At 41.9% G+C, this 57671-nt stretch carries 48 protein-coding genes (2 of these 48 only partly in view); 25 read left to right on the top strand and 23 right to left on the bottom strand.

The window, feature by feature from the left end:
• From Q0590_RS03500 to Q0590_RS03520, 5 genes are all read right to left on the bottom strand, one after another.
• Positions 1–868, bottom strand: partial view of an MATE family efflux transporter gene (locus tag Q0590_RS03500; protein WP_302036087.1) — the 5' portion only. 521 nt of this gene lie to the left of the window's left edge; the window shows 868 of its 1389 coding nt (coding positions 1–868); the start codon lies at positions 866–868; its stop codon lies beyond the left edge, outside the window.
• 103 nt (positions 869–971) lie between these two features.
• Entirely contained in the window at positions 972–1967 is a 996-nt protein-coding gene (locus Q0590_RS03505) for an N-acetylmuramoyl-L-alanine amidase (protein WP_302036088.1), read from the bottom strand.
• Between the two features lie 80 nt (positions 1968–2047).
• Entirely contained in the window at positions 2048–2470 is a 423-nt protein-coding gene (locus Q0590_RS03510; protein WP_302036089.1) for a hypothetical protein, read from the bottom strand.
• Positions 2471–2499: 29 nt separating this feature from the next.
• Positions 2500–3999, bottom strand: a complete 1500-nt coding sequence (locus Q0590_RS03515; protein WP_302036090.1) for a SusD/RagB family nutrient-binding outer membrane lipoprotein — start codon at positions 3997–3999, stop codon at positions 2500–2502.
• Positions 4000–4028: 29 nt separating this feature from the next.
• The gene (locus tag Q0590_RS03520) at positions 4029–7226 is read right to left on the bottom strand and encodes a SusC/RagA family TonB-linked outer membrane protein (protein WP_302036091.1); all 3198 of its coding nucleotides are present in this window, start codon (positions 7224–7226) and stop codon (positions 4029–4031) included.
• Between the two features lie 312 nt (positions 7227–7538).
• Here Q0590_RS03520 and glyA point away from each other — a divergent pair, with 312 nt between their 5' ends.
• The 3 genes from glyA to Q0590_RS03535 all read left to right on the top strand — a co-directional run bounded on the left by glyA (position 7539) and on the right by Q0590_RS03535 (position 12354).
• Positions 7539–8831, top strand: a complete 1293-nt coding sequence (gene glyA, locus Q0590_RS03525; RefSeq protein ID WP_302036092.1) for a serine hydroxymethyltransferase — start codon at positions 7539–7541, stop codon at positions 8829–8831.
• A 497-nt stretch (positions 8832–9328) separates the two neighbouring features.
• A complete protein-coding gene (locus Q0590_RS03530; protein WP_302036093.1) occupies positions 9329–11713 on the top strand; it encodes a PAS domain S-box protein in 2385 nt (794 codons plus the stop codon).
• Positions 11714–11838: 125 nt separating this feature from the next.
• Positions 11839–12354, top strand: coding sequence for a GNAT family N-acetyltransferase (locus Q0590_RS03535; protein ID WP_302036094.1), 516 nt, complete (start codon positions 11839–11841; stop codon positions 12352–12354).
• 154 nt (positions 12355–12508) lie between these two features.
• On the opposite strand, the gene Q0590_RS03540 is transcribed toward Q0590_RS03535, so the two are convergent.
• Positions 12509–14590 carry a S9 family peptidase gene (locus Q0590_RS03540; RefSeq protein WP_302036095.1) on the bottom strand — a complete coding sequence of 694 codons (2082 nt, stop codon included), beginning with the start codon at positions 14588–14590 and terminating at the stop codon, positions 12509–12511.
• Between the two features lie 306 nt (positions 14591–14896).
• On the opposite strand from Q0590_RS03540, the gene Q0590_RS03545 reads away from it, so the two are divergent.
• On the top strand, positions 14897–16438 hold the full coding sequence (locus tag Q0590_RS03545; RefSeq protein ID WP_302036096.1) for a carbon-nitrogen hydrolase family protein: 1542 nt from the start codon (positions 14897–14899) through the stop codon (positions 16436–16438).
• Positions 16439–16467: 29 nt separating this feature from the next.
• Here Q0590_RS03545 and Q0590_RS03550 read toward each other — a convergent pair whose 3' ends face one another.
• A complete protein-coding gene (locus Q0590_RS03550; RefSeq protein ID WP_302036097.1) occupies positions 16468–17775 on the bottom strand; it encodes a hypothetical protein in 1308 nt (435 codons plus the stop codon).
• Between the two features lie 141 nt (positions 17776–17916).
• Between Q0590_RS03550 and Q0590_RS03555 the strand changes: the two genes are divergently transcribed.
• Positions 17917–19032, top strand: coding sequence for a 3-keto-alpha-glucoside-1,2-lyase-like domain-containing protein (locus tag Q0590_RS03555; protein ID WP_302036098.1), 1116 nt, complete (start codon positions 17917–17919; stop codon positions 19030–19032).
• Between the two features lie 93 nt (positions 19033–19125).
• On the opposite strand, the gene Q0590_RS03560 is transcribed toward Q0590_RS03555, so the two are convergent.
• The 3 genes from Q0590_RS03560 to Q0590_RS03570 all read right to left on the bottom strand — a co-directional run bounded on the left by Q0590_RS03560 (position 19126) and on the right by Q0590_RS03570 (position 23003).
• On the bottom strand, positions 19126–20175 hold the full coding sequence (locus Q0590_RS03560) for a UDP-glucose--hexose-1-phosphate uridylyltransferase (protein ID WP_302036099.1): 1050 nt from the start codon (positions 20173–20175) through the stop codon (positions 19126–19128).
• Between the two features lie 67 nt (positions 20176–20242).
• Complete coding sequence (locus Q0590_RS03565; protein WP_302036100.1) at positions 20243–21415, bottom strand: galactokinase; 1173 nt, start codon at positions 21413–21415, stop codon at positions 20243–20245.
• Positions 21416–21539: 124 nt separating this feature from the next.
• Positions 21540–23003, bottom strand: coding sequence for a glycoside hydrolase 5 family protein (locus tag Q0590_RS03570; protein WP_302036101.1), 1464 nt, complete (start codon positions 23001–23003; stop codon positions 21540–21542).
• Positions 23004–23289: 286 nt separating this feature from the next.
• On the opposite strand from Q0590_RS03570, the gene Q0590_RS03575 reads away from it, so the two are divergent.
• Both Q0590_RS03575 and Q0590_RS03580 read left to right on the top strand, forming a co-directional pair.
• Positions 23290–24747, top strand: a complete 1458-nt coding sequence (locus tag Q0590_RS03575; protein ID WP_302036102.1) for an RtcB family protein — start codon at positions 23290–23292, stop codon at positions 24745–24747.
• A gap of 401 nt (positions 24748–25148) precedes the next feature.
• On the top strand, positions 25149–26003 hold the full coding sequence (locus Q0590_RS03580) for a tetratricopeptide repeat protein (protein WP_302036103.1): 855 nt from the start codon (positions 25149–25151) through the stop codon (positions 26001–26003).
• A gap of 32 nt (positions 26004–26035) precedes the next feature.
• Here Q0590_RS03580 and Q0590_RS03585 read toward each other — a convergent pair whose 3' ends face one another.
• Entirely contained in the window at positions 26036–28201 is a 2166-nt protein-coding gene (locus Q0590_RS03585) for a protein-disulfide reductase DsbD family protein (RefSeq protein WP_302036104.1), read from the bottom strand.
• A gap of 520 nt (positions 28202–28721) precedes the next feature.
• Between Q0590_RS03585 and Q0590_RS03590 the strand changes: the two genes are divergently transcribed.
• Positions 28722–31043 (top strand): OmpA family protein, encoded by a 2322-nt coding sequence (locus tag Q0590_RS03590; protein ID WP_302036105.1) that lies wholly within the window; start codon positions 28722–28724, stop codon positions 31041–31043.
• 111 nt (positions 31044–31154) lie between these two features.
• Here Q0590_RS03590 and Q0590_RS03595 read toward each other — a convergent pair whose 3' ends face one another.
• The 12 genes from Q0590_RS03595 to Q0590_RS03650 all read right to left on the bottom strand — a co-directional run bounded on the left by Q0590_RS03595 (position 31155) and on the right by Q0590_RS03650 (position 44385).
• Positions 31155–31643 carry an Lrp/AsnC family transcriptional regulator gene (locus Q0590_RS03595; RefSeq protein ID WP_302036106.1) on the bottom strand — a complete coding sequence of 163 codons (489 nt, stop codon included), beginning with the start codon at positions 31641–31643 and terminating at the stop codon, positions 31155–31157.
• A 260-nt stretch (positions 31644–31903) separates the two neighbouring features.
• Positions 31904–32353 carry a T9SS type A sorting domain-containing protein gene (locus tag Q0590_RS03600; protein ID WP_302036107.1) on the bottom strand — a complete coding sequence of 150 codons (450 nt, stop codon included), beginning with the start codon at positions 32351–32353 and terminating at the stop codon, positions 31904–31906.
• A 371-nt stretch (positions 32354–32724) separates the two neighbouring features.
• Positions 32725–33504 (bottom strand): hypothetical protein, encoded by a 780-nt coding sequence (locus Q0590_RS03605; protein ID WP_302036108.1) that lies wholly within the window; start codon positions 33502–33504, stop codon positions 32725–32727.
• Positions 33505–33518: 14 nt separating this feature from the next.
• Positions 33519–34028, bottom strand: coding sequence for a lipid-binding protein (locus tag Q0590_RS03610; protein WP_302036109.1), 510 nt, complete (start codon positions 34026–34028; stop codon positions 33519–33521).
• A 78-nt stretch (positions 34029–34106) separates the two neighbouring features.
• Positions 34107–34805: an immunoglobulin-like domain-containing protein gene (locus tag Q0590_RS03615; protein ID WP_302036110.1), complete on the bottom strand. Its 699-nt coding sequence runs from the start codon at positions 34803–34805 to the stop codon at positions 34107–34109.
• A gap of 114 nt (positions 34806–34919) precedes the next feature.
• Positions 34920–36401, bottom strand: coding sequence for a SusD/RagB family nutrient-binding outer membrane lipoprotein (locus Q0590_RS03620; protein WP_302036111.1), 1482 nt, complete (start codon positions 36399–36401; stop codon positions 34920–34922).
• Between the two features lie 69 nt (positions 36402–36470).
• Positions 36471–39671 carry a SusC/RagA family TonB-linked outer membrane protein gene (locus Q0590_RS03625; RefSeq protein WP_302036112.1) on the bottom strand — a complete coding sequence of 1067 codons (3201 nt, stop codon included), beginning with the start codon at positions 39669–39671 and terminating at the stop codon, positions 36471–36473.
• 350 nt (positions 39672–40021) lie between these two features.
• Positions 40022–40651 (bottom strand): response regulator, encoded by a 630-nt coding sequence (locus Q0590_RS03630; RefSeq protein WP_302036113.1) that lies wholly within the window; start codon positions 40649–40651, stop codon positions 40022–40024.
• Positions 40652–40890: 239 nt separating this feature from the next.
• Complete coding sequence (locus tag Q0590_RS03635; RefSeq protein WP_302036114.1) at positions 40891–41355, bottom strand: LolA-like protein; 465 nt, start codon at positions 41353–41355, stop codon at positions 40891–40893.
• Positions 41328–41627 carry a hypothetical protein gene (locus Q0590_RS03640; RefSeq protein WP_302036115.1) on the bottom strand — a complete coding sequence of 100 codons (300 nt, stop codon included), beginning with the start codon at positions 41625–41627 and terminating at the stop codon, positions 41328–41330. Before Q0590_RS03640 ends, Q0590_RS03635 begins: the two co-directional genes overlap by 28 nt.
• Before the next feature lie 279 nt (positions 41628–41906).
• The gene (locus Q0590_RS03645) at positions 41907–43604 is read right to left on the bottom strand and encodes a GMC oxidoreductase (protein WP_302036116.1); all 1698 of its coding nucleotides are present in this window, start codon (positions 43602–43604) and stop codon (positions 41907–41909) included.
• A gap of 85 nt (positions 43605–43689) precedes the next feature.
• A complete protein-coding gene (locus Q0590_RS03650; protein ID WP_302036117.1) occupies positions 43690–44385 on the bottom strand; it encodes a gluconate 2-dehydrogenase subunit 3 family protein in 696 nt (231 codons plus the stop codon).
• A 318-nt stretch (positions 44386–44703) separates the two neighbouring features.
• On the opposite strand from Q0590_RS03650, the gene Q0590_RS03655 reads away from it, so the two are divergent.
• The 17 genes from Q0590_RS03655 to porD form a co-directional block, all read left to right on the top strand.
• Complete coding sequence (locus Q0590_RS03655; RefSeq protein WP_302036118.1) at positions 44704–44868, top strand: hypothetical protein; 165 nt, start codon at positions 44704–44706, stop codon at positions 44866–44868.
• 186 nt (positions 44869–45054) lie between these two features.
• A complete protein-coding gene (locus Q0590_RS03660) occupies positions 45055–46161 on the top strand; it encodes an AMP-binding protein (RefSeq protein ID WP_302036119.1) in 1107 nt (368 codons plus the stop codon).
• A gap of 238 nt (positions 46162–46399) precedes the next feature.
• Entirely contained in the window at positions 46400–46894 is a 495-nt protein-coding gene (locus Q0590_RS03665; protein ID WP_302036120.1) for a hypothetical protein, read from the top strand.
• A gap of 264 nt (positions 46895–47158) precedes the next feature.
• Complete coding sequence (locus tag Q0590_RS03670) at positions 47159–47641, top strand: lipocalin family protein (RefSeq protein ID WP_302036121.1); 483 nt, start codon at positions 47159–47161, stop codon at positions 47639–47641.
• A gap of 360 nt (positions 47642–48001) precedes the next feature.
• Positions 48002–48697 carry a DUF4136 domain-containing protein gene (locus Q0590_RS03675; RefSeq protein ID WP_302036122.1) on the top strand — a complete coding sequence of 232 codons (696 nt, stop codon included), beginning with the start codon at positions 48002–48004 and terminating at the stop codon, positions 48695–48697.
• Positions 48698–48723: 26 nt separating this feature from the next.
• Positions 48724–49332 (top strand): outer membrane beta-barrel protein, encoded by a 609-nt coding sequence (locus tag Q0590_RS03680; RefSeq protein WP_302036123.1) that lies wholly within the window; start codon positions 48724–48726, stop codon positions 49330–49332.
• 183 nt (positions 49333–49515) lie between these two features.
• Positions 49516–49995, top strand: coding sequence for a sll1863 family stress response protein (locus tag Q0590_RS03685; RefSeq protein WP_302036124.1), 480 nt, complete (start codon positions 49516–49518; stop codon positions 49993–49995).
• 48 nt (positions 49996–50043) lie between these two features.
• A complete protein-coding gene (locus Q0590_RS03690) occupies positions 50044–50406 on the top strand; it encodes a phosphoribosylpyrophosphate synthetase (protein ID WP_302036125.1) in 363 nt (120 codons plus the stop codon).
• A 183-nt stretch (positions 50407–50589) separates the two neighbouring features.
• Entirely contained in the window at positions 50590–51720 is a 1131-nt protein-coding gene (gene xseA / locus Q0590_RS03695) for an exodeoxyribonuclease VII large subunit (protein ID WP_302036126.1), read from the top strand.
• A 93-nt stretch (positions 51721–51813) separates the two neighbouring features.
• A complete protein-coding gene (locus tag Q0590_RS03700) occupies positions 51814–51975 on the top strand; it encodes a hypothetical protein (protein ID WP_302036127.1) in 162 nt (53 codons plus the stop codon).
• An 80-nt stretch (positions 51976–52055) separates the two neighbouring features.
• Positions 52056–52508, top strand: coding sequence for a hypothetical protein (locus Q0590_RS03705; protein WP_302036128.1), 453 nt, complete (start codon positions 52056–52058; stop codon positions 52506–52508).
• Positions 52509–52794: 286 nt separating this feature from the next.
• Positions 52795–54399 carry an OstA-like protein gene (locus tag Q0590_RS03710; RefSeq protein ID WP_302036129.1) on the top strand — a complete coding sequence of 535 codons (1605 nt, stop codon included), beginning with the start codon at positions 52795–52797 and terminating at the stop codon, positions 54397–54399.
• Positions 54400–54540: 141 nt separating this feature from the next.
• The gene (locus tag Q0590_RS03715; RefSeq protein WP_302036130.1) at positions 54541–55032 is read left to right on the top strand and encodes a T9SS type A sorting domain-containing protein; all 492 of its coding nucleotides are present in this window, start codon (positions 54541–54543) and stop codon (positions 55030–55032) included.
• Positions 55033–55157: 125 nt separating this feature from the next.
• Positions 55158–55988, top strand: coding sequence for an outer membrane protein assembly factor BamD (locus Q0590_RS03720; RefSeq protein WP_302036131.1), 831 nt, complete (start codon positions 55158–55160; stop codon positions 55986–55988).
• A gap of 97 nt (positions 55989–56085) precedes the next feature.
• Positions 56086–56403, top strand: coding sequence for a DNA-directed RNA polymerase subunit omega (locus Q0590_RS03725; RefSeq protein ID WP_302036132.1), 318 nt, complete (start codon positions 56086–56088; stop codon positions 56401–56403).
• A 34-nt stretch (positions 56404–56437) separates the two neighbouring features.
• Complete coding sequence (gene coaBC, locus Q0590_RS03730) at positions 56438–57649, top strand: bifunctional phosphopantothenoylcysteine decarboxylase/phosphopantothenate--cysteine ligase CoaBC (RefSeq protein WP_302036133.1); 1212 nt, start codon at positions 56438–56440, stop codon at positions 57647–57649.
• A protein-coding gene (porD, locus tag Q0590_RS03735) for a type IX secretion system protein PorD (RefSeq protein WP_302036134.1) crosses the window boundary here: on the top strand, positions 57642–57671 show its start. 903 nt of this gene lie beyond the right edge of the window; the window shows 30 of its 933 coding nt (coding positions 1–30); it begins with the start codon at positions 57642–57644; its stop codon lies beyond the right edge, outside the window. Before coaBC ends, porD begins: the two co-directional genes overlap by 8 nt.

Below are 57671 nucleotides of genomic sequence, written 5' to 3' on the forward strand. Positions count from 1 at the left end.
AAGCCAGGTTAATGGCAATCTGGTGGGCAGCCAGAGGTACAGTGCCCAGCCAACCGGCAATTATGGCAGCTCCGGAAAAAGCGGCTACTTCAAAAAACAACTGAAAACCGCCCGGTAAACCTAACTTCAATATTCTCCGGATTAGCGGCAGGTAGGAATAATCCGCAGGTGGCGGCTGTGTGAAAGCCCGGAACATAGGAGCCCGGAAAATATATACCAGCATGGCAATGGCCATAAAAATCCGTACGAGTAAGGTAGCAAACCCTGCTCCGTTTAATCCCCAGGCCGGCATACCCAGTTTCCCGAAGATAAACACCCAGTTGAAAAATACGTTCAACACAAGCCCAATCAGGGTAATTACCATGGCTACCCTGGTATATGACAAACCGTCGCTAAATTGCTTAATAGCCAGAAAGAACAGCATCGGGATAACCGACATACCAATGATCTGGAGGTATTCTACGGCTAATGCTTCTACCTCCGGTGTTTGCCTAAACCAATGAAAGTTATACGACAGCAGCACAATTACCAGACATAACCCAACGCCAAAGAAAAGCCCTAACCGGACACCTGTCCGCAGCAGATAGCTGCATTCCTGCTTGTCGTCTTTTCCGTAGGCAGCTGCTACTTGCGGTGCAATAACAGAAAGAGTTCCCATGCCAATAATGGCTATTAAGAAATAAACAGAATTAGCAATACCCGCAGCCGCAATGGGAGCTGCTCCCAGCTTGCCTACCTGTATATTATCGGCTACCCCCATAAGTACCGTACCCAGTTGTGCGATAATAATAGGCACACTTATTTTTAGCGTGGCAGCAATATCCGGACGGTATAAGCGCCGCATATTGGGTTGAAAAAACGGGAGCATAGCTGTGAGCTGATTTTGGAGGTGCAAAACTAGCCATTTCCAGCCAGATTATAGTAAGAATGACTATTGACGAATAACTATTGACGAATGATAAAAAATTTCATTATTCATTATTCATTACATACCGTTCTTTTACCCGTACTTCTTCATGCCTTGCTTCTTCGGCTTTACCTAACTTTTGAAGAATAGTAGCCCGGTAGCTGTGGCATTGGGCGGCAACATAGGAATCGGGAAATGATTTGGCGGACCGGGTAAAAAGCTCCATTGCTTGCGTAAGAGAAATAGAATCTCCTTTCCGGAACAGTTTTTTGCCTTCTTCAAAATCTGCTTTCCATTGTAATGCAACCGGGTTCATGCGTTCGGCTTCCTGAAATGCGGCAAAAGGAGTAAGCTGCACCTGGCTGTTCTTCTCTGCTATTGGCGGATGTGAAGCGGAAAAATATTCTTCCAGGGCTTTTACAAAGGCTTGGGCTTCTTTCTCATTATGATGTTTGCTTTTCAGCCGCTTTTCTTCAACTGCATTAGTAAAAAATGAAGCTTCCGCAATAATTCCCGGAATGCCATAAGTTCCTCTTAACACTTTTGTGCCAGCTGTAGGGAAAATGGTATGGTCAGACACTACACTTACCGGGGTTTTTCCACCATACAAAAATTGTTTTAAATGCTTTGCAACTGCTTTTCCCAGCTCTACACTGGCTACATTTTCAGAAGCATTTCCATGAAAATATACAATAGGAAAATTTACACTCCGGTCGGCTGTGCCATTATGATGGATAGATAAAAATACATCTGCTTTGTTATCTACAGCTAAGTTGATCCGGTCGTCAAAGCTGATGTTGCTATCGTCGGTGCGGGTAATCCATACTTTTGCTCCTTTCTTCTCCAGCATTTCCTTTAGCAATAAGGCTACCCGCAGATTGATCCATTCTTCCCGTTCGCCAGTTATTCCTTGCCGGAAACTATCGGTAGCGGCTGTACCACCATGGCCGGGGTCCAGGCAGATTATCTTTCCTGCCAAGTTGCTCTGGGCACAAGTACCCGCCGGGAGCAACAACAGCCAGAAAAACAGGCAAGCTAGAAGTACTTTAGTTTGTATCATCTGTATTTACTTACGTCTTTGCAGAAAAACAAAAAGACCCTTGGAAGGCCTTTCTGTTGTGTCAACTAATATATGTGCTATTAAGGAATAGTTAGAGTCAGTGTACGGGTATTAGTTAGATCATTAGTCGTTACAGCAGCTGCTTCCAACACGATTTTTTTTCCAGCGGCTGTTGCCGGTACCGTATAGCTGAATTTTTCTACATAGGAATTATTGGTATCAAAACCACTGATTGATTTTGAGTTAATTTGTTGCTTGGGATCGGTAGCCACTGTTTCGTGCAAGATCAGCTCTTTTACAGCTACATTTGGCGAGTAAAACCGCACGGTAAGTTCGATTGTTTCGCCGGCTACCGGCGTAGCTTTGGAAGCCGTAAAAGCCGGTATTGTAGCTACCGGGCCTACCACATCATACAGATCTTCTTTATCTTCCAGGCAGGATGTTAACCCGGATATAGCCACCAAGGAGAGAAAGTATATAAAGTAGTTAGCAAAGATTTTCATATAGTAAAATTTTCAATGGTTAGTAATGGTTATTTATCCCAGAATATCCTATCCGTAATGGAAGCACTTGGAACGTTGCCAGCATTATTAATTAACTCTGTTTGCGGATACAGGAATCTTCTGGGAAATAGCCCGCCAGTTTCATTTCCTGGAGCAGGCGTAAGTCTTGGAATGCCACTTGTGTTTCCCGGAGCCCCGGCAGGAATGCTTCTCCGCCAGTCAGTCCAGGCTTCTGCTTCCAGGAAGAGGGCTATATATTTTTCAGTAAAAAGCTTTTCAAACCCATTAACCTGCATAGTAGCAGCCGTTTCACTGGCATAAAGTGCTTCATAAGCCGGGTTGGCTGCACCAGTTACCCGCAGAATAGATGACTTTACAGCCTCATTATAGGCGGTGGCGGCAGCATCAAAATTATTTAGACGTAAATTAGCCTCGGCTTCAATAAACTTAACTTCCGTATACGTGATCCAATTGGTAGGAGAGCTGGGCGTATTAATGTACGGCCCTAATCTGGAACGGTTGGCTACTGCCGCCACAGCTCCATAAGGGGTTCCTACATAATTTCCATCGGCATCTTTCTGAGCCACGTTACTCACAATATCATCTGTTACATAATAAGGCAATCTGGGGTCATCTACACCCGGGGCTACTCTGTTTTCCAGCAAATTGATAAATTCCTGAGCAACAGAAATATTATTCTGCCCGAATGTACCCTGCAAGAAACCAAACCAAGGCCCTGCCTGGTCATTAGTCGTACCAAATACTATTTTGGCATCCTCTGCATTGCTGGTAAAAGTGCCCGCAGTAATTTGTGCCAGCGCATTGGTAGCTGACTGGGTAGCATCTATTTTACTCAAATGGTTATAATATCTGGCTTTTAAAGCTCTGGCCAGTTTTATCCATTTGGGTGCGGAAGTGGTTACCCATGCAGCTTCACTACTAGCCCGGTAAATCAGATCATTGGTGCTGGGTGAGGTGGTACTGGTGGTTTGCAAATCGGCTATGCCTTCATCCAATAATAGTTGTACCTGCTCATACACTTGTTCGCCACTATCGAAAGTTGGCTGTGGGTATCTCTCCAGATCAAAAGCTGTACTATAGGGCACATCTCCCCAAAAGTCAACGGCATAGCCCAGCAGCATGGCCATCTGAATTTTGGCTACACCCCGGTAGTGGGTAGCCCCGTTTTCATTGGCTTTCTGGATAATGGTATGCAGATCTTTCATGGCACCTGCATAAAATTTTTCATTCCAGGCTTCATCAAAGAAGCGGGGAAAGTAGCCATAGTCTGTAATGCTGCGCCAGTTGAGCAAAATGCCAGTCATTTGCTGTAGTAAGATGCTGGTTGTTTGAGCCGTATATTCTCCAATGGCCCAGGTCTGGTTTGCCTGAGCTACCGGCAAAAGGCCTCCTACAGCCGCATCGGTAGCATTGTTGGGATTAATGTTGGCTTCCTCCAGGTTGCAGGAATAAAATGTTAGCAGTACCAACACGAAAGAAGTCTTTATATAGCTAGGTAATCGGTTCATTTGATCGGCTTTAAAAGATGGATGTATAATTACAGCGTAACATTCAGGCTAATGCCATAACTTTTTGTGTTGGGTGTACCAAAAGCATCAATCCCTATGGCACTATTGGGGCTATTAGGTGAACTTACCGGCCCATACAGATTGGTTTCCGGATCAATACCTGTGTAATTGGTAATCAGAATCAGGTTTCTGCCATATACACTCAGATCCAGGTTGGTTAATTTAATTTTGCTGATCAAGGGCTTAGGGAATGTGTACGTGAGTGTGGCATCCCGTAACCTGAACCAGGAGCCGTCTTCAATCATCCGTTCTGCAATGTTTCTGTTACCGGCGTTCACCCCATAATACGAAGCCTGATTAAGTAAGGCAGGGGTGGTATTTACCTGTCCGTCGGATTCTCTGATACCTTTAAAAATAACCAGGTGGCCCCGGTCTTCGCTGTTTTTAGGGATGCCCTGTGCATTCATCCAGTTACCGGTAACATTGGCTACATCACCCCCCTTGCGGATATCCCACAAAAAGGATAAGGACAGGCCGCTATAGGTAAAGGTATTTCGTATGCCCATTAGCCAGTCTGGCTGCGGATTACCTATTCTTTTCTCTGAGGTCGGGTTATCTGGCGTGGCTGGGTTTATCTGTGGATACCCGGCATCATTTAGTAAAAGCTGCCCTGCTTCATTACGCTTAAAGGCTGTACCGTAGAATACACCATAGGGTTCACCTTCTCTTAAGGTAGGCGCTAAATTTCCATACCCACCTAGCCTGATTTCGTCTACTGGCAAAGATTTTACGGTATTTCGGTTGCGGGTAAAATTGACCAGCGCATTCCACTTGAATTTATTGATTTGAATGGGTGTACCAGTTAAAACCAGCTCAATCCCTTTATTTTCGATTACGCCGGAATTAATCCGTTGGTTAGTAAATCCGGTAGACCCTGGAATGACTACATTCACTATCTGATCAGCATTCAGGGAGCGGTACCAGGTGAAATCTATACCTACCCTGTTCTGAAGAAAATTCAACTCTGTACCAAATTCAATGGTAGTATTTTTTTCAGGCTTTAATTCACTGTTGCCTGCATCATTACTTAGTTCTACACCTCCTAAACCTGCTACCGGAAACCGAAGAATAGTGCCATACTCCGATGTTTCTACACTTCCTCCACGTTCATAATACGTCTGGGTAGCATAAATAGGCGCATCCCGTCCTACCTGTGCCCAGGAACCTTTCAGTTTACCAAAAGATAAAATATCATCCAGGCCTAGTAGTTCAGTAAATACAAAACCTAAACTGGTGGAACCATATAAGAAAGAGTTGTTCTTTTTGGGCAAAGTAGATGACCATTCGTTTCTGGCAGACAGCTCCAGAAAGAGGATTCCTTTCCACCCGGCATTAATTCTGGAAAAAGCGGCTACGGTTTTCTTGCGGAATTCTTCCTGTATCGGATTTATACTTTCTGTGGCATTGCTGATATTATACAAACCCGGAATTTGCAGGTTGCTTCCGCTGATGTATTGCCTTTTGTTATTGGTATAAAAATGATTGTGGCCTACCATCCAGGAAAGGTCAAAATCATTAAACTGTTTGCTTGCCGTCAAGAAAAGATCAGAATTGATGGTAATGTCTGTATAGGTATCTTCCAGTACCCGGCCAAACCGTCCGTCGCCGCCTGTAGTACCTCTGGCCCAAACCTGCGTACGCTTGTCACTGGAAAAATCTGAACCTAAGCGGTACATCACATTGAGCCAGGGAAGCACATCATAATTAGCCTGCATATAACCGATTAAGCGGTTTACATCATCTTTGAAGGGATTGTTGTTAATAGTCCAGTAGGGGTTATCGGGCGTTCCGGTATCAGGACTGTTGGGGTTGTAATTAAAACTTCTCTGGTGGCCGTTTGGCAGCACATATCCTTCCGCATTATTAAAACTTCTGGGTGTGCGGATGGTGCCCTGAATGACATCGGCAAAATTATCGCCCCGGCCAAACCTAGTGCTTGCGCTGTTGGTATAAAAAGCAGAGCCAGTTAAACGTATTTTATCGGTTAACGAAGATTCTGCAGTCAGTTTGAAAGATGTTCTGCGGTAATCGTTTTTTGGAATAATTCCGGACTGGTTCAGGTTGCCCACAGAAAAGTACACACTTCCATTTTTATTCCCACTCGATATACTCAGGTGATTATTGAAAGTCTGCCCGGTTTGAAAGAACAAATCCTGGTTATCAATATTAGGGACTCTGGCATCTGCAATGGCTCTGGGATCATTCATATCCACAATAAATCCTCTGGCATCTTTCGGGTTGTTAGGAGAACCATCATAGCGCAGGGTAGTTACCGGAGGCCCAAAATGGCTGAATGTTAAATCTCCAAAAACATCGTTATCGCCTTGTGCATATACTTCTTGTTGCGGAAAATAATTGATAATCCGGTCAATGGAGGCAGTAGAGGAGAAATTTACTCTGGTATTCCGCCCTTCTGACCTGGAGCCTTTTTTAGTAGTGATTACCACTACCCCGCTTCCTGCCTGTATTCCATACAGAGCCGTCGCCGCCGGGCCTTTCAGCACCGTCATGGATTCTATGTCATCCGGATTAATATCGATGGCCCGGTTAGAAACGTCTACCCCTGACCCGGCAGCAGTTGAAGTCCGGAAACTATTATTGATGGGAATGCCATCTACCACAAATAAAGGTTGATTGTTGCCGCTGATAGAGGAATTACCCCGGATGGTGATGGAAGAACCTGCCCCGGCTGCCCCTCCCTGCCTGACTACTTGCACCCCGGCTGCCTTAGAATTAAGGGCATCTACTAAATTAGGTTCACGTGCCTGTATAATCTCTTTTGCCTGCACTTCCTGCACTGCATAGGCCAGTGCCTTTTTCTCCTGCGATATACCAAAAGCAGTTACCACTACCTCATCCAGATTTTGTACATCTTCGGCTAAACTTACATTAATAGTAGAAGAGGTACCTACTGGAATTTCCTGGGTAGTATAGCCAATAAAGCTAAAGACCAGAACTTCACCAGGAGAGGCTTGAATAGTGTAATTACCCTCAGGATCGGTTAACGTACCGCGGCTTGTTCCTTTAACTAATACGTTTACCCCTGGTATAGCTGTTTTTTCTGCCGCAGCGGTTACTTTCCCTGTAATATTTTGTTCTTGCGCAACCCCTTCAAAAGTGCTTATTGCACCTAGTATCAGCAAAATAATCTGTATTATTTTCTTCATATACTAAATATTATAGGTGATGAAAATCAAATATATAAACAGAATTTAATAATGGAAATAAATCAATGAATAATATTTTACACTGTTAATTATAACAAAATCAATTTTTTACAACGTTGACAACACAAAAAATTCTCTTGATTTTACCCGAAATTCCATAGATTATTCAGAAATTTTACTACTGATCCGGAAACTCTTTTGGATTGGCTTTAACAACCAATTAGGATATTTTTGCGATTTGCAGCTAAATTCAGGAAGCCAGAAAGGTATATACAAAAAATACACTTATTTTTACGCAAACTTACCAACCTCATGAGTAACTCAACACTGGTATCGTTACAGGATACCCAAATTTTCGATTTAATCAATAAAGAAAAGCATCGCCAGGAAAGTGGTATTGAGCTGATTGCCTCCGAAAACTTTGTTTCTCCACAGGTAATGCAAGCCATGGGCACTGTACTTACCAACAAATATGCGGAAGGATTACCTGGCAAACGCTATTATGGCGGATGCGAAATTGTAGATGAAATTGAACAACTCGCTATTGACCGGGCAAAAGAACTATTCGGCGCTAGCTGGGTAAACGTACAACCTCACTCAGGCGCACAGGCAAATGCAGCGGTATTTTTAGCCTGTTTAAACGCCGGAGATAAAATACTAGGTTTTGATCTTTCACATGGAGGACATTTAACACATGGGTCAGCGGTAAATTTTTCCGGCAAGCTATATTCACCGGTATTTTATGGAGTAGATAAAGAAACCGGATTGATTAACTGGGATAAAGTGGAGGCCACTGCCAAACAAGAACGGCCTAAGCTCATTATCTGCGGTGCTTCCGCCTACTCCCGTGATTGGGACTACCGGCGCCTGAGGGCTATTGCTGATGAGGTAGGTGCTTTGTTAATGGCTGATATTGCTCACCCGGCAGGCTTAATTGCCAAAGGTTTGTTAAACGATCCGCTGGACCATTGCCATGTGGTTACAACCACAACACATAAGACCTTGCGTGGCCCTCGTGGCGGTATGATTATGCTGCGCCACGACTTTGAAAATCCGTTTGGGCAGCGCACCCCTAAAGGTGAGTTAAAAATGATGTCAGCTTTGCTGGATATGGGTGTATTCCCAGGTATACAAGGCGGCCCGCTGGAGCATGTAATTGCGGCTAAAGCAGTAGCTTATCATGAAGCTTTATCAGACGAATATGCACAATATGTAGTGCAAGTACAAAAGAATGCGAAGGTGATGGCAAGTGCTTTTGTAGAAAAAGGCTACCAGATTATTTCTGGCGGCACTGATAATCACCTGATGCTGATAGACCTGCGCTCTAAAAACCTGACAGGTAAAATTGCTGAAAATACACTTATTAAAGCAGATATTACCATTAATAAGAATATGGTGCCTTTTGATGACAAATCTCCCTTTGTTACCTCCGGTATGCGGGTAGGTACTGCAGCGGTTACTACCAGAGGAATGAAAGAACAAGATATGCTACAGATTGTAGACTATATAGATGCTGTGCTGATGAAACACGACAATGATTCGGCCATAGCCAGTATTAAACATGAGGTAAATACGTGGATGAAAAAATTCCCACTCTATTTATAAGCTATTTCCCTATGCTTTCTATAACTGCCCGCCCACAAAGCGGGCAGTTTTGTTTTCAGGCTACTTAAGTTAGTGCCTATCCTTGATACCTGCCAGTCTTTTGTTCAGTCAAACGTCTACCATCGTACAGAGTAGGACAAAATATATGCACGGGCTGTATTAAAGAGAAAAGGTAATTAATGTATATACATACTTTTACTACTTTTTATACGTTCAGCTAATACGAATCCTAATCGAAATCAATCGTTTTTCCGTTAGTGTAATATTTATATAGAATATGTAACACATGATCGTTGCTTTTACTAGCAAAATCCTCTGTTACATTTATCTACATAAATCTTTGTGGAATCAGTATACGTAACAGGTACGAATAAATGATGTAAGAAAGCTTGGATTTACTGCTATCCATAGTAATTTTATATTTTTATGCTACCTTTTTACAACTCACTAAAGTTTATTGGGTAATAAGTTTAATTTAAAAAGTATAGCCGTTGTAGATGAGGTTAGAAAAAATCGTAAATATAATTTATTTAACAGGCGTCCTTGCCCTGATCAGTATAGGTATAGCTACCTATCATAACTTTCAGGCAGTTCTGGAGAGAAACAATTTACTTAGTCATTCACATGCCGTAATCCGGACAGCAGAGAAAATAGAAGCATTTATCAAAGAGGCAGAAACCAGCCACCGGGGGTATTTTCTTACCAGCGACAAAACATATTTAGCACCTTACCATACCAGTAAAGATTCTTTGCCGGTTTATCTTAAAAAACTTCAGCAATTTACTGCCGCTAATGCCTCTCAGCAGGCACGCCTGGAGAACCTGAGCCGCCGGACAGAAGATAAACTAGAGTTTTTGCAAGAATCCATCCTATTAAAAGATAGCCTGGCTTTAGCCTCCCAACTTCCGGTAAGCAGTATATTTCCCAAAGCAGGTAAAAAACTTATGGCCGATATCCGGGCAATTATTGCTTCTATTATAGCAGAAGAAAACCGCTCACTCGCTTTGCGTACCACAGACCTGGATAATAGCATTAGCCTGACCAGGTTAATTATTTATCTTGTTATTCTGCTTACCGCCATTATTGCCTGTGTTTCATTTATTGCCATGCGGAAACTCATCCGCAGTAAATCGAGCTACGAACAAAATTTGCACAACCTGAATAAGGAAGTGAACCGGTTTAATGAAGAGCTTAACAGTAGCAATGAAAAACTGCTCTCCACCAATGAGAAACTGGAAACAAGCAATGAACAATTGCAGGCCAACAACCGGTTGCTGCAACTATATGCCGACGAAATAAATGAGTTGTATAACCATGCACCCTGTGGGTATCATTCTACGAATGAAGCTGGGCTGATACTCAATATAAACGACACAGAACTTAAGTGGCTGGGTTATACGCGGGATGAAGTAATTGGCAAACTGCACCTAACCGATATTATTTCATCAAATGGTGCAGAGGCTTTCAAGCGTACCTATGAGCAGTTTCTGGCACAAGGGTATATTAATAATCTGGAGTCGGAAATGATCCGGAAAGATGGCACCCGTTTTCCAATATTAGTCAATATAAACTACCTGAAAGATGGCAATGGCAAATTCCTTAAAACCCATGCGAACATCTTCGATATTACAGAACTGAAAAAGGTACAGCAGAAGCTCCAGGAAAATGAGTACCATTACCGGCTAATGGCCGATAATATTACCGATATGATTTCAAGGCATTACCCGGATGGCACCTATTTTTATGTTTCCCCTTCATGCAAAAAGCTGCTAGGCTATACTCCAGAAGAACTGCAGGGAAGATCCTTATACGATCTTATTCACTTAGATGACCTGGAATCTGTGGTGCAATCTTATCTTTCGCTGACTGAGGTACCAGAGGTGCATACCTTTATTTACCGTATCCGCCGCAAAGACCGGAAGTGTATCTGGTTTGAAACGATTAACCGGTATTTTAAAGATCCGGAAACAAACCAGATTCAGGAAGTATTATCTGTATCCAGAGATGTAACCCAGCGGAAAGAAGTAGAAGAAAAACTGAAGGTAGCCAACCTGGAACTGGAACAGATAAAGCAAGACCTGGAATACCGTGTACAGGAGAGAACAACAGAATTGCACCATGCGCTGCAGGAGCTCCGCCTGCGTAACCATGAACTGGATAACTATGTGTACAAAGTTTCACACGATTTGCGGGCGCCACTGGCTTCTATCTTAGGCTTGGTTAGTTTATCTAAACTGGATAATGATATTAGTACCATTAAGCATTACATTGCCCTGATCGAGAACCGGGTAAACAAATCGGATGAGTTTATTAAGTCTGTAATGAACCACTCCCGGATTCTGAATGCCGAGCTGAATGTACAAAGTATAGATTTTGCAAAGCTGATTACTACCTCTATTGATGAACTCCGCTATATGCCGGAAGTAGATCAGATAGACTTTTCTATTAATATCGAAAATCAGCAAACAGGTTTTTTTAACGATGAAGAGCGGCTTTCTATCATATTCAAAAACTTTTTATCCAATGCCATAAAATACCGCAATCCACAGGCAGAAAAGAGTTTTGTACGGTTTACGATTACCCTTACCCCTCAGGAAGCTTTTATTCAGCTAGCCGACAACGGTGTAGGTATTGAATCTTCGTACCTGGATAAAATTTTCGATATGTTTTTCCGGGGTCCTATCCGCTCAGAAGGTTCTGGCCTGGGCTTATATATTGTGAAACAAACCTTAGACAGGCTTGGCGGTACAATAGATGTTAGCAGCCGGTTCAACAGAGGCACTACCTTCAAAATGGTAATTCCGAATTTAAAAGACGAAGTGAAACTGGAAACCCCACACGAGGCGGACCAACCGGTAGCAGATAATTCTGCCAAGCTGTAACCTTAGAAATTAGGTGCCAAAAACAGCATACTATTTAACAAAACTAGTATCTTGAGCCCGAAACAAGTTAATGGGACATGTATCCCGGCAGCTGATAAAATCCGCTAACTTCTAATTTCTATACCTTGACAGCCCTCCGACTGGAATTACTGGCTTTACCACATGCGCCAGCTATTCAGCTAATGGCTTCCGATCCGGAAGTAGCCGCTACTACCCGGGTGCCGCACCCGTATCCGGCAGGCGCAGCCAAAGCCTTTATTGAAATGAGTATACAGGAAGCCGCCGCCGGACGAATGTACAATAATGCCATTATAGCTGGAGACACCTTGGTGGGCGTAGCAGGCCTCATGCAGATTAAACCTGGTGATAAAGCGGAATTGGGCTACTGGATTGGTAAACCTTATTGGGGAAAAGGCTATGCCACCTTTGCTGTGCAAAACCTGTTGCCGTATGCTTTCATGCGGCTACATTTAAAAAAAGTGTATGCCCACGTACTGGATTATAATTTTGCTTCTCAGAAGGTATTGAAAAAAAACGGTTTTTTGTTTACCAGACAATTTATAGAATACGATGCTAAGTGGCGGAAAGATATCCTTCTGTATGAATATGAAATTACCCGGGAGCATTGGCAGCAGAGATAAAAGCTACCACTCAAATAATCAGTGCATGTAGTATGCCGAAATGTGAAGGGAAACGAATGACTTTTCCCTTCACATTTCGGCACTCCTTGTTTCTCTGGTCAATATTTATAACACTTTACAGCCCTTTCTTCTAGGAGATTTAGCGGTAATAGCCTTACTCTGCTGTAGTTACTACTTCCTTTTCCTGCATGCCTAATACATCCATAATAAAAGCATATTCCCTGGCGGTGTCATAAAACTTCTTAAACCTGCCAGATGCTCCGCCGTGTCCTGCTTCCATATTGGTATACATCAACAACAGATTGTTATCCGTTTTCATGGTGCGTAGTTTGGCTACCCATTTGGCAGGCTCCCAGTATTGTACCTGTGAATCGTGCAATCCGGTGGTAACGAGCATATTCGGATACGCCTGCTTTTTTACATTATCATAGGGCGAATACGAAAGCATGTAGTCAAAATACTCTTTTGTATTTGGGTTGCCCCACTCATCGTATTCCCCAGTGGTTAGCGGAATTGATTCATCCAGCATGGTAGTCATTACATCTACAAACGGCACATGGGCTACTACCGCTTTATACAGATCTGGCCGCATGTTTACGACGGCTCCCATTAGTAAACCTCCAGCACTTCCGCCCATGGCTACTAGTTTTTCCGGATTCGTGTATTTCTCTTTAATTAAAAACTCAGAACAGTCTATAAAGTCAGTAAAGGTATTTTTCTTTTTCAGCAGTTTGCCATCTTCATACCACTGGCGGCCCATTTCCTGGCCACCCCGGATATGGACAATGGCAAAAATAAAACCCCGGTCCAGCAGGCTGAGCCTGGAAGAACTAAAGGTAGCTTCTGAACTAATGCCATACGAACCGTAGGAATATTGATACAAAGGATTATTACCATCTTTGTTAATGCCTTTGCGGTAGACTAAAGATATAGGAATTTTCACCCCATCTCTGGCTGTGGCATATACCCGTTCCGATACATAATTTTCTTTCGTAAATCCGCCTTGTACTTCCTGCTGCTTCAGCAATTTTTTCTCTTTGGTTTCCATGTCATATTCATATACAGACCCAGGTGTGGTAAGAGAGGTATAGCCATAGCGGAGTTTGGGTGTATCCATTTCGGGATTAATATCTGTATAAGCCAGGTAAGCTGGTTCGCCAAAATCCAGGTAGTGTTCCCCTTTATCTTGCCAGCGAATTATGCGCATGTGCAGTAGCCCTTCTTTCCGCTCATTCAGTACCAAATGGTTTTTAAACAGCTCAAAATTATCCAGATACACCTCTTTCCGGTGGGGAATTACTTCTTTCCAGGCTTTTTTATCGGCCGACTTTGCTACTGGCACTTCCATTAAGCGGAAGTTTTGCGCCTGCCAGTTAGTAAGAATATAAAACTGATCGTTCAGGTGTTCGGCTGTATATTCGTGTTCCTCTTCGCGGGGCAATACCACCGTAAATTTATCCTCGGGCCGGCTGGCATCCAGGTAATGCATTTCGGAAGATAGAGTGCTGCCAATATGCAGCATAATGTATTTTTTGGATTTGGTGCGGAAAAGAGAAGTATAAAAAGTATCGTCCTCTTCTTCATACACCAGTTTATCAGTCTTTGGGTCAGTGCCTAGCACGTGTTTGTATACCTGGAAAGGCAGCAGTGTTTCGGTATCTTTCTTTACATAGAAAACTGATTTACTATCGCTTGCCCAGGCAAAGCCCGGATCTACATCCTGAATTATTTCCGGATAGAACTTGCCGGTTGCTAAATTTTTGAATTGAAGGGTGTATAAGCGGCGGCTTACGGTATCTACCGCATAGGCCAGTATCTGTTCGTCGTCACTTACTTCCAGGCCTGCGGCATCAAAATAATCATGCCCTTTTGCCATGTCATTTTCATTCAGGATGATTTCTTCCGTTGCCTCCAGCGAGCCTTTTTTCCGGCAATGAATTGGGTACTCAAAGCCTTCCTCGTAGCGGTAGTAGTAGTAATAATTTCCATCTTTAAAAGGAGCCGATTCGTCTTTCTCCTTTATCCGGCCTTTCATCTCATTGAATAATTTTTCCTGCAAAGGCTTGGTATGAGCCATTACTGTATCCAGGTACTTGTTTTCCGCTTCCAGGTAGGTAATCACTTCAGGGTTTTCCCGGTCACGCAGCCAGTAATACTTATCGGTGCGGTCTTGTCCGTGAGTAGTTAAAATTTTAGGGATTTCTTTCGCTTTTGGGGCATTTACTTGTACGCGCATAGGTTTGGTTTTATCTATTTTCTCCGTACTAGGCTGGCAGGCTATCAGCCATGCAAAACTAAGGAGGTATAAAGGTACAAATGGTTTAAAATTCATTTTAGTTTAAATGGAAGCTTAGGTTAGTATGCCGGCAATCTACTGATTTTAGTAAAATATATTTTCCAAAGTTTTGGTGTAAGCAGCTAAGTTAGCTGAATTGGCGGCTAACTTTCTGAGTTTTTATTCTATTCCTTTTCTTATAGAGGAACGCTTGACCCCTAATAGCCGTTATACTAATCGAACCAACCCATTTTTGATTACCCAGGTATGGAAAAGACCCTACAACAGACCTCTGAATATACAATTATATTAAGGAATCTTGAACTTTCAGACTATGCCGATTTTAGTGAGGCGGCTACTCTGGCCTACACCGGTATGAGTGGCACCTGGCAACCCAGGCATCTGGAAAAACTACTGGAAATTTTTCCACAAGGACAGCTTTGTATTGAAGTAAATGGCAAAGTAGTAGCTGCTGCGCTGTCGTTGATTGTAGATTATGCTAAATACGGCGATAACCACACGTATGTGCAGATAACCGGTAATTATGAATTTACTACGCACGACCCAAATGGCGATGTGTTGTACGGCATAGATGTATTTATTCATCCTGATTTCAGAGGCATGCGGCTGGGAAGGCGTTTGTACAATGCACGGAAAGAACTGTGCGAATACCTGAATTTGCGGGCCATTGTAGCCGGTGGACGTATTCCTGGATATGGCGAATATGCAGCGGAACTAACGCCTAAACAGTATATAGAGAAAGTACGGCACCGGGAGTTGTATGATCCTATTCTGTCGTTCCAGTTTGCCAATGATTTTCACGTCAAGAAAATTCTGACCAAATACCTGCCTTCCGACCATGCTTCTCAGGCCTATGCTACGCTTATTGAGTGGAACAACATTTATTATGTAGAAAAGAAGCCGGCATTTAATGATAAAAAATCCGTGGTGCGGCTGGGTATTGTCCAGTGGCAGATGCGGAATGTGCAGTCGGTAGATGCCCTGATCAGCCAGATTGAGTTTTTTGTAGATGCAGTAAGCGGCTACAAATCTGACTTTATTTTATTTCCGGAACTATTTAATGCGCCATTAATGGCTGAGTTTAATCAGTCTTCTGAACCGGAAGCTATCCGTCGACTGGCCGGGTATACTGATCAGTTACGGAATAAGTTTACAGAATTTGCCGTATACTATAATATAAATATTATTACCGGAAGTATGCCTTACTATGAAGAAGGCAAATTGTACAATGTGGCTTACCTCTGCCGCCGCGATGGAACCTGGGAACCGCAATATAAAATTCATATTACACCCAATGAAGCATACCATTGGGGTATGGTAGGTGGCAACGAACTCAAAATATTCGATACGGACCGTGGCCGCATTGGCATCTTAATCTGTTATGATGTAGAGTTTCCGGAACTGCCCCGTTTACTGGCCGACCAGGGTATGGAAATCTTGTTTGTGCCTTTCCTGACAGATACACAGAATGGGTATAACCGGGTAAGGTTTTGTGCCCAGGCAAGAGCCATTGAAAATGAATGCTATGTGGCTATTGCCGGCAGTGTGGGTAATTTGCCAAAAGTAAACAACATGGATATTCAGTATGCCCAGTCAGCGGTATTTTCTCCCTCTGATTTTCCTTTTCCTACAAATGCCACTGTTTCAGAGGCTACTCCCAATGCTGAATTAACTTTAATTGCGGATGTAAACCTGGATTTATTGAAAGAGTTGCATACCTCCGGAAGTGTAAAAAACCTGAAAGACCGCCGGAAAGATTTATATAGATTATCCTGGATAGCAAAGTAAACAAAAAGCTGCCCTAAGGGCAGCTTTTCTTATTCAAACTCATCTTCAAATACGAGCTTCTTGTGTTTATCCCACAGCCGTACATAGTTTACCGCACCTGCTCCCATAAACTTATAGCGGATACCTACTACTTTCCCTGCATCATTTGAGTATACCGTTCTATATATCTGTTTCCCATTCAGAAAAATAGATACCTGCCGGTTTTTCACCTCCAACCGGAGCTTTTGCCACTGCGACAAATCACATCCAAAGGCAGATAAATCATTTATGCGGCCTTCCAGATACAAGTCGCCTAGGGTAAGATTAATGTTGCCGACACAGCCTGGAATAGCTAGTGGGACAAGCATCCGGCCATTGGAACACATAATAGTGATGCGGCTTTCCTGGCAAACAGCATTACCAGTATTTGTTTCGTTCTTTACTTCGGTTTCAAAAGAAAAATCATCACTGGCGAGTTCACCAAAATCTTGCACATTGTAATAGTCTAGCCAGGGAATCTGCTCATTAGAAGCTAGTTTAAATTTCTCTAGTGAAGAGAGTGAAGCCTGCAATATACCTTTGTCAATAATTTTATCTTTCACATACAAGGGAACCGGTTCATTTTCTATTAAAGCCAGCCATCCATCGGTTTTTATGTATACATCGTGCTCTTTAATTACCTGATTGTTAATCAGCAGTTTTGCCCGGTGATACCCGGGATAATAATAGGTAGTGGTGTACTGGTGGCCTTCTCTGGAAACATTTTCCCGCAGCCGCTGGTCCCAGGATTGCTGAATGGCTATATCATCTGAGGGAGAAGCTGTGGCATCATAATGAAATATGACTGTATTCGGTACGCCAAGGGTTACTGGCTGGCTGCTGAACCGGATTGCTGACGGATCAACAGAAAAAGATTTAAAAATCAGCCCGTATGAGATAAATCCAACCATAATGAGTATCAGGCAAATCGCCAATGTATAAACATAAGCAGTTGCCTTACGGTGGGAGCGTATTTCCTGCGGTAATTCCGGTAAAGCAACTTCAGATACAACTGCTTCTGTAGGTGGCTCTTCGGGGAGAGCCGCAGGTGTATGTGCCAGTTTAAATGCGCGCCAGGTTGAGTATCCGGCAAACGCGGCCAGTGTATTCAGGGTTTGTAACGTAGGCGAACTAGTATAGGCAACTTTACCCCATAGCCGTTTTAAAGTTGTCACACTTAAGCGGATTTTGGTTGTGCAGTAAATGCGTTCACTGAGTTCCTCAAAATCCTGATGTGTCCAACGGCTGTTTTCCCCCCAGCCAAGTTGTTGCTCTATTTGGGTAAGACAAAGCTGGAGGAGCTGTATATTTTCTTCCATGATCCGAATAATTGGCGTACTTCAAATAGTTGAACCGGTTTGAACAAACTTGTACAAGCTATGCGCTCATAAAATTTAGCCTGCTCCTTACATTTGGCTTAGGAAATTTACCAAAGTTCAGCCAATAAACTTACCGTTCGTATGAAAAAGTATGCAACCTTTATTTCACTCCTCTTGCTGTGGTGGAGCATTTTACCCGCAGTGGCACAGACAGAAGATGCCATTCCTTTCTCATCCGGCCAATGGGTAATAGAAGCCCAGGACCAGAAGATAGAGGAATATGCCGGCAAACAGAGTTTATACCTGCGTAATGGCGCAGCTTTTCTCAAAGATGTAGCTTTTACCAATGGCATTATCGAGTTTGACATTAACTTCCATAAACAAAGAGGCTTTATGGGAGTGATGTTCCGCATGGCCGACAAAGCCAATTTTGAAGAATTTTATCTCCGCTCCCATCAGTCTGGCAATCCGGATGCTATGCAATATACGCCGGTAAATAATACCCTGGCTGCCTGGCAATTATACCATGGAGAAGGATATTCTGTTGCTTTTCCGTATGCCTTCGATGAGTGGATGCATGTAAAACTGGTTATTGCCGGAGATCAGGGGGAGGTGTATATCAACAATATGGAAACTCCGGTTCTTTTTATGCATGACTTAAAACGGGAGGGTAAACCTGGTATGATAGGTGTAAAAACGTTGGGTGAAAATGGCCGCTACGCCAATTTTACATTCACTAAAATAGATAACCCGGTGCTGAAAGGAGAAGGAAAAGCAGAACCAGCCACAGAACCGGGTACTGTTACCAGCTGGCAAATCTCTCCTGCTTTTCATGAAAAACAATTGGAAAATAAACTAACTCTAACAGATGCTGACTCAAAAACCATGACCTGGCAAAAGCTTATTACCGAGAAAAACGGACTTGCTAACATTGCTACACTAACAGGGTTTACTAAAGAACAGAATACAGTGTTTGCCAGAGTAAGCATAGAATCTGACAAAGCACAGGTAAAAAAGTTTGTTTTTGGTTTCAGCGACCGGGTAAAAGTGTTTCTCAATAATCAATTGCTGTTCAGCGGCAACGATGATTTTACTTCGCGGGATTACCGGTTTTTGGGAACAATTGGCTATTTCGATGCGGTGTATCTCCCGCTGAAAAAGGGCAAGAATGAACTCTGGCTGGCAGTATCAGAAACCATGGGCGGATGGGGCCTGAAAGGAAAATTCGAAACCATGGAGGGAATACAGGTGAAGTAAGGTAGTAATAGGAACTACAGATTGAATACTACAGTCCTTTCTTCTCAATCATTCCAGCAACATGAGCCCACTTTTGCTGGAATGCTAGTACTCCTATCTGTTTTTATAATGCACCTCCGGTAAACCCCTTAACCGTTCGGCAGCGGCTTCTGGGGTGATATCCCGTTGCGGATTACCCATCATTTCATAACCTACCATAAACTTCTTCACGGTGGCAGACCGTAGCAGTGGCGGATAAAAATGCATATGCCAGTGCCACTCCGGATAAATGCCTCCATCCGTTGGTGCCTGGTGCATACCTGCCGAATAGGGAAAAGATATGTTAAACAGATTATCGTACCGGGTCGTGAGGCGCTTGAGTATATCTGCCAGGGCATCTTTTTCATCATCATGAAAGGCACTGATGGTTTGTACTACCCGGCGACTGATAATCATAGTCTCAAAAGGCCATACTGCCCAGAAAGGTACCAGCGCTACAAAATGCTCATTCTCTATGAGAATACGTTCTTTTTTCTCCAGTTCAATAGCTAAATAATCTTCCAGCAGACTTTTGCCGGTAGCTTCGTAATAATTTTTTTGTTGCCTGGTTTCTTTCGTTACCTCTACCGGAACTGAACTTTGTGCCCATATTTGCCCGTGCGGATGCGGATTACTGGCTCCCATCATTTCTCCTTTATTTTCGAAAATCTGCACATAGCTAATATCCGGCCTGCCACCTAGTTCATTGAATTGGTCAATCCACAAATCTACTACTTTACGGATAGCAGCTACTTCCATCAAAGGTAAAGTCAGGTCATGCCTGGGCGAAAAGCAGATCACTTTACAAACGCCTCTTTCGCTTTTCGCAATGAGCAGATTATTCTCATTGATGTCTCCTTCTGGTGAATCTGCCTGTAGTGCGGCAAAATCATTAGTAAACGCAAACGTTTCTGTATACGCCGGATTTTTTATACCCCCAGACCGTTCATTGCCAGGACACAAATAACATGCTGGGTCATATACTGGCCGTTCGTCTTTCGGTAAGTCTTCTACCTTGCCTTGCCAGGGCCGCTTGGAACGGTGTGGCGAAACCAATATCCACTCTCCGGTAAGAATATTGAGACGTTTATGCGAGTGCTCGTTGAGGTCGAATGTTTGTTGCATAGGTGAAAAAATTAGTTAAGTTACGATTTTACCCCTACAGGTTTTGGAAACCTGTGAGGGGTATGAGCTACCGCTTGATCACCGATGTGCCGTCTTCTATTTTGCCATCGTATATTTTAAGATTAATACCGGTTTGCTGTTTATAGGCTTTGGAAATCCGGTCGAAAAACGCTTCTATATTTTCTTCTTTTACTAAGTTAATGGTACAGCCCCCAAAACCGCCACCCATCATCCGGGAGCCCAGTACAATGTCTTCTTTCTCAGTAAACTCTACCAGGTAATCCAGTTCCGGGCAGCTTACTTCATAAAGGTCACGCAAGCCATAATGGGTTAAATACATCCGGTTGCCAAAAGAGGCCATATCTCCCCGCTGTAAATCTTCGGTAGCCAGTAGTAAGCGGGCAATTTCTTCTACTACATATAGGCAACGGTTGTAAATAACCGGCTCCATTTCCATACGGTGTAGTTCCAGTTGCTCTAAGCTTACATCCCGCAGGCTCTTAATTTCCGGGTAATAGCTTTGCAACAACTTTACACCAGCTTCGCATTGCTCGCGGCGGGTATTGTACTCTGTAGCCACTAAAGAATGTTTTACACCAGTATCACACAAAACAATGCGGATATCCTGCATTTTAAAGGGAAAATACTCATACTCCAGAGAGCGGCAGTCCAGGCGGATTACATGGTCTTTCTTCCCGAACACGCTGGCAAACTGATCCATGATACCAGATTTCACGCCTACAAACTCATTCTCCACTTTCTGCCCCAGCTTTACCAGTTCTATCCGGGAAATATTGAGATTAAATGCCTCACTTAAGGCAAATCCTACGGCACATTCCAGGGCAGCTGATGAAGACATACCTGCGCCAATAGGCACATTGGCACTGATGACACAGTCGAAACCTCTAATCTTATGCCCGGCTTTCACCAGTTGCTGCACCATGCCAGACAAATAATTTGGCCATCCTTTATCTGATTTCTGGATATCCGGAAGCTTTCCGCTGTAGGTATCATTGAGGTCAGCAGCTACCCAGTTGTAGTAATCATCTTGCCTGGGAGTTAAGGCTACATAAGCGGCTTTATCTACCGCAGCAGGCAGCACAAACCCTTCGTTATAGTCGGTATGTTCTCCGATCAGGTTTACCCGGCCCGGAGACCGGACAATAATAGGCTTCGTATGAAAATGCTGTTTAAAAACTTCTTCCAGGTGGCTGACAATATCGGTGGCGGCTGTTGACATAAGTAAAAAATTTATAGATAAGGTTATAACGAATGAAAAAGTATTCAGTTGAGGATGGGTATAGTAACAATGCCGGAACAAAAGTAAAAATAGCCAGTTAAATCTCCTATTTTCAGTAACCAACTCATGGAATCCGCTTGATTAATAATGCTATGTCTGTCCATCCAAGTGGCAGTTCTATTGATAGAAGACCTTTGTTAGTGGTGTGGGCTTTCGTAAAATCTTGAGCAGTATTGGCTTGTGTGTGCCAGAAAATAACCTTGTAATTTCCTATAGCCATAGAAAGCCGTAACATTACCGGAGCTGAAGAAACCTGCGGAGCCACCATTCCTCCAATGGTGTTGGTATGCAGCAGCCAGATAATTGCCTGGTTGCTGTCGCCGCAAGCAAACACTTGTATGTTTTTAGAAGATACTTTTATAGCTTTGGCGATATTCCGTCTGCTAAAGGTCGTCCAATCTACTAATTCACAGAAGGCTGCCATACTTTTCTGTGCCAGCTGCATACCTTGGGTTAATACATGCGGATGCCGGTAAGGCCAACGCATCCCCCCGCCTGCACCACCCGATGCCAGATGTGCCCATTGCATGAAGCGGAAATATTCTTCATCGAATGTCTGAGGCAGAGTGCCTTTCCTTTTCCGGAAGGCACGGATTGGCCCGTGTTCACTGTCGAAAAAAGGCCGGCTATTGCTGAGTTGAGCTAGTGCTTTGCTTGCTAATTTTTCTGTACCAATGGCGGCTTTTACAGTATCCGTGGGAGCATCCAGGGCTGTTAACCCGTAAAAATGTGTGGTAGCAAAATCTAAGGAGGGATGCCTGAAAATAATTTCCTGCAAAGCCGGATACTTGTTTAGATGCGGAGCAAAGGCAGAAACTGTTTGCAAATGTGCTTTTCCATGAATTTGTATTTCCAGGCCCCGTAAGAAAGTACTTATGTCCGTAACAAATTCATCAATAGCGGCAACTTCATTATTGGAATGAATGGGTTCTACTTCGTTCCATAAATCCCAGGCAAACAATACGCCGCTTTTGCCCCAACGCCCTGTTACAAAAGCCAGTCTGTTTTTCAAGGCTTGTTTAGTATTTGTACAGGCCAACCATTGAGATTTACTGCTGCATGGGCCACCGTTCCGCTGGTTATAAGGATGTTTTCTCCACCTCCGGCGCATCCAGAAGGTATCAAAGGGGGTGAGCAGCAGCCGTACCCTATGCTTTTCGCATAAGCTGAACAAATCGTCCCACAACTGAATCATAAACGGATTAAATACACCTGCCGGATATTCCAGATAGCGGTGTTCCGTCTGGCAATACTCCAGCATCAGCCGCAAACAGGTTACGCCCTGGGCTGCCAGATTCTGCAGATACATATCTACCGCTGCCATATTCTTCCGCCTGTACAAACCGGCCAGTCCAGGCCAGGTAATGGCATCATTCTGCCCGATAGGTGTCCATGCATGGCCTTCTTCCGTTATAAAATAAGGCGCTGAGGGTGCTACTTTTATCCAGGGTACTGGTGGAATAGCATAAACTGGTTTTGAAGCGGAGTAAGGCAGAGAAAAAATATCCGGGTGTGTAGCTGCTATCACAGGCGAAGAAAAGATTGCTGCAAAATACGATGAAGTCACCGGCTATCCAACCTTCTTTTTTATGCTTTTTAAATACAGTTGAGAATCAAAACAGGCTCTAGAATTTTCAACTATTTGCTTTGTGAAAAGGAAACATAGCCGTTCCATTCTCCTATACGTATATTAAACACTCTCCAGGAGAGATGTATGAAGCACCCTATAGTGTTGACTTTATGAAGTATATTTTTTGTAACGGGTAATTCATTTTCAAATTTTCACATTTCCTAATTTACACATTGATGTAGGTATGGCCAAACAGTTAAATAATAATGAGCTAAGAGCTATCGGGTTTTATGAATCGGATGTGTTGAAAAGTGCCGGAAAACTGGCAAAAAACCTGATCAAGCAGAAGGAGTTTACCAAAGAAGAACTATTAGCCTGGTATGCCAAAATTCTGGAAAACCCGCAGGACTTTACCGATCATGAAGTATTTGGAGGTATAGCCCAGGCCATTCAAGTAAAGCAACCCGCAAAAAAGACCCAGAAAAAGCAGACCAGTCAATATGAGTTGAAGCAGGACAAACCAGCCTACAAAGTATACGGACCCGAACAAATAGAAGCCGGTGCCCTGCAGCAGATGGATACTGCCATGAAATTGCCTGTGGCCGTGGCTGGCTCCCTCATGCCCGATGCCCATCATGGCTATGGATTGCCTATTGGTGGCGTACTGGCAACTACGGCTAACACCGTTATTCCCTTTGCCGTGGGAGTAGATATTGCCTGCCGCATGTGTATGTCCGTTTTTGATATAGAAGCCCATTATATAGCTCATAAAGATCATCTGCTGAAAAGTTATTTGCAGAACAATACCGTTTTTGGCCTGGACACCAAAAACATGAACTCCCTGCCCGACGACATATTTGATAACCCCAACTGGAAGGCCACCAGTGTAATTCGTGGCCTGCGCCAGAAAGCGGAAGCTCAACTCGGCTCCTCAGGTACAGGCAATCATTTTGTTGAATGGGGAATATTGGAAATTACCGAAGAAACCAAAGAACTGCGCTTACCTAAGGGTAAATACCTGGCGCTCCTCTCCCACTCTGGTTCCCGGGGTTTTGGGGCCAATATTGCTAACCATTATTCTAAACTAGCTATGGAACGCACCAAGCTGCCCAGAGAAGCACAGCACTTAGCCTGGCTAGATTTGAATACCGAAGAAGGGCAGGAATACTGGATAGGGATGAACCTGGCGGGTGAATATGCCTCGGCTAACCACCATCAGATTCACCGGAAAATGGCCAAAGCATTGGGTGTAAAACCCTCTCTGGTAGTAGAAAACCACCATAACTTTGCCTGGAAAGAAACCCTGGCTGATGGCACGCCTGTTATTGTGCACCGGAAGGGAGCCACACCTGCTGGGAAAGGTGTATTAGGAATTATTCCTGGTTCTTCGGCACAGCCAGGTTTTGTAGTGAAAGGAAAAGGGAATCCGTTCTCTATTAACTCTGCTTCTCATGGAGCAGGCCGCCTGATGTCCCGCTCCAAGGCATTAAATAGCCTCAACAAAAAAGAGGTAAGGGAGTTTCTGGCAGAAAAAGGAGTAACCCTGATTGGCGGCGATCTGGATGAGGCACCTATGGTATACAAGGATATTCATGCCGTAATAGCAGCCCAGGCTGATCTGGTAGAAGTACTTGGTAATTTTACCCCCAAGATTGTCCGCATGGCTGACCCTGACAGGCGCAAAGGATGCAGGGAAGATTAAGCAACAAACTGGATTAGAAAGATAATAATGATAAAGGTGAGTATACTGCTTTTTGTAGTAAATAACTCTTTTCTTTTCCGAAGGCTAAACCCTAAATATCTACTAATCAAATAATTGCTCTAAATACAAACCAACAACAGGACACGATACTATATATTTTATTCCAGCTATTTTTTTGCAGATCAAAGGATTCTCGTCTTGCAATTGCTGCTGTAGAAGAAATTATTACATCCCAGAATTCTGAGAATAAAGTAAAAGTTGTGCTAAACATATAAAAAACGTAAATTTTCCATTAACCTTTTCTGAGAATAGTTGGTATATATTAAGAAATTGTTAAATTTATATTACTAAGTTTTAACAAAACAATTTGTTTGTGCAGTACTTTAACCCAGTGTATATCCTTGAAAAGAAATTTACTCATCTATATCTGGCTTTTTCTGGCTCCTTTGGCTAGCCTATGTGCACAGCCAGTAGCCTATGTTTCTTCGGTTGAAAAAAAGGCATTTGCCCTTGCCAAAAATGCTTCGCCAGAAAATCTTTTTATGCTCCTGCTTGCGTCAGATCCACAGATGACGCACGAAAAAGTTAGCCATCTGCAGCAGCAACTGCATAGCTTTATCCTTCATTTACAAGAGAAAAAACATCAGTTTGCCTCAGAGAAAAAATACCTGCACTGGGTAGTACAAGAGGTTAGAAACCAGTATCTGCACGATTACGAATTATACCCTTCCTTTCACCAACTATTCGCTAACGGCACCTACAATTGCTTATCGGGTACAGCCTTATACGGATTAATTTTACAGAAGCTAAATTATCAGGTAGAAATCCATGAAACGGCTTTTCATGCCTATCTTATCATTCATACACCTAAACGGAAGATATTGCTGGATGCCACAGATGCTGAAAATGGATTTGCCTATTATGCCTACCAGATACAAGCCAGAGAAGCCTTGTACCGGGAAAATGAACGGGCCAGGTATCAGCCTGCGTTTAACCGGGTAATTGATTTTTATGAACTGGCCGGATTGCATTATTATAATGAAGGGATCATTCAATTTAATGCACAAAATTACACTGCTAGTTTAAATTACCTGGAGAAGGCCGCTCAATTATACCCCCGCTCTGAACGTATCCAACATTTACAGGCAAATGCATTACAGAGTCAGCAAAGATTTGAAGCCTCACAGGTTACCAGACGATCGAACAAGCCCAAAGGAATTAGTGCTGTTCAAACCAATGAATCTGCCCATAAATAAAGAAGAAAGGCTCCATGAGGAGCCTTTCTTCTTTATCTGGAGGTAAGGGGATTATTTACTTTTACCGTATTTCCTTGTTTAAATTGGGCAATTCCTTGCTGCAGGAATGCATGAAATTTATCAGCATCCAGGTCGTACGCTTTAGGCTCCATCAGTTTTTCACCATTATGGTTTAATAGGAGATAAAAAGGCTGAGCATTGTTATTGAAATTGGTAATCTGGAAATCGGCGTTTTGTGCGCCTATGGTCCGCTTCACTTTATTGTCATAGGTAGACGTATACCATTCACTTTGTGGCAATTCATATTTATCATCTACATATAAGGCAATTACTACATACTCATTAGCCAAAGTATTCAGTACCTGCGGGTTAGACCATACACGGGCTTCCATCTCACGGCAGTTTACACAACCATGGCCTGTAAAATCAATAAAAATAGGCTTGTTCACTTTTTTCGCATACGCTAAGCCTTGCTTGTAGTCAAAAAATCCTTTCAGGCCATGTGGTAATTTCAGAAAATCACTGTACTTAGGATTTTCTGTAAACTCCTGCTGATTTGCCACAAACAACCCGGTACTTGCTTTATTCAGGTCAAAATCCTGTGTGGTTTGTGGAGGCAGGTACCCTGCTAAGCTTTTCAACGGAGCGCCAAACATACCTGGCAACAGATACACCACAAAGGTAAAAGTAAGAATGGCTAATATGGTTCGGGGCACACTTACTTTGGTAGTATCCGGATCGCTAGCCAGTTTAATTTTGCCTAATAGATAAAATCCAATAATGGAGAAAATGACTATCCAGAAAGCCAGGAACACTTCCCGATCTAAAATCCCCCAATGATATACCTGATCGGCAATACTCAGGAATTTTAAAGCCAGAGCCAGTTCCAGAAAACCAAGCACTACTTTTACCGAATTAAGCCAGCCACCAGATTTAGGTAAACTGCTGAGCCACTGCGGAAAAATAGCAAACAAACTAAATGGCAAGGCAAAAGCTAAAGAGAAAGCAAACATCCCGGCTACCGGCTTTATTACCTTGCCTCCGGCAGATTCTACTAAAATGCTTCCTACCAAAGGGCCAGTACAAGAGAAAGAAACCAGTACAATGGTAAAGGCCATAAAAAACACCCCTAAATAGCCTCCTTTATCAGCCTGGGCATCTACTTTGGTTATGACAGAACCAGGAATATTAATGTCGAATAAGCCTAAAAAAGAAAGGCCAAACAGGATGAATATAAAAAAGAACAATAAATTAGGCAGCCAGTGCGTACTGACAAAATTGGCAAACCCTGGTCCATTAATTAAAGAAACAACTGTACCGATCAGTACATATAATACAATAATAGAAAGTCCATAAATCAAAGCTTTTACAATTCCCTGGCTACGGCTGGCACTATGTCGGGTAAAAAACGTAACCGTCATTGGAATCATAGGAAACACGCAAGGCGTAAGTAAAGCGGCTAAACCAGCCAGGAATGCCAGCAACATAAATGCACCTAAAGAATAAGGATCATTATCACTTACAGCTGGTGTAGCTTGTGTATCTGTGGATGTAACTGCTTTCTCTGTGGAAGTCTGGGGAATAGTTTTCTCTTTTACCACATTGGCTTGAGCACTACTGGTAGCAGACATGGTATCTGCTGAGGCAGCGGCAAGCGTATTTTCTGAAGCTGTATTAGTTTGTGCTACTTTCTCTTCCGTTACCGGAGGGCTGCTTGCATTGGCAGCGGCTACTTTGATGCCGGTAAAGGAAAAATCGTCTTCAAAAGGAATACACTGGCCGGTAACATCCGTGCAAACCTGGTATTCGGATGTGCCCTCTATACGCGGATTAGCTTTAAGAATCTTAACTGTCTGCCGGAACTCGCCTTTGCCTGTAAAATAGGTATAGTCGCCATCAAATACGTCGCTGTATTTTTTCTTAGGGTTGATAGGTTTCACTTTTCCCACCAGCTCATAGGTATCATTCGGTTTGAAGGTAAAAGTAGTCACCTGTGGACCCAGGTCTGGATCAAAATCTGAAGAATACACATACCAGTCCTTTTCTACCACTGCTGTGAAGATAAGATCTATTTGTTCGCCGGCTTTTACATCTTTCTTAGAGGGCTCATAGGTCCATTTAATGGGTTTAAGTACTTGAGCATAAGAGCCCATGGACAAAAGCAGAAAGAAAATACCGGATAAAAATTTCAGTTTCATGTGTATATCAATTTAATTTTCAATGGTCACATGGAATGGCCATTTCATATACGTACGTGTATGGCAGGTTTGCTTCTGTTATAACAATACATTTTTAAAATAATTTCATTCACTGGCTACTATTCATAGGCTCCCAGGGAACAATCAGGTGGGCAACTCCCGCATTTTATACATCGGTACCCGCAACAGCTTTATAGAACAGCAAAACGTAGAAATAGTTTGGAAATATCACCTCCCCGGCTGCTGCGACTTTTCCTTCTCATTTGTAAAGAACAAATGGCTCTTATAAATTTCTAATAAGCAAGTTCTGCCTGCAATCAGCACTTCATAAAAAGGATACATTCCACAACAAAAACTGCCTCTGGCTCTTTTACCTGAATGCTTTTTATGACCTGCTGCAAAACTACAGAATTTACCGACCTATACCACCTGCTGAAAAGCTTTCAATGTATAAATAGATAAGTATCTATCTGATTAACTAAAAAATAAAGACAAGAAGCCATTTTTAATGAATGTTTGTATGAACCGCAAATCTTACACCTGTGCTTTCCTGTTACTTATTTCCAGCCTCTCTTTTCAGAGCTACGACAGCTTTGGACAAAGCGCAGAAATAGACAGAAAAATAAAGAAAGCCGATGCTTTACTCAATATTAAGGATTATGCGCAGGCATTACCTTTATATCTGGAACTAGATAAAGCAACCCCCAATGATCCTCAGACCAGCTATGCCATAGGCGTATGTTATTTCAATATGCCAGGCCAGTTATTGAAGTCTATTCCCTACTTCGAGGCAGCCATCAAAAGTAAAGATGCCGGTATTCCCCCCAGGGCACACTTTAACCTGGGAAAAGGGTATCATCTGGACGGTAAATTCGATGCAGCTATTGAACAGTTCAATTTGTATAAAACAGTAGCCAAAGAAGCAGAAAAACTTGCCGAAGCAACCCGCCAGATTCAGTTTTGTACCAATGCCAAGGTACTAAACCAGGTAGAAGCTGTGGTATTTGTGCAGAATATAGGGGCACCCGTTAACACACAACATACAGAATACGGCCCCGTAATTTCTGCAGATGAAAAAGTACTTGTGTACACGTCTCTTAAACCTGGTACAGCTACTACTCCGGGCTCCAAACCCTTAGATATAGAAGACATTCTGGTTTCTAACAAAATAAGTAATGCCTGGGCTGCTCCGAAAAGCATTGGCATTGTGGCCCCGGTAGTAAATAATATTAAAAGTAATATCGGCTCAGTTGGTCTTTCGCCGGATGGACAAAAGTTGCTGCTCTACATGGGTACTACCGCTAACACCGGTGATATTTATACGAGCTTACTGCAAGGGGACAAATGGGCGGCTCCTGTCCGTTTAGGGAAAGAAGTAAACTCTCCCTCTCAGGAAAGCAGCGCCAGTTTTACCCCTGATGAAAAAATCATGTATTTCTCCAGCAACCGTCCGGGTGGCATTGGCGGCATGGATATTTATAAGGTAGAAAAACAGCCGAATGGCGAATGGGGAACCCCAATTAACCTGGGTCCTGCCATTAACACGCCTTACGATGAAGAAGCTCCTTTTATTCACCCAGATAAGAAAACCCTGTATTTCTCTTCTGACGGACACAACTCAATGGGTGGTTTTGATATTTTCAAAGCTGTTTTGGACAAAGGCCGCTGGTCGGTTCCAGCTAATATGGGAGTGCCGGTAAATACGCCTTACAACGATAGTTATTTTGCTTTGTCTGCCGATGGAAAAAAAGGCTATTTCTCCTCTGACCGTCCGGGTGGATTAGGCGGGCAGGATATTTACTTCCTAGGTATTCCGGAAGAGCAGGGTGTAGTGCCATTAACCATGATGAAAGGTAGAATATTAGCCGGCACACCTCCAAAAGCGTTGAAAACGGTAATTAAGGTGGTAGATAAAGAAACACAAGAGATTATCAAAGATGTATATAACCCGAATGCAAAAACAGGCGATTATCTGGTAATTTTCCCTCCCGGCAAAAACTATGATATGATTATTGAGGCAGAAGGATTTAAACCATATCTAGTGAATATTTATGTGCCTAACCAGAATTACTTCTATGAGCTATACCAGGAAATTTTACTGAATCCGGTGACCAAAGACGGTAAAGTAGTAGGACAGGAAATATCTGTAAAGAATGCCTTTTATGATGTAGAAAAAGAGGGAGATGCCAAAGCGAAGCAAAACAATTCTGAAGTATTTGCCTTAATGGGCAACATTATGTCAGCTGCTGACTCTGCTGCCTTGAGTGCCCTGCTGGATGTTGCTTACTCCGACCGGGTAGACATGAACAACCTGGCCAAGAACGAAACCCCAGCTGGTGACCGGTTCATGTACACCGATGCTAGCGGAAAGTTGCAGCCTTTTGTGGTAGGTAAAGATACATTATATACGATGGCAGCAGTAAACACCAATGAGATCAAGAAAACGCCTGCTCAGAATAAAGTACAGATTACTAAAGAAACGGTTATTAAACCCAACCAGATTTATATCGTCTATTTTGATACAGATAAGGCTAATTTAAAAGCAGAAGCAACGCCTGAACTGGAAAAAGTATATGAATTCTTGAAGAAGAATCCAACGTACGGAATTAAAATAGCCGGCCATACCGATAATGTAGGTACCAAAGAACGGAATCAGCAGATTTCCGAAACACGTGCCAAAGAAGTAGTTAAATACATGGTGGCCAAAGGCATTTCAGCCAACCGTACCTTAGCCAAAGGCTACGGACAAACGGACCCGCTGAATAATAATGAAACGGAGGAAGATAAGAAAAAGAACCGGCGTGTAGAAATTACCCTGGTTGAGTTGCAAAAAGCAGATTAAGCAATTAGCAGCCTCCGCCTTATCTTTAAGTAAAACAAAAGCCGTAATCTTGTGGATTACGGCTTTTGTTTTTATTTGCATTACGTATCTATAATTATCCTGGGATAACTATTAGGCTACATCAGGCATGGGTATGGGCATTACTTTGCTGTCTTTCACCACAGACAACACCACCATTGACTCCAGATTGCTAATCTCCTCAATACTGCTCATCTTATCCATCAGCAATTCCTGAAAAGTAGTCAGGTCTTTTGAAATAACTTTCAACAGGAAATTTCCAGAACCAGTAATATGATGGCATTCTATTACCTCGTCTATCTGGTCTATTTTTTCCAGAAAAGCATCTATCTGAGGTTTCTTGTTGCTGGCTAAAGATATCTGCACGAAAAAGGTAATGCCCAGCCCGGCTTTTTTGGTATCCAGCTGCGCATAATAATTCTTTATCAGGCCGGCAGCTTCTATGCGCTTCACCCGTTCGAATACGGCTGCCTGCGACAGACCTATTTCTTTGGACAAATACAGATTGGTGACTTTAGCATTCGTCTGTAACAATTCTAACAACTGATAGTCTATTTTATCTAGTTTGATCGGCGGATTCATATGTCTGATGATTAATTTTTGAGGTATAGGAAAGGAAAAAAACATATTGAATAATACGTATATAAATTTACTAAACGATTGTGCAGCTACTCTACCTCATACTGGGTGATTTTTCTGAAACATTCGCTAATCCCTGTTTATTTTATTAGTAAAGTGGCCCAGAACAGAAAAATTTATTGCTTATTGCAGAATTTACAAAAGCTATACCGGCAAATAGGTAAGCGTCTGCCGGTATAGCTTTTCCAAGAATGAGCGAGCGGTTAATCATTAATTTGCAATGAACGGGCTGATAACGTTTGCAGGCTTATATCTTTACTTAAGGTTTCTGTACCGTTAGATATCTCGAACGTATATTGGCCATCGGCCATGGTGCTGAAATCGAACTTGCGGATATATTTAGAAACATCTTTTACTTTCTCTTCATAGAGCACTTTATGAGAAGCATCTTTGATCCGGATGTTTACATTGTTGCCTGCATAGTTTTCCATATGTACTTTAAACTTCAACGTGTTTTCTACCTGAAACACTGCCATGTCCAGTGTTTTGGGGGCTACTATATTTGGATGCCTGGCCAACTTAGTTAATTTACCTTTGGCACTTATCGACTTCCCTTGGGCAGCTGCCTCTGTTACGTATCCCATACTTACAATTAGTGCTAAACTTAAAGCTAGTCCGGCTTTTTTTAGCATGGTTATGACTACATTCTTCATGATTTCTCCCTTTTTATGTTAAACTTTTTAGTTGTCTTGTTTTTGTTGATTCAAAGATACAGGAGGAAACAAGGGCTACTCTCACCCTATTTGAGGGATTACCTAAGAGCGGATAAAACGCAGGCTGAACGGCAGCGAAGGGAGATGGATGGAAGGGTGTTGGATGAACGGTTTTTCTGCTCCATGAAAAGATTTTTATAGGGTAATTTAACCTGCATTATTCATGTAAAATAGCAGATTTATTAATTCTATTCACCCATTTTAGGGTGATCTGTTCCGGGTGATAGCCTTACCCAGAAACAAAAAAACCTTAGCCGGTAGCTAAGGTTTTGGTACATGATGTTAGCACTGTATGTCTGCTAAAGTTATTCTCAGAGACTATTATAGTACCCGATAATGCGTAGCGCATCTTCTTTTCTGGATAGTTTTGCTTTATTTTCTTTGGCAAACTGCTGAATTGCTGCCTGTTTGTCTCCAAAAATTGAGTAGTCGTCTTTTCCTTTCAACTCGGTAAGTTTTTTTTCTCTGGCTACATAAAGCTTTTCTTTTTTTATAAGTTTATCTGCCTTACTGCCTACATCCAACGCCACATTATAATTAGACTTTTTCCTCTCCAGTTCTATTCTAGAAAGAAGTTGCAGATCACCGGCAGCCAAGACTTCAAATACACCCAGCAAAGGTGTGCCATCTAAGGTATAATATTCACTGTTTACAAATGAGGTACTCCGGCCTGTTTTATCCTGCCATTCAAAGGCAATTACTTTTTCGCCGGGCAAAATTTTAATTACCTCTTTTGCCTGAATCTCCAAGGTGCGTTTATCGAGATCGTACATCAATGGAAAATTGTTTAATGTATCGCCTGACTTTAAATAAATGGTACCTGTGTTCCATTCTGGGCTCAGGTAGTTGGTACCTTCCACCCCGGCAGGTCTGGATTTTACTTCGGCAATAATGCCAAACTGCCGGTCAAGTACTGGGTCACGGTAATTAGGCTCTTTTGTTTGAACAGCTTGGGCATTTACAAGGCTACATATGCCTACTAAGGCAATAGAAACAATGGTTTGTTTTAGCTTTTGCAACATAGGAACAGGGAAGTTGTGATCAGGAAAAAGGCAGCCTCTAACAGAGGCCGCCTGGTAAAAGTTTGACATGTAGTTTGTTTAGTTTAATGTTCGTCTTCCAGAAAGCCTGTTCTCCGGTGGCCAGAAACAATATACGTAGTTCCATAAGGCTCTTCATCATCGTCAAAAGCTACCTCCAGGTAAAGGCTATCGGTTACTACACCACTGGTAGAACGGCCTTGCCCCATCAATACCTTCCCATTGGCTATCCGCACTTTGCTATCATATGCCACATTTTGGCCTTCATTTATGGCAAAAGCTCTGTTTGGTAAATCTAAACCTGCCTTTACTTGATACTCCCAAAAGCTATTTGCATCAGATACCCAAATAGAATCAGGCCGGTTAGAAGCGGTATTGTAGGTCAGTAAAGGATAATATCCTCCTCCAACATCCTCTAGTTGCCCTTCGGGATTTCGTACCTGATAGGTTACCCACCACTCGCCTGAAACCGGGTAAGTAGCGGTATTCTGTATTTCCGGATCATCTTTCTCGCAGGCCGTAGTCAAACCCAGACCAAGAAAGAGAAGTAGTATATGCCAATAATTGATTTTCATTGTATAAAATTGTTTAAATCGAGTGTAATACCTTAAGTAGCCAATATGGCTATTCACTGCTTTTAATGTATGAAATACTTAGTTAGCCTTTACCCAGTCTTTAACCAAGTCTATCAACGGTGGCGGGCCGAATGTAGGGCGAGACATAAGTAAGTTGAGGGTACCGTTTGCCGCAACAGTTCCATGGCCAAAAATGCGTACAGTACTTTCTTGTTGAGGTACGTTTACATTTACACCATCCGTACAGATCAGGTAGGCAGGAATAACAACTGTACTTCCGCCACCCCAGGCGTTTGATGAATAGAATACGCCATCGGCCACTTTTGTAATGGTAGCCCCAGGTGATGTACCACTTGCATATGAACCAGATAAATCTACTGCCGGGTCTGGCTGCTGATCTAACACAAAAACGGTTCTGGTAGTGGTACCACTAAAGCCATCGGGATTGGTGGAAGAATAAGTAATAATATATATACCTGGAACATTGGTATCTACTGCTCCACTTGTATATACTACATCGGTTGGCTGAGTTTTACCAGGCACAATATAGGCGCTGCCTGTTATAGAGGAGGTTACAGGGTAGCCTTCTACAGTGGTAACGCCAGGATCTGTAAATGTGCCTCCTTTTACTACCGTTACAATTTCTTCGCCCTGCATTTGAAAGGTAGGAAACGAGGTAATTCTGGAAATTCCTTCTGTATCCAGTATCCTTTCGCAGCCTGAAAAGAAAATGACAGCCATTAAAAGAACCAGCAATAAATATCTATTATTTTTCATCTGTGTATAAGTTGTTTTTATGGTCAGATGGAGTGGCCAATTACATTTGCCACCTGATAGCAGCCTGTTTGTCAGCCATTTCATCTGAAGTTTTCTGCTCAATAATGACAAATACTAATTTCTATCCCACCATACTGGTTCGGTTATGGGTACCTGCACAGGTGTATTTGGATTGCGGCTCCGCTCAGTGTCCGGGAACAATAAACGTCTGGGGAATTGCTTGCCGGGGGTTACACCTTCGATAGAATACGTTAACTGGCCAGGCACATAGGCAGCATCGGAAGCGGCTACCGGACTTATGCGAGGGTACCCGGTTCGGTTTTGTTCAAAAAATGATTCAATGCCCTGGAAAGTACCGGCTAGCGCTACCCATTTTTGCATAATAATGGCTTCCAGTTTTTGCTCAACCGTGCCTGCAACCGGAAACTCATAAGGACCGCCAGCGCTATAAAAAGCCGTACCATCTAACCCTTCCTGTTCAAAGGCAGCGGCTACTCCGGCCTCATACAACGCTTGTGCATCTCCTGTTCCGAAGCCCCGCAATACTGCCTCCGCTTGTAAGAAATAACTTTCAGCTACGGATACAAAATATACCGGATCTGTTGCACCAATTTTTACCTTAGATACGGAGGCGGGCACAATAACTGTACTAGGCGCATTAAAATTACCTTGATCTAAAGACTTCTGGCCACTAGAACCGGGAATAAAATAGGCATCTAACCTGGGATCGTTTCTATTTTGCAGATAAGAGAACAGCGTAGTGCTTGCCTTGATATTTTCAGTAGTATTCAGCTGGCGCTGATCTGATTCGAACAGGGGATTACTCTTGCTGGGCTGATCTAAAAATATAGTAACGGCAGCGGGATCTGTTAAAAACTCTGCGCCTGCTGTATACAATGCTCTGATACCAGCTTCGGCTACCTGTGGCCGCGCGTACACCTGGCGAAGGTATATTTTCAATTTCAGGGTGTTGGCAAAACGTATCCATTGATCCATATCTCCCTGGAATACAAAATCTGTATTACCTGGGTCTAGGGATGTACTTGCTTCCAGATCTTTTCCTAACGCTTCATCTATACGCACAAGCAGGGAATCATACACAGCATCGCCGGCCAGATAGGTAGGTGTAATATTTCCTTCATCTCCTTGTAAGGCATTATCAAAAGGAATCTGATCGTATAGGTCTACTAAGTTCTGGTAAGTATACGCCTGCATGACTGTAGCCATCAGGTAAAAATTCCAGTTTTCATCAGCCGCTGCTTTATCTCTAACAAACTTGTAATCGTTGAGGGCACCGGTATATAACTCCTGGAAAGAAAAATCCAGGTCAGTAGGCTGAATATTGTATGAGTCAAAATCTTTGTACTGGTTAGAGCCATTGTTCTGTGTCCAGTGTTGCGACCACATCCCTCCCAGAATAGCATACCATCCACCAACCACACTGGCCGTAGAAGTAACTGCTGTAGGGAATACCAGGTTTACAGGTGCATCACTTGGATTATTAGGGTCCACATTTACATCCAGAAAGTCGTCACCGCAGGAAGTAGCATACAGCAGCAGTGAAAATACAAGTCCTATATTAAATAACTTTTTCATTTTAAAAATCATGATGGGTTAATCAGGCAATACCCGTGTGTACAGATACTACCCTTGAAAAAACTATGCTTAGAAAGTAGCCCGTAAGCTGGCACCAAAACTCCGAACAGTAGGTCCCTGGCCAAATTCGCCAAAGTCGCCTGCCAAATCATTTCCAAAAGTAGTTACCTCAGGGTCAATGATGTTATTGCTTTCAGGCGTCCAAAGTAGCAGGTTTCTTCCTACCAGGTTGATGCTTAGCGTAGAAATAGGCAAGCGGTCGAACAAAGATTTTGGCAGTTCATAACCAAGGGTGACTTCTCTCAGTTTTACAAAAGATCTGTCGCGCATATGTTCTCTTTCAATGGGAGGATTGCTATTCTCATTCCAATAATCTACTACACTTGCTACATCCACAGCGGTAGTATTTTCCCGGTAAATTGGGTTGCCATTGTCGTCTGTTCCATCTTGCACCACTGAATTAGGGACAATGAATGGCTGGCGGTTGTTATACAGGGTATTGGTAGAGTTTCCTACAAACTGTGTCAGTTTTTGGGTATACGAATAAATTAACCCGCCCTGACGTATATCAAAGCCAAAGGAAGCAGATAAGCCTTTGTAGGTGAAGGTATTATATAATCCCATCAGGTATTTTGCCTGCGAGTTGCCATATATCTCTTTTTCAGGAGCGGATACAGGGAAACCGGTAGTTTCATTGACAACTGTACGGCCTTGCGCATCTTTTAAGGGAACATATCCCAGATACGTACCTAAAGGCTGTCCTTCTATAGCCACAAACTCAACACCATAGGCACTGGTCAAGGTAACTTTCTCCAGTCCGGGTGCCAGTTGTATTACTTTGTTGCGGTTGTTAGAGAAAGTATAGCGGATATCCCAGTTAAAACTTGGGGTGCGGATTGGGTTTAAGGTCACCAGCAACTCAATACCTTTATTCTCAATCTTACCCAGGTTCATTACCTGGAAGCCATATCCGGAAGAAGAGGCAATAGGCACGGCCAGAATCTGATCTGTGGTAGAACGGTTGTAGTAGGCTACATCTACTCCTATGCGGTTGCTGAAAAATTGCAGATCGGCGCCAAATTCGTATTCAGTAGTGATTTCCGGCTGAAGTTTAGGATTGCCAATGGTGTTAGAAACTTCAAAACCATTAATGCCATTGATGGGGAAAGTAATATCACCAAAAGGCATAAATATCTGGCCGGGAATCATTACAGAGTTTACCTGGTACGGGTTGGCATCATTACCAGTCTGCCCCCAGGCGGCACGTAGTTTACCATATGATAAAGCTCCTTTTATACCCGGAACCAAATCGGTAAACACAAAGCTGGCATTTATCCCAGGGTAGAAAAAGGAATTATTTTCCTTTGGCAAGGTAGAAGACCAGTCATTTCTGGCAAGCACATTCAGAAACAGGAAATCCTTATAAGACAAGCCTACCTGACCATAAATTCCATACAATCTGCGCAATGAAGTAGAAGTTTGTGCTACCGGCGGATTAGAGCTATTGGAAAGGTTATAATAATTTGGAATGTTCAGCTCATTAATATATGCTAGGTTATCTTTAAAAAACCGTTCATTTACATTGTACCCTACTACGGATGTCAGGTTGAGGTCAGGGGTAATATCATTGTTGGTGCTCAAAATAAAATCACTGTTCAACTCTCTGGCAAAGCGGGTTCTTTCGCTTACACGGCCAGGAATCTGTTTAACAGACGCATTAGGGCTACCTGGAGTAGTTCTGGCGATGGCTACAAAACTATTTACCAAGGCATTTGATATATCTCCGCCAACTCTCCAGGAGGCATTTAACCAGGGAGTAATCTGGTATCCTAAGTTTACATTACCAAATATGCGGTTTTCATCGAAAACGTTGCCGTTGCGCTTAATGGGCCAGTAAGGGTTTTGTGCATATAAGGTAAAATAATTGTCCAGATTATTGAATTTATTATCCAGGTCGGCAAAATCAACAATACTCATATCCCTGGGAATCTGGATGATTTCCTGGAATAAGGTAGTTCCCTGAGAACCCTGGCCGGAAGTAAGGGCTTTGGCATCTTTCCGTACATAATTTAACGAAGCAGATGCAGAAAGTTTTTCTCCTTTGGTAGACCCACGAAGCGCCAGCGTATTCCGCTTATATGAATCTGCATCTGTAGGCACTATACCATCTTCGGTAGCATTTCCATACGACAGATAGAAAGTAGATTTGTCGGTACCACCGCTTAAGGCAATCGTATTAATAAAAGAGGTGCCTCTGGTATAGAAATCTTTCAGATTGTTTCGTTGCGCACTGAAGGGCTTTAATTGCTGAGTGTTGTCCACCACATTTCCCCACAAGCGCTCTTGGCCATCTAGCCTTGGACCCCAGCTTCCGTTTTCTTCAAAGGCAAAATGGCCGCTCCAGCCCTGGCCAAACTCATTTTGCAATTGTGGAAGCCGCAGAGGTGTTGTAACGGTTACCGAACTGGTGAAATCTACATTTACTTTTTCGGCAGACTTTCCTTTTTTGGTCGTGATAACAATAACCCCATTTGCAGCCCTGGAACCGTACAAAGCCGTTGCAGAAGCTCCTTTTAACACAGTAACGGTTTCAATGTCGTCGGGATTGATGTCATTTGCCCGGTTACCGAAATCCTGATAATCATTTAAGTCTGTTCTGGGATCATAGTTAATGTCGTCGGTAGAGAAGTTGTTAGAACTATTGTTGATAGGTACCCCATCTACTACATACAATGGATTATTATTCCCGGTAACAGAAGAATATCCCCGCAAAATAACCTTTGTAGAGGCACCGGGAGCTCCGGAAGCCGTAGAAATGTTTACCCCGGCTATTTTTCCCTGCAACGAATTCATCACGTTTGCACTTCTTCCTTTGGTTAATTCCAGGTTATTCACAGTAGAAGCAGCATACCCCAATGATTTGGCTTCTCTTTCGATACCGAGTGCGGTAACCACTACTTCGGTAAGACTGGTAACATCTTCAGATAATTGAGCATTTATTACCGTCTGGTTGCCTACAGCTATTTCTTGGGCTTTAAATCCGATAAAGCTGAATACCAGGGTAGCTCCATCCGGAACCTGTAAGCTATAACTACCCTCCCCGTTAGTGGTGGCGCCATTATTTGTTCCTTTCACAAGTACGTTTACGCCGGGCAAGGGTGAGTTATCTGCCACCGAACGTACAGTTCCAGTAACTGTTCGGGTTTGCGCCCAGGCATGCTGCAATAGAAGTAAGGTGAACAGCATGCCCATTAGTAATTTTTTTGGCATAGTTAAAATAATAATAAGTTTTGGTTAAAAAAATTTGGCTGTTTTGAGATACATCTAGTATTTATTTGGCATACGAACCAAACAAATAACAATTGTACTTTTCAAAGCAAAGTTATTATTCAAAATTGGGGATTTAAAACCTGAAAAAAATCACGCAAACTGGGGGATTTATGATAAAAAATCAATTAATAGATTTAATTGAGCATACTATACCATAAAAGCTAGCTTACACACACTATATAAAAAAAGCACTAACAAGAGTTAGCGCTTTATGCAAAAAATTATACTATTTATATATTTTCTCACTGAAAATTATTTGGCTGCCAGAGGGTAATACTAAAAATTCTTTGCTAAATCAGTTTATGCTTAAGGGCTTTTTCTATGGCTTCGGCTTTGGAATGTACTTCCAGCTTCCAGTAAATATTTTTAATGTGTGTACGTACGGTTTCTTTATCTACAAATATCTCTTCCGCTATAGTACTGTAGCTTTTGCCTTTAGAGAGTAGTTCCAGCACTTCGGTTTCCCTGGCCGTTAGCGGAGAATTGCGGTTTTTCTGAAAAGAAGATACCACCATCCGGGCAATATTGGTGCTCATAGGCGCCCCGCCTTCCTGTATATCCTTTATAGCTTCCAGTAGCCTGGCTGGCTGCATATTTTTGGTCAGGTAGCCACCAGCCCCGGCACATAGGGCCTGAAATACAAGCGAATCGTTATCATACACGGTTACTACAATAATGTTGGTTTTGGGCCTGAGCCGTTTTATCTTCTCAATGCCCTCTATCCCATTCATGCCGGGTAATTCAATATCCATCAGCACTACGTCGGGAGCATCTTCTGGTAGGTGTTTAATTGCATCCTCACAGTTGTTATACGCATTTACTATCGTGTATCCGTATGTACTGTTGATTAACAAAGCAAATCCATCCCTGATCAGATTGTCATCTTCTACAATGACAATGCGTATATTTTGCAAAGCCATAGTGCACGTGTTAAGGTTAAAAAAATAAGTAGGTTCTAATGTAGAAGCTTTGAATGGATATAATGAATTTATTTACACTAACGGCTTAAAAGGGGTAATTGGAGTTTGTGTTTTGTGATGGCTGGTAGAGTGCCTACTGAAGTCATACAGCCTAGTATAATAAGCAGTACGTACAGACATGCCACACAGAAAATCACCCATTTTGAGGGACTCCGGCCATCGAAACAACTGTATACTTTTTAAGGCATCCAGTGTATTTTGCCAAATAAATGTGCCGAAAACAAGCCCTCTGGTAATGGCATATTGGCTTGCAGATTCTTATATACTTCCAGCTGCTGCGGCTTGCCATCTGTCAGGAAAAGCACTTCTGTTTCTGTCCATCCGCCCGCCGTCCGGATGTGTTTACGGAATTGAGCTTCCTGTATATGCCCGTCAGGCTGGGCAGCAAGTGTACGTACCAGATATAGGTGTTGCTTATCAAGCCAGAACTGGTTGCTTTGTACATCTCCTTGCCTGGCACCTACCACGTACACCGGCCTGCCATTCCAGGTATCTTCGTAAAAAGCAGCTGTATTGTAGCCAGCTTCGTTTAGTCTTCTTAATGCTTTTTCTTTTGATAAAAAATAAATACCGCCTGCCAGAAGCATCAGGTTATTTACTTGTTTTTTACTAGCCGTTAATTCTTTGTTCTTAAACTGGTACACTGAATCATTTCATTGGTAAATAGTACCGCATTGCCTAAGGATGGGTCACCAAAATCTATCCTGAACTTATCCGGGTATTTTATAGCTTCATACCAAACGGATGTACCCGAAATGGTATCTTTCTCATAATGTGTATTGTACTGCGTAAAAGTAAGCGTATGGGCCCATTTACCCACATATTTTTTTTGCATGGCTTCCAGCAATTTTTCCGCAGTATCTATCTTAGGCGGATTTATCAGCAGAATAAGGGTCAGGTAGAAAGAGAGGAGCATACAATATCAGGGGTGTTTACTAGTGTGTACTGAGGACTACTTATAAATTGCTTATACAAAAACCGCTGCTTTATACAAAGCAGCGGTTTCCTTTTACAATAATATATCTTAGAAGCTGTTTGAATTAATTTCTTTAAGCTACAAACATGCCTTTTCAGCTGCAACTCCGTTACTTTTTCGGTCCGTAGCATCCGGCTACGCTCCTACAAAGTGCCTCGTTTCGCTTGAAAATTCATTATTTTCGCTATTAAATTAATAACTCAAACAGCTTCTTATTTATCAAATGTTCATTTTCTTCATTTCCTTTACAGCATGATCGCAGGCACGTGCCGTTAAGGCCATGTAGGTAAGTGAAGGATTTACACAAGAAGCAGAAGTCATACAAGCACCATCTGTAACAAACACATTTGGTACTGAATGCACCTGATTAAAGGCATTTAATACAGATGTTTTCGGGTCGCGGCCCATTCTGGCAGTGCCCATTTCATGAATAGCCATTCCAGGATAAGAACCTCTGTCGTAGGTTTCAACATCTTTTAGTCCGGCAGCTTCCAGCATTTCAGCGGCATCATTTGCCATATCTTTCCGCATCTTCATTTCATTCTCTTTGAACTCTGCATTGAATGTTAAGGTAGGTTGTCCCCATTCATCTTTCTTATCTTTATTCAGCAGCACCGAATTTTCATGGTACGGCAGACATTCGCCAAATGCGCCTATGCCCATTACCCATGGGCCTGGTTTAGTTAGTTCATCTTTAAAGTCGGCGCCAAAGTTCATTTCGGCAATACCCCGCTGCCATCCTGTGCGGCTTGCCCCTCCCTGGTAACCAAAGCCGCGGATATAGTCGCGTTTGTCGCTGCCTACATTCCGGTAACGTGGAATATAAATACCATTTGGACGGCGTCCATAATAGTATTGATCATCCATCCCAACAGCTGTACCTTGTGCCCCTGTGCGGAAATGATGGTCCATCAGGTTGTGGCCCAGCTCTCCGCTATCGTTGCCCAATCCATTTGGAAACCGGTTAGACATCGAGTTGAGCATAATAAAGGTAGTGCTGATAGTAGAGCCATTCAAGAAAATAATTTTGGCATAATACTCAGTCATTTCCTTGGTATCATAATCTATTACCTGTACGCCGGTAGCTTTTTTCTTTTGTTCATCATAGATAACAGAACTTACAATAGAACGTGGCTTCAGGGTAAGATTTCCGGTAGCCATAGCTGCCGGCAGCGTAGAAGATTGTGTACTGAAATATGCACCAAACTGGCAACCCCGGCTACACATATTGCGGTACTGGCATTGAGAGCGGCCTGGTAATGCTTTTGTTAAATTAGCTACCCGGCCCATGGTTACTTTCCGGTTTTTGAAGTTAGATTCTATGCCTTTCTTTACTTCTTTTTCCACACAATTCATGGGCATGGCAGGCTGGAATTTACCATCTGGTAACTGAGGCAAGCCTTCCTTTTGTCCGCTGATACCGGCAAAAGTTTCTACGTAGTCGTACCAGGGAGCTATATCTTTATACCGGATGGGCCAGTCTACAGCTATGCCATCCTTTATATTAGCTTCAAAGTCCATATCACTCAGGCGGTATGACTGGCGACCCCACATAATAGACTTACCCCCTACGATATCTGGGCGGTACCAGTCAAACCGTTTCTTTTCGTCATAAGGCGATTTCATATCGTCGAACCAGTAATGCGCATTGTATTCGCTGTAAGGATAATCGCGGCTTAGGAACGGATGCGATTTCTCCATAGCAATAGTACGTCTTCCCCGGTGCTTATATTCCCAGGGATGTTTGTTAGCTTCCGGATAGTCTTTTACGTGTTCCAGGTTTTTACCTCTGTCGAGCATCAGTACTTTTAATCCTTTTTCGGTTAATTCTTTTGCTGCCCATCCACCGCTAACGCCAGAGCCCACCACAATGGCATCGTATGTATTTTGTTGTTTTGCTTTTATATTCAGGTTCATTGAAATAAATTTTTTAGGTATATGTCGTAAATGACTACTGCTTGCTTAACTATTTTTACTATATGGACACTAATAGTATAGTATGCTAGACCGATGCCTGAGCTTTCTGACCTTCCTTGTAAGGGATACAAGGCTCATATCTGCCAGGTACCTGTTTATAATCTAATGCCTGTGTAGCGCCAATCTCAGATGTAAAATAACCCAGTAACGTTAGTTCTTTCAGCGTCCGGAAGAAGGGAAGAGGGGCTTTTTGTTCCTCTTGGGGCTTTGGCGCACCGGTTACAGCCGTTCCAGACTGGCCGGCTCCTGCCTGAGTTTCTCCCTGGCGGTCTTCATCGGGTTTGGCTGGTTCTGGTTCCGGTTTTTTTTCATCTTCAGCAGCTATTTCTTTCAACAAGGCGGTTTGTTGATCGGTAGTTAGCTCCAGGAAAGTCTTCTTGTGAGCTTTCTGACTTTTATCCTCCAGGCGGTCCAGGCCTTTCAAAAAGCTTTTCTGATCTTTTTCTTCATAGCAATCCGTCAGCATCGTTTCTATAAATTCATTCACCTTTGCCTCTTTTGCACCTGGTGTACTCGTTTTAGGAATGATTATCTCTGAGAGCTCTGCCACCATTTTGTCTTGTTCGGCAGTAAATGCAAAACCCGCGTCAGTGGCCGCCTTTGCTGCCGTTTGCTCTGCTTTTTTAGAGGTGCAACCATTCAGAATTCCTGTAAGAGCAGGGGCAGAAAGGGTTCCACCCATCAGCAAACTTACTTTAAGTAATGCTTCTCTTCTTTTCAAGGGTATGTATAATTTAGTGGTTGGATAAAATAATTAACTGTTGCTTACAAGTATTGTTCAAAAGCAGCTTATAAGCACAGGCAATGCATAAGTATTCCCAGCTAATAAGTACATCTGCTTTTCATATCATATTCAACTCCTAAAATTAAGAAATATCTGCCAAAGGACAGTTGATTCTTACAATTTTTTAAAGGAAAGGTCCTAAATTCTGAACAGCTGTATCAAAAAACTGGATAGAAGCGGATTGTGAAGTTTTTGTTAAACTTATTTTTAGCTCAATGCGTATGACGCTTTAAAGACATACTGCCATTTTTTTACATGACCACAGATTACGAAAAAACTCTCCGTGATTTGCAAGAGCGTGAGAAGGTAATTATCAGAAGGCTACAAGAATTAGATAAACGAAATCAGATTCTGAAGGAAGTTAATGAAAAGTTGAAAACCCGGTGTTTGAGCCAGTTTTCTGATAGAGTCAGGCTTTAACACTCCTAATTTCATATAGAATGCTATACAATTTACCTTTCAGTCAGAAAGGCAGTAATCATCTATTTTTTAGTTAATTTAGCCAGGCAGACTTTACTTGTGTGCCTGATCACTTGCACAAAGCACTTTCCTGCACAATACCAGGTTTGTCTTCTGGATAGTACCATTTATGTATAGTCGCTATTTATGCCTACTCAACTTTCGGATGTTCTTCACATAGGAAATTATACGCTATCGTATGATGCCATCCGGCAAGGCAGATTTCCAGGTGCACTTTCTGCGTATGAAACCCAAACATTGCTTTTCTGCCAGCAGTGGCTTAGTGGGCAAGAAACCTTTACTCTGTTTACTTCAGGATCTACGGGAACACCCAAATCTATTACCTTTCACCGCCAGCAGATGATTGCCAGCGCCCATATGACAGGCAAAGCCCTGGGATTAGTTGCCGGTGACCGTGCATTGGTTAGCTTACCTACCCAGTATATTGGCGGGCAGATGATGCTTGTACGAGGATTTGAATTGCAACTACATCTAACTATTCTCCCGCCATCATCGATGCCTCTCTCCGCTTTTACTGAAGATACCCATTTTGATTTTTTATCTTTCGTACCCCTGCAACTACAAAACAGCTTGGCACAAACCCCTGAAAAAATAGCCATTTTACATAGAGCTAAGGCTATCTTGTTAGGCGGCGCACCAGTAAGCCAGAGTCTGGAAGCACAACTGCAAGCAATACAAGCCCCTATATATCATACCTATGGTATGACAGAAACCATTTCCCATATTGCATTAAAAAAGCTTACTACATCGGGCAAGCAACCCTATTTTACTGTGTTGGAAGGAATTAAAATTTCCCTTGACGGCAGAGGCTGCCTGGTGATTCGTGCACCTTTTCTGAACGATGAACCAGTGGTTACCAATGATGTGGTGCAACTTCTCTCCCCCAGTACGTTTGAATGGATGGGCCGGATAGATCATGTGATTAACTCCGGAGGTGTGAAAGTGCAGGCTGAAAAGGTAGAACAAGGGGTAGAAAAGGTATTGCTTAAACTAAATCTTCACAAACGTTTTTTTGTGGCTCCGCTGCCTGATGCTTTGCTTGGAGAAAAGGTGACCCTTTTTATAGAAGGCTCTCCCCTATCTACTAGTGAGGAAAAGTCGCTTACCGATGAGTTAAGTATCTTTTTAACTCACTACGAAAAACCGAAATCCATCCGGTATGTGCCGGCTTTTTCCCAAACGGCTTCTGGCAAGCTCGACAAAAGGCAGTCTATGGCCAGTATAGCTGTATAGTATTTAGAACCTTCCTTCTTGAGCTGCCCTTAATCAATAGATTTTTGCTTTTACCGTATTTAACTTTTGGTCTTTTGTTGATCAGAATGTAGCCAAAAAGGAATATAAGCTACCTGAAATAAAATTGAAAAAATATTCTTTTACACGGTTACTTCCCTTCTGTCTCACCATAAAGGCTAAAAATCGCTTGTACTTAGCAATCACACATAACACTAAAACATAAACTATTATTACTTCAATGAAAAATTTAAGATTACTTATTATTGCCCTAACTCTGGTAACTTTCTTTTCTGCCTGTAAAAAAGACGATGCGCCAAAAGTAAAAACTAAGTCAGAAATGATTTCTAGCGACTCTGGTAAACAATGGAGAATCACATCTATGAAAGCCAAGTATACATTAAATGGCCAACAGCGGGAAGAAGATGTGATGAATCTTGCATTCGATGAGGCTTGCGAAAGAGACAACTTAACTGTGCTTTTTAGAAACAAAACCTACGAGGCCAGAGAAGGAGCTTTAAAATGTGGCAGCGCTGATTTATTAGACACAGGAACATGGGAATTAAAAAATAATGATACGGAATTACATGTTACTACTCCTAAAGCAGGCTCATTGTACTCAACATTGAAAGAAGTTACTGAAACTAGCATTACTGGTGAGTTTCCACAAACATTTCCTTTAACTTCTGGTGGAACTGTCGAAACTATGGTAACAGTTGTATATACTGCTCAATAAATTAAAAACAATAAACTATACATCACTTCCTAAGCATAAAGCTTAGCTGCAACACTGAGAAGGAAATTTTGTAGCCCTACTTGTATGGTTACAAAATTTCCTTTTTTAATGCCCTCCTATCTCTTCCAGAGGTAAAACAAAAATACAACAAACTAGTAATTATTATAAATTGATTTACTTTCAAGGTTACCAAGGACTATTTCTCCCATAAATAGTACAAATTTCAATAAACTCCCTGAAACTTAAATTCCCTAAAAAAAACCTATGAAAAATTTCAGACTGCTTGCTATTACACTTTCTCTCCTTACGTTTTTTTCTGCCTGTAAGAAAGACGATGCCCCTATTAAAACCAAAACCAAATCAGAAATGATATCCAGTACTTCCGGCAAACAATGGAAGTTGGTTGCATCTACCGTTACGTATATACAAGACGGAGAAACCGAAACTGACAACATGCTGGAAGATTATGAAGCTTGTGAGCTAGATGACTTATATATTATGTTCGCCGACAAAAAATACGAAGAACGGGAAGGTGCTTCCAAGTGCGATCCTACCGACAGCGACCTGATGAACAGTGGCACCTGGGAACTGAGAAATAATGATACTGAACTGGTATTTACTGTTAATGGCAATGAATTAGTATATAAAGTACTGGAAATATCTGAAAGCTCTATCAAAGTGGAAGATTCATTAACCTTAGCGGATGGAGATAAACTCATCTTCACTGAAACATATAAAGCACAATAATTCCATAGTATTTCTCCTTTCTTGTTTTAGCAAAAAAGCGTGAGCCGTAACTCACGCTTTTTTGTTGTGCTTATTTACGCAAACCTTTGTTACAAGTGTGTTTCCTTACCTATAAGATATTCCTATGTAGACAATAATTCATCCACTACCAGAAAACAAGAAATTTTCACTTTTCCAGGAAACAATATAACCCTCTTATCAGTACGTATATATAGTTAGTGCAATCATCTGTTGATTTATTTTGCCGCTATCGTGCTGACTGAAAATAAGGCAGTGTGTAAACAAAAGGTGCGGCAAGGGAAGTTAACTAGCATTGGCGCTTTAGTTTTTAATCTATCTAATCACTCAACTGCTATGAAAATGCATAGAAAGCTCCCGGAGAAAAGGAACCGCCAAATCAATGTAACCACTGCCTTTCTTATCTCATTCTCTCTACTCTTAGCCTCCTGTTATCCGCAAGGTCCTGAAATTGTGTCGGATTATGATGTGGTGGGCACCTCTTACGATTCTACCTTTAATTTTTCCCAAGTACGCACGTATGCTCTCATAGACACCGTACTGGTTATGCAAGGCAACAATGGCAATAGAAGGTACCTGGCCCCAGCTTTAAACGACTTTGTTATTAGCCAGGTAGAAAACAACTTAAACCGTTTGGGGTATACCCGCATCTCCACCATAAGCCCCAATCAAGTGCCTGATGTAGTAATGCAGGTTTCTGCTTTTTCTAATACATCTGTGGGTGCATACTACGATTCCTGGTACAATAACTGGGGCTGGTACTCAGGTTGGAATAGCTGGTATCCCGGAACAGGATTTGGCCCGGGATGGTACCCTTCAGGCGTAACGTATTATTATTCTGTTACCACTGGAACCGTATTGCTGGAGATGATTAATCCTGCAGCAGCCGATAATACTACGCAGCGCCTGCCGGTAGTCTGGCTGGGTACCTTAAACGGCTTATTGGAATTTGACGATAACAATAGTAACCGCGAAAGAATTGCCAATGGAATAGACCGTGCCTTTACGCAATCGCCCTACCTGCGCAGATCGTTATAATGAGTATGAACTTAAAGCGAAAAGCTATGAAATTACTAAATAAAGTCTTCTATATATGTCTATTGATCTGCCTGGTTAATTATGCTTCGTATGCCCAAGGCGGATATACCAATATTACCTACAATATGGCTATGCCGTTAGGCAGTACAGCCGATTATATTAGCAATACCAGTTTCCGGGGTATTAGTCTGGAGATTGGTACTGCTTTTAACGAAAACTTTTCCATTGGACTAGGAGGTTCCTGGCATATATTCTATCAACATCCGGGCTACAGTACAGTGGAACTCAGCAATACATCTGCTATTTCAGGTATGGAATACCGGTATATTAATGCATTACCCATTATGGCGATTGGACGTTATCTTTTCAATAGTCAGGGCAAATTTACACCCTTTATCGGAACAGGCGTTGGAACAGCTTATATTGAACAACGCACAGATATTGGATCTGTTCCATTTGAGTCCAGTGCCTGGCATGTAGCCGTAGCACCAGAAGTAGGTGCCATTGTAGAAGTAGGCTACCGGACTAATTTGTTTCTGAATGCCAGGTTCACGAACGCATTTAAATCCGGCGATATGGACAATCTATCTATGGCGGGCCTCAATTTGGGTATTACTTACAGTTTGTCACGATAACAACAAATGTTATCTATCTTGAATTCATATTTTAGGTCTGTATGCCTGTTGAAACCCGTAGCGGTAACTTCGTTCTACGGGTTTTCTAATCTCCATTTATTTTAGCTGTAGCCGGTAGTTTCAATAACCCAAAGGTTGGTTTTATCGTAGAAAACCTCTGTAGAATCAACCTTGATAACAGTTATGGAAAATATAAAAAGAACAATGAAACAAAGCCTGTATGCCTTGCTAATTGCAGGGATGATAGGCAGCGTAAGTGCTTGTAGTAGCAACGAGCGTGAAAAAAATATAGACACCAGTTCAAGCACAAATACGGCTAAAGCTTATGAGAATGATAATGATGCCGAAACCACGGAGATAGATAAAAATGCCTGGATGCAGGAAAGAGATACTTATGTATCTACTCAGCGAGCTACACTTAAACGCATAGATAACGATATAGATAGCTGGCAAAGCAAAATGGAAGGCAAAAAAAATGCGGCCATGAATGAGGGGATGAAATCGTTAAAAATCAAAAGAGACCAGTTTGAAGATAAACTAAATGAGATAGAGACCTCTACAGAGGAAAACTGGACAAGAATGCGTAATGAACTTGATGAAAGTGCCATGGAGTTGGAAAGTACGCATAAAGCCTTTACCAAGGAATATGGCAAAAACAGTTAATCTTAAATTCACATAAAATAAATCTGTAAAAATTAAGCATACACATATATGGCAACTTCAAGCAAAGATTATAGTGATCTAGTAGATGCAACGCAGGATCTGCAACAAAGGGGATACGCCAGTGATTTTAAAATCATTGATAAACCCGGTTCAGACGACGAAGCCGAAGCATGTCAACTGGAATCTCTTACCACTGGTAAAATATATACGGCCAATCAACTCAAAATAAGGGAGCATTATCGTTTTGAGGGTCCCTCTAATCCGGGAGATATGTCAGTGGTGTATGCAATTGAGTGTGAAGGTGGAGAAAAAGGGTCAGTTATAGATGCGTTTGGCACTTATTCCAGCAGACGGCTTTCTGAATTTTTCAGAAGTATTCCTATAGAAACAGACTCTTCTCAGGATGTATAAGGTTTATCCTACTTTATAAACAAACCACCTAACTTTACTATGCAGAGGCTGCCAGCAGGCAGCCTTTTTTGTGTTTATAATAAGACCCGAAAGGACTGCCTTTTTGGTAAATGCTTGTAAAAATTGTAATTTGGTTTGCAAATAAGCAATCTTTCCTCATTCGCATTCAGCCAACAGCTATCCATGTTTTATCCATCTGTCGACCTACTCACTGTTAGTGATCTTACGTACCGTATTAAAGAGATATTGGAATATGAACCAGAACTACAAGAAGTAAGCCTGCAGGGAGAAGTCTCTAATTGTACCTTACACAGTTCCGGTCATGCATATTTTACATTAAAAGACGAGTATGCTCAAATAAGCTGTGTTATGTTCCGGGGAAGTATTACCGGAAAAACAAAAGAGATATTAAAACACGGAGCTAAAATTGTTGTAAAGGGCAGTGTAACGGTATATCCGCAAAGAGGAAATTACCAATTATTGGTACAGGAAGTGCAAGCCTATGGGGTAGGCAATCTGTACCAGCAGTTTCTAATGCTAAAAGATAAATTGCAGCTGGAAGGCTTGTTCGACGAATCTAATAAAAAGGAAATACCTGCTTACCCAACTACTATTGGCCTGATTACGTCTCCTACAGGAGCAGTCATAAAGGATATTTTACATACTCTGCAAAGGCGGTATCCCGGCATAAAGCTGGTACTTTCCCCGGCAACTGTTCAAGGCGAACAAGGAGCCGCCTCTGTAATAGCTGCCTTGCAGCTTTTGTGCAAGCAGCCAGCAATAGATGTAATTATAATCGCCAGAGGAGGAGGGTCCATAGAAGACTTATGGTGCTTTAATGATGAATCTCTAGCTAAAGCTGTGTATGCTTGTCCTATTCCGGTTATTTCAGCTATTGGCCACGAAACCGATTTCACTATTTTAGATTTTGTAGCAGACTTACGGGCGGCTACCCCAACGGCTGCAGCCGAACATGCTGTGCCAGACAAAACAGAGTTAGCAAATTACCTATTACAAATGCGGGCAAGCATCCGCACAGCTGTCCAATACAACCTTTATAACCGGGCGCAGCAACTGGATGATATGGCTGAAAAGACAAGTATGCAATGGAATTACCTGCTTGCTCAGAAAAAGAATGAATTAGCTGTACTCGCCGCTACTCTTCAGCAGTATAATCCCAATGCTTATCTGGATAGAGGTTACAGCTTAACTCTAAAAGATGGCAAGGTAGTAAAATCGGTGGCTGAGGTGGCCTCTGGCGACTCTTTAGAGATAGTATTGAAGGATGGTACGATCAGAACAGTAGTGGAATAGAAGCAAGGTTACGTATTTTATAAAAATCTACCTTACAAGGGGTTTACCTTTGGTATAATAGTTCATTAAGTGTATAAAACCACTTAAGAAATCATGAGAACCATCACCAAAACTGAAGTATTTATTAGATTTTTATTCCTTGTTTGTGTTATTTCCGGTGCCTTAGTAAGCTCTATATTTTCTTCCGGGGCTGAAGAACTAACCAAAGCGGATCAGCAGAAAACCATTACCTTGCATAATCCTTCCCACAACTAACTCATACAGATTTTTTAATCTGGGACAAGCAAGCGTTTTTCCGGTACATATATTGTACACGTAGCAGCTAAAGAACTCGTATGAAGTCATTCACCATACCTATTTTCCTGCTATTGACAATCTTATGGAGTACCTATACTTCTGGTTGCCGCTCACAGCGCTCGCATCCAGCTACGTATACAGGCAAACAATTATTGTTTGGCAATGGCGGGGGTTTTACGGGCGAGACTACTACATACCTATTACTAGATAATGGATACTTGTTCCGTGTGACAACTGACATGCGTACTACTAAAGAAAACTATACCCCTCTAAAAAAGCTTTCAGGTAAAATTACCCAGCAACTATTCAGTAAGGCAAATGACTTACAAATATCCCAGACTGAGTTTAGTCATCCCGGCAATATCTATTATTTCATTGGGATCAAGAATAAGCAAACTACACACCGCATCACATGGGGCGACCCAAGCTATACGGCTCCCATCGATGCAGAAAATTTATATCATCAACTAACAGCTAGCCTTCCTCAGTAATACTTATTCTCTTATTTCCTGTTATGTATGTAAGGTATAGCTAAGACGAGTATACAAAACCTACACTGGCTTTCGTTTGTAATCTACTTAATCACCAGAAATCATCTTTCTTAAATTGTCCATCCGTCCCTTTATTGAAAGAAGTTAATCATCCGGGCATTTCTTACGTATGTCTTTTGTATTGGCTTGGTTTGATTACCTTTACAAAGTGAAACCGAACTGGCTTAATTATTGCCAAATTGAGTTAGTCTAAGATGAATAATTCAGCGTTTAGTAGAGAGCATTCATGAAGTTTATATATTATATTATCCTAGTTAGTTGTTGTTTGCTTCTTCCGGCAGGTTGCCTGTTTGCCCAGACGGATGAACCAGATATGGTAGAATTAGAGCAAGCAGACTCTTTACTGGGAGGTACTCCAAAAAATGGGCAAGAAGTAAGAAGAGTAATTGGCCATGTCAGGTTCAGACAGAAAGGTGCCGTAATGACCTGTGACTCTGCCTACCAGTATGTAGCCACGAATACCTTGGAAGCTTTTGGCAATGTACGGATTGTGCAGGGAGATACATTAACAGTTACTGGCAATAAAGCATTTTACGATGGCAATACGAGGGTAGCTCAGATGCGGGGAAATGTAGTATTGGTTGATAAGACAATGACTTTGTATACCGAGGAACTGGATTATAATATGAATACCAGTCTGGCTTATTATTACACAGGTGGCCGCATTATAGACGGAGAAAATGTACTGGTCAGCAAACAAGGGTATTACAATACCAAGTCGAAACTGCTGTTCTTCAAAGAAGAAGTTAATCTAACTAATCCTGAGTATAGTCTCAACTCCGATACTTTACAATATCATACAGTTACTAAGGTTGCTTATTTCAAAGGTCCTACAAAAATTGTAGGTAAATCAGGAGATTTATATACTACTAATGGCACATATAATACAGTTTCGCAGCAATCTACTTTTATCGGCAGAACTACTATTGATTATGATAAATATACCCTAACCGGCGACAGTGTGTATTATGATAAATTAAAGGAAATAGGTATTGCCCGTATGAATGTAGAACTGGTAGCCAAAGAAGACAGCACTGTTATAGAAGGAGACATCGGGACATATAATGGTATAAAAGGAATCTCTAAAGTGTATGGCAGACCAGTTATGAAAAATATCGCTGCTGGTGATACTTTATATATGACAGCAGATACGCTGGTATCTATAGATGATACAGTTAAAAAAAGCCGGAAGTTATTTGCTTACAATAATGTAAAAATTTTCAAATCGGACCTGCAAGGAAAGTGTGACTCACTGCTGTACAATTTTACCGACTCTACCATTTATTTCTACCGCAACCCGGTACTCTGGAGTAGTGGCAACCAGCTACTGGCAGACTCCATCCATATCCAAATGGCAAACAACAAAATCAGCAGAATGTATTTACGGACAAATTCCTTTGTTGTAAGTCAGGATAGTATCAAGAATTTTAACCAGATTAAAGGCAGACGCATGACTACCTATTTTACAGATAATAAAGTAAGTAGTGTATTTGTAGATGGGAATGCAGAAAGCCTATACTTTGCCTTAGACGAAGGCGATAGTGTGTTGATTGGCATGAACAAAATGCTTTGCAGCAAAATGGATATCCGTTTTAAAGATAATAAGGCAAATACCATTAAAGCACTTACCACGCCAGATGCAGTATTTATTCCTCCACACGAAATAGAAGAACCAGACAGGCGGCTAAAAGGCTTCAGGTGGCGAATTGAAGAGAGACCTCTAAAATCTGAAGTCTTGATACGAAACCAACCATCACCCCTAAAGCCTGTTAAGAAACAAACTGTAGAAAAACCTCAAGATATCCTGGGTAGATCTAATCCAAGGCGGTGATATTACCGTTTATAAGATAATAATTCCATTTGTACAAAAGTACTGCACAAATAATATTATTGCGATTATTGGCATACTTTTGTATACAATTTTGTATATATTTACGTTATACTGAATTTTTCCTCAACCCGCTGTATACATATGAGAAGAAACTTACTAATAGCCATCTCATTTATCACCTGTTTATCCTTTGCCAAAGGCACTAAGGCTAATCATATAAGTCAAGCTAAAATAACGAATACTTCTGCATCCTATGTTGCTACTAGTATTCCATCAAAACCTGCGGGCGTAGAAAAATTATCAGAACCTGTGATGCATGAGAATGACTCTATGCGTTCTATGCGGGGAGAAATTCTTTTCTCAAATGAAAAAATTAGTATTTCCAGCGTATATCCTAATCCGGCCAGTGCCTATGCCTCTATCGATTACCAGCTTTTTAGAGACACGGACAATGCCAAAATTATTCTGTGTAATGTTTTGGGCAATGTGGTAGGTGAATATACGTTAATCAGAGACGCAAAAAGATTACATATCTCTACTTTAGAACTAAATTCCGGCGTATATTTTTACACGCTGTCTGTAGATGGAAAAAGCTTAATTACGCGAAAGCTGATTATTAAGCACCACTCTTAATGAAATAGCCTAATTTTATTACATATAGAAAACAAATAATAGCTTGTGTATCAATACGCTATTATTTGTTTTCGCGTTTATATACAAATTGTAAAACTGCAATTTATACTTTATATTTGCACCTTATGCAAAATTCGAAATACCTGTTATTCATATTGTTTATTGCCGGAGTTTTTTTTAGTTCCTGTAGCAAATTTACCAAATTGCAAAAAAGTACTAATGTAGAAGAAAAGTATCAGGCGGCCGTCAATTACTATACGAAGAAAGATTATAATAAAGCTAGTTTACTATTTGAAGAAATTATCCCTCTAATACAAGGAACACCCGAAGCTGAACGGGCGCAGTTTTACCTGGCAAATGCGCATTTCCAGCAAAGAGATTATATTTTAAGTGCACATTACTTCAAAAAGTTTTATGAGACTTACTCCAGAAGCGAGTTCGCCGAAGAAGCAATGTATTTATATGCCTATTCACTCTATGAGGACTCCCCTTCCTATAACCTGGATCAAACTAATACATATACGGCTATAGAGGCCATGCAAACTTTTATAAATGCATATCCAGGCAGTAAGTATAAGGAGAAATGTAATGAGATAATTGCCCTGCTGCGAGCCAAGTTAGAAAGAAAAGCCTATGAAAATGCAGAACTTTATTCGCACAAAGAAGATTATAAAGCAGCCGTAGTAGCTTTTGAAAATTTTCAACGGAGCTACCCGGATTCAGATTACAATGAACGGGCAGCCTACCTCAAATTAGTTAATGCCTATAATCTGGCAAAGTCAAGCACAGAAGCCAAAAAGAGGGAGCGGTATGAAAGCACCATTGAATATTATGAAAATTTTATTGACAAATATGCCAAAAGTAGATACCTGCGGGAAGCGGAGAACATTTATGAGGCCTGTGTAAAAATAGTTGGTGAAGCAGCAGGCGCTGAATTACAAAGTACAAAGAAGTAATATACATCTGCTATGAGATAAACATATTCCTAATGGAATTATCATGTAGTAGTCTTTTATAATTTATACAATTTACAATAAAATCAACCAATCAAATATGGCTACATCACCCTCTATTATTACCAGAGACGTAGAAAAAATAGCATCGCCCACCGGAAATATCTATCAATCGGTATCGGTAATTTCCAAAAGAGCGCGGCAAATTTCTACAAAGATGAAAGAAGAATTGAACAATAAATTATCAGAATTTGCTTCCACAGTAGATAATCTGGAAGAGGTGTTTGAAAACCGGGAGCAAATTGAAATATCCAAGTTTTATGAGCGTATGCCCAAGCCAACATCTGTTGCTACAGATGAATTTCTGGCTGGCAAGATCATGTTCAGAAAACCAGACATTGACGAACTTTCCAGGTAATACTACACTACCTATTAAATAATTTAATTTCTGCATGCTTGCTCAAAAGAAAATTCTCCTGTGCGTAAGTGGCAGTATAGCAGCCTATAAGGCAGCTTTATTAGTTAGACTATTAGTAAAAGAGCAGGCAGAGGTTAAAGTAATTCTTACTACCTCTGCCTCTCAATTTATTACCCCTCTTACATTAGCTACCCTCTCCAAAAATCCGGTACTTACCGATTTTATCAAAAATGATGCTGGCGAGTGGAATAACCATGTAGCGTTAGGTTTATGGGCAGATGCCATAGTTATAGCGCCTGCAAGTGCCAACACATTAGCTAAATGTGCTCAAGGCATTTGCGATAATTTATTGGTAGCTACTTATTTATCTGCGCGTTGCCCTGTATTTTTTGCTCCAGCCATGGATTTGGATATGTATCAGCACCCAAGTACGATACAAAACCTGCAAAAACTAGCCTCTTTTGGCAACCATATTATTGCAGCTGAATATGGCGAACTGGCCAGTGGCCTTACTGGTGTGGGCCGCATGGCAGAGCCTGAGCAAATTTTGCAGATTTTGCAACGATATTTTTCTCCAACTCAACCACTTCTTCACAAGAAAGTACTGATTACGGCCGGTCCAACATACGAAGCTATTGACCCTGTGCGTTTCATTAGTAACCATTCCACTGGTAAAATGGGATATGCCTTAGCCCATAGTCTGGCTGAAGCAGGGGCGCAAGTAGATCTGGTAAGCGGACCTACACATTTGCAGGTAAAACACCCAACTATAAATCTCCTACAGGTAGTATCTGCACAGGAGATGTATGAGCAAAGTGCCCGTCATTTTAGCAGTGCCGATATTATTATACTAGCAGCAGCTGTGGCAGATTATACACCTGCACATAAAGCTTCTCAGAAAATAAAGAAAAAAGAAACTAATTTTACTCTGGAACTAACCAAAACGATAGACATTGCCGCTACTCTGGGCAAACAGAAGAAACCTAAACAACTTTTAATAGGTTTTGCATTAGAGACCAACAATGAATTAGAGAATGCATTTGGAAAGTTGGTGAATAAAAACCTTGATTTTATTGTTCTAAACTCAATGAATGACGCAGGGGCAGGCTTTGGACACGATACGAATAAAGTGACAATTATTGAAAAGGACCATACTATTCATGAGATACCTTTGAAAGAAAAAACGGCTATAGCGAAAGATATTACCAATTTATTAATCAGCAAACTACAATCAGCAAATGCTTAAGAAATACATCCATCCATTTATT

This window comes from Rhodocytophaga aerolata, assembly GCF_030503435.1.
Lineage (GTDB): Bacteria > Bacteroidota > Bacteroidia > Cytophagales > 172606-1 > Rhodocytophaga > Rhodocytophaga aerolata.

Bases quoted from the DNA above. Each gene is read 5' to 3' on its own strand.
- Q0590_RS03505 (WP_302036088.1), bottom strand. From the start codon at position 1,967: ATGATACAAACTAAAGTACTTCTAGCTTGCCTGTTTTTCTGGCTGTTG.
- Q0590_RS03510 (WP_302036089.1), bottom strand. From the start codon at position 2,470: ATGAAAATCTTTGCTAACTACTTTATATACTTTCTCTCCTTGGTGGCT.
- Q0590_RS03515 (WP_302036090.1), bottom strand. From the start codon at position 3,999: ATGAACCGATTACCTAGCTATATAAAGACTTCTTTCGTGTTGGTACTG.
- Q0590_RS03520 (WP_302036091.1), bottom strand. From the start codon at position 7,226: ATGAAGAAAATAATACAGATTATTTTGCTGATACTAGGTGCAATAAGC.
- glyA (WP_302036092.1), top strand. From the start codon at position 7,539: ATGAGTAACTCAACACTGGTATCGTTACAGGATACCCAAATTTTCGAT.
- Q0590_RS03530 (WP_302036093.1), top strand. From the start codon at position 9,329: ATGAGGTTAGAAAAAATCGTAAATATAATTTATTTAACAGGCGTCCTT.
- Q0590_RS03540 (WP_302036095.1), bottom strand. From the start codon at position 14,590: ATGCGCGTACAAGTAAATGCCCCAAAAGCGAAAGAAATCCCTAAAATT.
- Q0590_RS03545 (WP_302036096.1), top strand. From the start codon at position 14,897: ATGGAAAAGACCCTACAACAGACCTCTGAATATACAATTATATTAAGG.
- Q0590_RS03550 (WP_302036097.1), bottom strand. From the start codon at position 17,775: ATGGAAGAAAATATACAGCTCCTCCAGCTTTGTCTTACCCAAATAGAG.
- Q0590_RS03555 (WP_302036098.1), top strand. From the start codon at position 17,917: ATGAAAAAGTATGCAACCTTTATTTCACTCCTCTTGCTGTGGTGGAGC.
- Q0590_RS03560 (WP_302036099.1), bottom strand. From the start codon at position 20,175: ATGCAACAAACATTCGACCTCAACGAGCACTCGCATAAACGTCTCAAT.
- Q0590_RS03565 (WP_302036100.1), bottom strand. From the start codon at position 21,415: ATGTCAACAGCCGCCACCGATATTGTCAGCCACCTGGAAGAAGTTTTT.
- Q0590_RS03575 (WP_302036102.1), top strand. From the start codon at position 23,290: ATGGCCAAACAGTTAAATAATAATGAGCTAAGAGCTATCGGGTTTTAT.
- Q0590_RS03585 (WP_302036104.1), bottom strand. From the start codon at position 28,201: ATGAAACTGAAATTTTTATCCGGTATTTTCTTTCTGCTTTTGTCCATG.
- Q0590_RS03590 (WP_302036105.1), top strand. From the start codon at position 28,722: ATGAACCGCAAATCTTACACCTGTGCTTTCCTGTTACTTATTTCCAGC.
- Q0590_RS03595 (WP_302036106.1), bottom strand. From the start codon at position 31,643: ATGAATCCGCCGATCAAACTAGATAAAATAGACTATCAGTTGTTAGAA.
- Q0590_RS03600 (WP_302036107.1), bottom strand. From the start codon at position 32,353: ATGAAGAATGTAGTCATAACCATGCTAAAAAAAGCCGGACTAGCTTTA.
- Q0590_RS03605 (WP_302036108.1), bottom strand. From the start codon at position 33,504: ATGTCAAACTTTTACCAGGCGGCCTCTGTTAGAGGCTGCCTTTTTCCT.
- Q0590_RS03610 (WP_302036109.1), bottom strand. From the start codon at position 34,028: ATGAAAATCAATTATTGGCATATACTACTTCTCTTTCTTGGTCTGGGT.
- Q0590_RS03615 (WP_302036110.1), bottom strand. From the start codon at position 34,805: ATGAAAAATAATAGATATTTATTGCTGGTTCTTTTAATGGCTGTCATT.
- Q0590_RS03620 (WP_302036111.1), bottom strand. From the start codon at position 36,401: ATGAAAAAGTTATTTAATATAGGACTTGTATTTTCACTGCTGCTGTAT.
- Q0590_RS03625 (WP_302036112.1), bottom strand. From the start codon at position 39,671: ATGCCAAAAAAATTACTAATGGGCATGCTGTTCACCTTACTTCTATTG.
- Q0590_RS03630 (WP_302036113.1), bottom strand. From the start codon at position 40,651: ATGGCTTTGCAAAATATACGCATTGTCATTGTAGAAGATGACAATCTG.
- Q0590_RS03640 (WP_302036115.1), bottom strand. From the start codon at position 41,627: ATGCTCCTCTCTTTCTACCTGACCCTTATTCTGCTGATAAATCCGCCT.
- Q0590_RS03645 (WP_302036116.1), bottom strand. From the start codon at position 43,604: ATGAACCTGAATATAAAAGCAAAACAACAAAATACATACGATGCCATT.
- Q0590_RS03655 (WP_302036118.1), top strand. From the start codon at position 44,704: ATGACCACAGATTACGAAAAAACTCTCCGTGATTTGCAAGAGCGTGAG.
- Q0590_RS03660 (WP_302036119.1), top strand. From the start codon at position 45,055: ATGCCTACTCAACTTTCGGATGTTCTTCACATAGGAAATTATACGCTA.
- Q0590_RS03665 (WP_302036120.1), top strand. From the start codon at position 46,400: ATGAAAAATTTAAGATTACTTATTATTGCCCTAACTCTGGTAACTTTC.
- Q0590_RS03670 (WP_302036121.1), top strand. From the start codon at position 47,159: ATGAAAAATTTCAGACTGCTTGCTATTACACTTTCTCTCCTTACGTTT.
- Q0590_RS03675 (WP_302036122.1), top strand. From the start codon at position 48,002: ATGCATAGAAAGCTCCCGGAGAAAAGGAACCGCCAAATCAATGTAACC.
- Q0590_RS03680 (WP_302036123.1), top strand. From the start codon at position 48,724: ATGAAATTACTAAATAAAGTCTTCTATATATGTCTATTGATCTGCCTG.
- Q0590_RS03685 (WP_302036124.1), top strand. From the start codon at position 49,516: ATGGAAAATATAAAAAGAACAATGAAACAAAGCCTGTATGCCTTGCTA.
- Q0590_RS03690 (WP_302036125.1), top strand. From the start codon at position 50,044: ATGGCAACTTCAAGCAAAGATTATAGTGATCTAGTAGATGCAACGCAG.
- xseA (WP_302036126.1), top strand. From the start codon at position 50,590: ATGTTTTATCCATCTGTCGACCTACTCACTGTTAGTGATCTTACGTAC.
- Q0590_RS03700 (WP_302036127.1), top strand. From the start codon at position 51,814: ATGAGAACCATCACCAAAACTGAAGTATTTATTAGATTTTTATTCCTT.
- Q0590_RS03705 (WP_302036128.1), top strand. From the start codon at position 52,056: ATGAAGTCATTCACCATACCTATTTTCCTGCTATTGACAATCTTATGG.
- Q0590_RS03710 (WP_302036129.1), top strand. From the start codon at position 52,795: ATGAAGTTTATATATTATATTATCCTAGTTAGTTGTTGTTTGCTTCTT.
- Q0590_RS03715 (WP_302036130.1), top strand. From the start codon at position 54,541: ATGAGAAGAAACTTACTAATAGCCATCTCATTTATCACCTGTTTATCC.
- Q0590_RS03720 (WP_302036131.1), top strand. From the start codon at position 55,158: ATGCAAAATTCGAAATACCTGTTATTCATATTGTTTATTGCCGGAGTT.
- Q0590_RS03725 (WP_302036132.1), top strand. From the start codon at position 56,086: ATGGCTACATCACCCTCTATTATTACCAGAGACGTAGAAAAAATAGCA.
- coaBC (WP_302036133.1), top strand. From the start codon at position 56,438: ATGCTTGCTCAAAAGAAAATTCTCCTGTGCGTAAGTGGCAGTATAGCA.